General features: G+C 61.7%; 41 protein-coding genes. 34 read left to right on the forward strand and 7 right to left on the reverse strand.

Annotated features, from left to right (window positions below; all coding sequences use genetic code 11):
• Positions 1-250 precede the first annotated feature (250 nt).
• The 4 genes from DXA43_RS07625 to DXA43_RS07645 all read left to right on the forward strand — a co-directional run bounded on the left by DXA43_RS07625 (position 251) and on the right by DXA43_RS07645 (position 6,303).
• A complete protein-coding gene (locus tag DXA43_RS07625) occupies positions 251-1,756 on the forward strand; it encodes an FAD-dependent oxidoreductase (RefSeq protein WP_117806749.1) in 1,506 nt (501 codons plus the stop codon).
• A 133-nt stretch (positions 1,757-1,889) separates the two neighbouring features.
• Positions 1,890-4,022, forward strand: a complete 2,133-nt coding sequence (locus tag DXA43_RS10570; RefSeq protein ID WP_117806750.1) for an FAD-dependent oxidoreductase — start codon at positions 1,890-1,892, stop codon at positions 4,020-4,022.
• A gap of 17 nt (positions 4,023-4,039) precedes the next feature.
• Positions 4,040-5,116 carry an NADH-ubiquinone oxidoreductase-F iron-sulfur binding region domain-containing protein gene (locus DXA43_RS07635; RefSeq protein WP_117806751.1) on the forward strand — a complete coding sequence of 359 codons (1,077 nt, stop codon included), beginning with the start codon at positions 4,040-4,042 and terminating at the stop codon, positions 5,114-5,116.
• A gap of 194 nt (positions 5,117-5,310) precedes the next feature.
• Positions 5,311-6,303 (forward strand): flavodoxin family protein, encoded by a 993-nt coding sequence (locus DXA43_RS07645; RefSeq protein ID WP_117806753.1) that lies wholly within the window; start codon positions 5,311-5,313, stop codon positions 6,301-6,303.
• A 22-nt stretch (positions 6,304-6,325) separates the two neighbouring features.
• On the opposite strand, the gene DXA43_RS07650 is transcribed toward DXA43_RS07645, so the two are convergent.
• Positions 6,326-7,639 (reverse strand): CdaR family transcriptional regulator, encoded by a 1,314-nt coding sequence (locus tag DXA43_RS07650; protein ID WP_117806754.1) that lies wholly within the window; start codon positions 7,637-7,639, stop codon positions 6,326-6,328.
• Between the two features lie 501 nt (positions 7,640-8,140).
• On the opposite strand from DXA43_RS07650, the gene bilR reads away from it, so the two are divergent.
• The 7 genes from bilR (at position 8,141) to DXA43_RS07685 (ending at position 16,951) form a co-directional block, all read left to right on the forward strand.
• Complete coding sequence (gene bilR, locus DXA43_RS07655) at positions 8,141-10,171, forward strand: bilirubin reductase, long form (RefSeq protein ID WP_233540044.1); 2,031 nt, start codon at positions 8,141-8,143, stop codon at positions 10,169-10,171.
• A 449-nt stretch (positions 10,172-10,620) separates the two neighbouring features.
• Entirely contained in the window at positions 10,621-11,016 is a 396-nt protein-coding gene (locus DXA43_RS07660) for a helix-turn-helix domain-containing protein (RefSeq protein WP_117806756.1), read from the forward strand.
• 287 nt (positions 11,017-11,303) lie between these two features.
• Positions 11,304-14,186, forward strand: coding sequence for a proton-conducting transporter membrane subunit (locus DXA43_RS07665; RefSeq protein ID WP_117806757.1), 2,883 nt, complete (start codon positions 11,304-11,306; stop codon positions 14,184-14,186).
• Positions 14,187-14,198: 12 nt separating this feature from the next.
• Positions 14,199-14,792, forward strand: a complete 594-nt coding sequence (locus DXA43_RS07670) for an NADH-quinone oxidoreductase subunit B family protein (protein WP_117806758.1) — start codon at positions 14,199-14,201, stop codon at positions 14,790-14,792.
• Entirely contained in the window at positions 14,792-15,508 is a 717-nt protein-coding gene (locus DXA43_RS07675; protein ID WP_117806759.1) for an NADH-quinone oxidoreductase subunit C, read from the forward strand. The genes DXA43_RS07670 and DXA43_RS07675 overlap by 1 nt, the downstream gene beginning before the upstream one ends.
• 5 nt (positions 15,509-15,513) lie before the next feature.
• A complete protein-coding gene (locus DXA43_RS07680; protein WP_117806760.1) occupies positions 15,514-16,602 on the forward strand; it encodes a nickel-dependent hydrogenase large subunit in 1,089 nt (362 codons plus the stop codon).
• Positions 16,603-16,609: 7 nt separating this feature from the next.
• Positions 16,610-16,951: a 4Fe-4S dicluster domain-containing protein gene (locus DXA43_RS07685; protein ID WP_117637166.1), complete on the forward strand. Its 342-nt coding sequence runs from the start codon at positions 16,610-16,612 to the stop codon at positions 16,949-16,951.
• 590 nt (positions 16,952-17,541) lie between these two features.
• On the opposite strand, the gene DXA43_RS07690 is transcribed toward DXA43_RS07685, so the two are convergent.
• On the reverse strand, positions 17,542-18,171 hold the full coding sequence (locus DXA43_RS07690) for a response regulator transcription factor (RefSeq protein ID WP_117806761.1): 630 nt from the start codon (positions 18,169-18,171) through the stop codon (positions 17,542-17,544).
• Positions 18,168-19,358 (reverse strand): sensor histidine kinase, encoded by a 1,191-nt coding sequence (locus tag DXA43_RS07695; RefSeq protein WP_158564963.1) that lies wholly within the window; start codon positions 19,356-19,358, stop codon positions 18,168-18,170. Before DXA43_RS07695 ends, DXA43_RS07690 begins: the two co-directional genes overlap by 4 nt.
• 151 nt (positions 19,359-19,509) lie before the next feature.
• Between DXA43_RS07695 and DXA43_RS07700 the strand changes: the two genes are divergently transcribed.
• The 6 genes from DXA43_RS07700 (at position 19,510) to DXA43_RS07725 (ending at position 27,982) form a co-directional block, all read left to right on the forward strand.
• Complete coding sequence (locus DXA43_RS07700; RefSeq protein ID WP_055251488.1) at positions 19,510-20,448, forward strand: ABC transporter ATP-binding protein; 939 nt, start codon at positions 19,510-19,512, stop codon at positions 20,446-20,448.
• Between the two features lie 9 nt (positions 20,449-20,457).
• Entirely contained in the window at positions 20,458-21,645 is a 1,188-nt protein-coding gene (locus DXA43_RS07705; RefSeq protein WP_117806763.1) for an ABC transporter permease, read from the forward strand.
• Positions 21,632-22,837 (forward strand): ABC transporter permease, encoded by a 1,206-nt coding sequence (locus DXA43_RS07710; RefSeq protein ID WP_117806764.1) that lies wholly within the window; start codon positions 21,632-21,634, stop codon positions 22,835-22,837. The genes DXA43_RS07705 and DXA43_RS07710 overlap by 14 nt, the downstream gene beginning before the upstream one ends.
• A 321-nt stretch (positions 22,838-23,158) precedes the next feature.
• On the forward strand, positions 23,159-23,872 hold the full coding sequence (locus tag DXA43_RS07715; RefSeq protein WP_117806765.1) for an ABC transporter ATP-binding protein: 714 nt from the start codon (positions 23,159-23,161) through the stop codon (positions 23,870-23,872).
• An 8-nt stretch (positions 23,873-23,880) separates the two neighbouring features.
• The gene (locus DXA43_RS07720) at positions 23,881-26,547 is read left to right on the forward strand and encodes an ABC transporter permease (RefSeq protein ID WP_117806766.1); all 2,667 of its coding nucleotides are present in this window, start codon (positions 23,881-23,883) and stop codon (positions 26,545-26,547) included.
• 229 nt (positions 26,548-26,776) lie between these two features.
• On the forward strand, positions 26,777-27,982 hold the full coding sequence (locus DXA43_RS07725) for a DUF362 domain-containing protein (protein ID WP_117806767.1): 1,206 nt from the start codon (positions 26,777-26,779) through the stop codon (positions 27,980-27,982).
• A 251-nt stretch (positions 27,983-28,233) separates the two neighbouring features.
• Here the strand turns inward: DXA43_RS07725 and DXA43_RS07730 are convergent, their stop codons facing one another.
• Complete coding sequence (locus DXA43_RS07730; RefSeq protein ID WP_117806768.1) at positions 28,234-29,208, reverse strand: alpha/beta hydrolase; 975 nt, start codon at positions 29,206-29,208, stop codon at positions 28,234-28,236.
• 186 nt (positions 29,209-29,394) lie between these two features.
• Between DXA43_RS07730 and DXA43_RS07735 the strand changes: the two genes are divergently transcribed.
• The 8 genes from DXA43_RS07735 (at position 29,395) to DXA43_RS07770 (ending at position 38,616) form a co-directional block, all read left to right on the forward strand.
• Positions 29,395-30,078, forward strand: coding sequence for a hemolysin III family protein (locus DXA43_RS07735; RefSeq protein WP_199580553.1), 684 nt, complete (start codon positions 29,395-29,397; stop codon positions 30,076-30,078).
• Between the two features lie 108 nt (positions 30,079-30,186).
• Positions 30,187-31,560 carry a hemolysin family protein gene (locus DXA43_RS07740; RefSeq protein WP_117806769.1) on the forward strand — a complete coding sequence of 458 codons (1,374 nt, stop codon included), beginning with the start codon at positions 30,187-30,189 and terminating at the stop codon, positions 31,558-31,560.
• A gap of 24 nt (positions 31,561-31,584) precedes the next feature.
• Positions 31,585-32,418, forward strand: coding sequence for a hypothetical protein (locus DXA43_RS07745; protein ID WP_233540045.1), 834 nt, complete (start codon positions 31,585-31,587; stop codon positions 32,416-32,418).
• A 136-nt stretch (positions 32,419-32,554) separates the two neighbouring features.
• Positions 32,555-32,944 (forward strand): YtxH domain-containing protein, encoded by a 390-nt coding sequence (locus DXA43_RS07750; protein WP_117803579.1) that lies wholly within the window; start codon positions 32,555-32,557, stop codon positions 32,942-32,944.
• Entirely contained in the window at positions 32,944-33,699 is a 756-nt protein-coding gene (locus DXA43_RS07755) for a PRC-barrel domain containing protein (RefSeq protein ID WP_117640511.1), read from the forward strand. The genes DXA43_RS07750 and DXA43_RS07755 overlap by 1 nt, the downstream gene beginning before the upstream one ends.
• 72 nt (positions 33,700-33,771) lie before the next feature.
• Positions 33,772-35,178 (forward strand): polysaccharide deacetylase family protein, encoded by a 1,407-nt coding sequence (locus DXA43_RS07760; protein WP_233540046.1) that lies wholly within the window; start codon positions 33,772-33,774, stop codon positions 35,176-35,178.
• 322 nt (positions 35,179-35,500) lie between these two features.
• Positions 35,501-37,345 carry a magnesium transporter gene (locus tag DXA43_RS07765; protein ID WP_117806770.1) on the forward strand — a complete coding sequence of 615 codons (1,845 nt, stop codon included), beginning with the start codon at positions 35,501-35,503 and terminating at the stop codon, positions 37,343-37,345.
• Between the two features lie 74 nt (positions 37,346-37,419).
• On the forward strand, positions 37,420-38,616 hold the full coding sequence (locus DXA43_RS07770; RefSeq protein ID WP_117806780.1) for an Nramp family divalent metal transporter: 1,197 nt from the start codon (positions 37,420-37,422) through the stop codon (positions 38,614-38,616).
• Between the two features lie 543 nt (positions 38,617-39,159).
• On the opposite strand, the gene DXA43_RS07775 is transcribed toward DXA43_RS07770, so the two are convergent.
• On the reverse strand, positions 39,160-41,376 hold the full coding sequence (locus tag DXA43_RS07775; protein WP_117806771.1) for an acyltransferase family protein: 2,217 nt from the start codon (positions 41,374-41,376) through the stop codon (positions 39,160-39,162).
• Positions 41,377-41,563: 187 nt separating this feature from the next.
• Between DXA43_RS07775 and DXA43_RS07780 the strand changes: the two genes are divergently transcribed.
• The 9 genes from DXA43_RS07780 to DXA43_RS07820 all read left to right on the forward strand — a co-directional run bounded on the left by DXA43_RS07780 (position 41,564) and on the right by DXA43_RS07820 (position 51,239).
• Positions 41,564-42,559, forward strand: coding sequence for a ribokinase (locus DXA43_RS07780; protein WP_117806772.1), 996 nt, complete (start codon positions 41,564-41,566; stop codon positions 42,557-42,559).
• 4 nt (positions 42,560-42,563) lie between these two features.
• Positions 42,564-43,538 carry a nucleoside hydrolase gene (locus DXA43_RS07785; protein WP_117806773.1) on the forward strand — a complete coding sequence of 325 codons (975 nt, stop codon included), beginning with the start codon at positions 42,564-42,566 and terminating at the stop codon, positions 43,536-43,538.
• Positions 43,539-43,741: 203 nt separating this feature from the next.
• Positions 43,742-44,752 (forward strand): LacI family DNA-binding transcriptional regulator, encoded by a 1,011-nt coding sequence (locus tag DXA43_RS07790; protein ID WP_117806774.1) that lies wholly within the window; start codon positions 43,742-43,744, stop codon positions 44,750-44,752.
• A 257-nt stretch (positions 44,753-45,009) separates the two neighbouring features.
• The gene (locus DXA43_RS07795; RefSeq protein ID WP_117806775.1) at positions 45,010-46,410 is read left to right on the forward strand and encodes an L-fucose/L-arabinose isomerase family protein; all 1,401 of its coding nucleotides are present in this window, start codon (positions 45,010-45,012) and stop codon (positions 46,408-46,410) included.
• A 2-nt stretch (positions 46,411-46,412) separates the two neighbouring features.
• On the forward strand, positions 46,413-47,249 hold the full coding sequence (locus DXA43_RS07800) for a transketolase (RefSeq protein ID WP_197736868.1): 837 nt from the start codon (positions 46,413-46,415) through the stop codon (positions 47,247-47,249).
• The gene (locus tag DXA43_RS07805) at positions 47,242-48,183 is read left to right on the forward strand and encodes a transketolase family protein (protein ID WP_117806776.1); all 942 of its coding nucleotides are present in this window, start codon (positions 47,242-47,244) and stop codon (positions 48,181-48,183) included. The genes DXA43_RS07800 and DXA43_RS07805 overlap by 8 nt, the downstream gene beginning before the upstream one ends.
• A 143-nt stretch (positions 48,184-48,326) precedes the next feature.
• Positions 48,327-49,817: a glycerol kinase GlpK gene (locus DXA43_RS07810; RefSeq protein ID WP_117806777.1), complete on the forward strand. Its 1,491-nt coding sequence runs from the start codon at positions 48,327-48,329 to the stop codon at positions 49,815-49,817.
• A 153-nt stretch (positions 49,818-49,970) separates the two neighbouring features.
• Positions 49,971-50,459 (forward strand): S-ribosylhomocysteine lyase, encoded by a 489-nt coding sequence (locus DXA43_RS07815; protein WP_117758595.1) that lies wholly within the window; start codon positions 49,971-49,973, stop codon positions 50,457-50,459.
• Between the two features lie 135 nt (positions 50,460-50,594).
• Positions 50,595-51,239 carry a DUF4867 family protein gene (locus DXA43_RS07820; protein WP_117806778.1) on the forward strand — a complete coding sequence of 215 codons (645 nt, stop codon included), beginning with the start codon at positions 50,595-50,597 and terminating at the stop codon, positions 51,237-51,239.
• 124 nt (positions 51,240-51,363) lie between these two features.
• On the opposite strand, the gene DXA43_RS07825 is transcribed toward DXA43_RS07820, so the two are convergent.
• Both DXA43_RS07825 and DXA43_RS10485 read right to left on the reverse strand, forming a co-directional pair.
• Positions 51,364-52,524, reverse strand: coding sequence for an ATP-binding protein (locus tag DXA43_RS07825; RefSeq protein ID WP_233540047.1), 1,161 nt, complete (start codon positions 52,522-52,524; stop codon positions 51,364-51,366).
• On the reverse strand, positions 52,521-52,756 hold a 236-nt coding region (locus DXA43_RS10485; RefSeq protein ID WP_233540048.1), incomplete at its 5' end, for a hypothetical protein. The genes DXA43_RS07825 and DXA43_RS10485, both read right to left, overlap by 4 nt.

Here is a 52,756-nt window from a genome sequence, read left to right on the forward strand (position 1 = left end):
ACGGAGAGCATTTCCCAGTTGACAAAACTATAGGAACACCCCCCTGTACGTGTGGCGCCAGGGCCATGCGCTCGAAAGCGTTGCCCAAACGCATGGTTCATCCGCACAAAGCCCATGGCCGCTATGGGCAAACATCGGTGCGCCTGCACATGGTTTTGAGCCTGTTTTCGAGCGAAAGTATGGCTGTCGATACGCATGCAATTCGCATGAAACCCGGGCTCGTCCAAGAGCCCTATAAAGGAGGATTCGCATGAAACAGTTAGAGACCGACGTTGTCGTTGTCGCCGCGGGTCTGAGTGGCCTTGCCGCAGCGGTCGCTGCAGCCGAGGCGGGCGCTCGCGTCATTGCTCTGGAGAAGGCCCCCATTACCGGTGGCGCCGCCAACATGGGCATGGGACCTGCCGCCGCTGGCTCTCCGCTTCAGAAGGCCTCGATGATCGAGGTCACGCCTGGCGAGCTCTTCCGTCGCCATATGTTCTACACCCATTATCAGGTCGATGCCCGCCTGGTGCGCGACTACTACTTTAAGTCGGGCGATACCATCGCATGGCTGCAGGACATGGGCGTGGAGTTTAACTCCGTGCGCCCGGCGTTCCGCGCTCGCGAGCGCACGCGCGCCTACTCCGACGGCGAGTACACCTGGCATGTCGTGCAGCCCGAGGATGGCTCGGAGCCCGGTCCTCGCGCGGCGACCACGATGACCAAGCGCATGACCGAGCGTGCCCAGGACCTGGGTGTCGAGTTTATGTTTGAGTGCCCGGGCACCGGCCTTATCAAGGGCGAGGACGGCGCCATCTGCGGCGTGACCGCCAAGGACAAGGACGGCGAGGAGTACCAGATCTCGTGCAAGTCCGCGATCGTCGCCACGGGCGGTTTTGGCCACAACGCCGAGCTCATCAAGGAGAAGCTCGACTTTGAGTGGGGTACCGACCTGTTCTCGTTCGCCATTCCGGGCATGGACGGCGACGGCATCAACATGTGCCACGAGGTCGGCGGCGGCCACACCCCGGTGACCATGGAGCTCATGTACCAGATCCCCGACAACATGAACCACTTCTATGTCGAGGGTGCATTCCGTCAGCCGTGCTACTGGTGCAACCGCCTGGGCGAGCGCTTTATGCCAGAGGACGAGATCTTCAACACCACCTTTGTCGGCAACGCCATCAACCATCTTCCCGGCAAGGTCGCCTACGCCATCTTTGATTCCCGTATGCTCAAGCATTGGAAGAAGGACGGTCCGGATATCGTCAGCCACGTTCATCCGCACGACCTGTACGACGGCTTTGAGGAGCAGTGGAACCGCGACCTGGAGGCTGGCTATCCGGCGATCTGCCAGGCCGATACGCTGGAGGAGCTTGCCGAGAAGGCAGGTATCGATGTTGAGGGCCTGCTCGCCAACGTCGACGAGTACAACGAGATGTGCGACAACGGCTGGGACGACATCTTTGAGAAAGAGCGCGAGTTTATGAGGCCGCTCGAGAAGGGCCCCTTCTATTGCTGCAAGCAGTACTGTGGCGCCTACGGCACCCTGGGCGGCGTGCTTATCAACCACAAGATGGAGGTCATGACCGACGACTACGAGGTCATCCCTGGCCTGTACTGCGTTGGCACCGATGCCTGCACCATCTATGGCGACTCCTATAACTACTGCATTCCGGGTAACACCATGGGCTTCTGCCTTAACTCGGGTCGCATCGCCGGTGAAAACGCCGCCGCTGCCCTCTTTGAGGACACGGGCGACGAGGAGTGGTCGTAACACCGTAGCTATTCGCGCCTGCAGACGCCCACGCGTTGGGTGCGGGCGGGGATTTGCCCTACAAGCGAGGCGCCCGGGATCGCTTTGGTCCCGGGCGCCTTTCTGGACAAGAGCGACGTTTTGAGGGGAACGAATGAAGCTAACGATTAATGGATCCGAGGTCGAGGCACGCGAGGGGCAAAATGTCCTGGAAGCCGCGCTCGATGCCGGTATCTACATTCCACATCTGTGCAAACACCCCGATCTTGAGGCCGTCGGCGGATGCCGTCTGTGTATGGTCGAGATCGAAGGCCAAGACGAGCCGGTGTGTGCCTGCAAGACGCAGGTTGCCGAGGGAATGGTCGTCAACACGACAGACGAGCAGGCCGAGCGCGTGCGCAAGCTGGCAATGGAGCTTACCTTGGCCACGCATCCCGCCGATTGCACCGGCTGCCCCAAGTACGGCAAGTGCGAGCTGCAGTCTATGTATCAGTACCTGGGAGTTTCGCCTGCGCGCTGGCGCACCAAGAGCCGTCCGGTCGCCACGGACGAATCGAACCCGCTGATCACCCATATGTTCACCCGCTGCATTCGGTGCGGTCGCTGCGTGCGCGCGTGCCGCGAGCTGCGCGGCGCCGGCGTCTTGGACTACCGGCGCACCGAGGACGGCATTCGCATTGGTACGGACGGCAGCGTGAGTCTGCAAGAGGCCGGATGCCGTTTTTGCGGTGCCTGTATCGAAGTGTGTCCCACGGGCTCGATCGTCGACACGCTCAATATGTTCGATGAGAACAAGTCCTATGCCGACAACGTGGTCCCCTGTCGCTCGGGCTGTCCAGCCCACGTGGATATCCCACGCTACCTGCGTCACATCCGTAACGGCGAGTACACCCGAGCCGCCGCGGTGGTGCGCGAGAAGGTCCCGTTCCCCGAGAGTCTGGGCGACATTTGCGTCCATAGCTGCCAGGATGCCTGCAAGCGCAACGAGCTCAACGGCACGCCGGTTTCGGTTTGCCGTCTTAAGCGCGCCGCGGCCGTGCGCGATGCGGGCGACTGGAAGGCCAACGTGCGCCATGAGCCGCTGAGCGGCAAGAGCGTCGCCGTTGTGGGTGCCGGTCCCGCCGGCTTGACCGCCGCACTCTATTGCGCCGAGAAGGGCCACAAGGTCGTGGTGTTCGAGGCCAACGAGAAGGTCGGCGGCCAGATGCGCTACGGCATTCCGGCGTATCGCCTGCCTGATGCCACGGTCGATGCCGAGGTTGCGACGATTTTAGAGATTGCCCAGGGTGATGACGCCGAGCCGCGCATTGAGCTGCGCTGTGGCGAGCGAATCGCCGAGCCCCAGGCGCTTTTGGAGCAGAGCTTCGATGCCGTGCTGGTTGCGGTGGGCACGCATGACGGAACGGTGCTTCCCATGCCCGGCCACGACCTCGAAGGCGTGCTGCATAACACCGATTTTCTGAAGGCCGCCCGTATGGGCAGCGCCCCGGACCTGACGGGCAAGCGCGTCGTGGTGCTTGGCGGCGGCAACGTGGCGTACGACTGCGCCCGCACTGCCGTGCGTCTGGGTGCCGCCTCGGTCGATGTCGCCTGCCTTGAGGCCCAAGACGCGATGACCTCGACGCCCGAGGAGCGTGCCGAGGCCGCCGAGGAAGGCGTGGTCCTGCACGATGCCTATGCCTTTACCAGCATTAACGAGACCGAGGACGGTTCGGGCAAGGTCGGTTCCATGACGATCCACAAGATCGAGCGGTTCTACTTTGACGAGAACCACCGCGCCGTCACCGAACTGCTCGACGGCGGCGAGAAGACCATCGATGCCGACTGCGTGATCTTTGCCGTGGGTCAAAAGCCCGAGGGCACGGCCCAGATGGGCCTTGAGCTTACGCACGGCCCGTATATCGTGGCCGATACCGAAGGCAAGACGAGCGTTGAAGGCATCTGGTCGGCGGGCGACTGCGTGACGGGTACCAAATCGGTGATCGCGGCAATCGCTGCAGGTCGCACGTGCGCCTCGGCCATCGACCGCGCTTTGGGTGGCGATGGCAACATCGACGAGGAGCTGACCGAGCATGATGCTCCCGAGCAGTGGATTGGCCGCGTCTCCGAAGGCTTCTACGACGATGCCGTGCAGCCCGAGTTTGTCGATGCCCAGACGCGTAAGGATAACTTCGATACGTTTGAGTGCCCCTATACCGACCATGAGGCTACGTGCGAGGCGAGCCGCTGCTTGCAGTGCGATTTGCGCCTAACGATCAGTACGCCGCGCCTGTGGAACGAATACTAGGAAAGGAGCGATAACCCATGACGATCATCAACTTTATGCCTGCGCATAAGCAGGCCCCCGTCGCGCTCTGGCTCCTTAAGAAGGACGTGGCGGCCGTTGCGGAAAAAATTGCAGGGGCCGGTGCCCAGGCGGTTTTGGTGCCGGCAGGCGATGAGGTCTCTGCCGCGCTCGCGGATGCGTTGGGCGAGTCCTGCCGCGTGATCGAGTGCGACCCGAGCCTGGGCTTTGTCTATGCCAACGGTTCGGCCGCGGCCAAGATGCTCGACGGCGAAAAGCCTCTCCCATCTTGCTGCGAGGGCGATGGCGCCGACCGCTGCCTGAGCGGATCAGAGTTACTTGCCGCCGAAGGCAAGCGCTGGGTGTGGATTGACGGGGCCGAGGAGCCCGTTGAGGTCGACCGTGTCGTGAGTGCGGAATCCCTGGTTGCCGCGGCGGGCGCCGACGACGCTAAAGCGGTGGGGATTGGCTATCCCAGCGGTCTGCTGCTGAGGCCCGATGACACCTCAAAGATTGAGCTATGCAGCGACTACGTGCGCGTCTACACCGCCAAAAACTGCATGGCAAAGGCGCTTTTGGACATTTGCACGCTCTATCGTCACGAGAGCTGCGGACGCTGTGTCTTTGGCTACGAGGGCTCGCATCAGATTGCAACGATTCTTGCCGATATCTGCCGCAAGAAGGGCAAGCCGGGTGACTTGGCGCTCCTTCGCGACCTTTGCCCCGTGATGCAGGCGCAGTGCCTGTGCGAGCAGGGTCGCGTGCTGGCGCGCACGGTGCAGTCGTTCCTCGACCTGTTCGAGGGCGAGATTATGCAGCACACCACCAAGAAGGTCTGTGCCGCCGGGGAATGCCAGGCATTCTTGACCTTCCATATCTTGGCTTCCAAATGCCAGGCATGCAACAAGTGTGTCGATTCGGACGTTTGCGAGGAGGACGCGATTCTGGGAAGGCCGCGGTTCATCCACGTGATCGACCAAAAGGCTTGTACCCAGTGCGGTGCCTGCCTGGATATCTGCGACAACGGCGCGATCGTCACGGCTGGGGCCGTCAAGCCCAAGTGCCCGCCCAAACCCATTCCCTTTAAGCGCAAATAAGAGCGCCGACCCCTTCCGTTTTGTCCCTTGTAGGCATGCGGGAGGGGCCTTTGTTTATCTGCACGAGGTATTCCGCAAATACCGAGCGGGCCTTGGTTGCCTGGACGGTGCGCATGTTTTGCGTCTGCCGTACGCTTTTTGCGAAGTACACACGGGCAGAATCCGTGTCCAAAATGCTCTGGAGAGGAGCGACCATGTCGTTTAAAGTGATGGCGATTTGTGCCGGCAGGCACGGTGGCAACGGCGAGGCTTTGGCCAAAGAGGCCCTTTGCGCGGTGCGCGAGGCTGGCGGCGAGGTCGAGCTGATCAATTTGTTCGACTATAACATCTTGCCCTGCACCGGTTGCGAGGGCTGCACCATGCAGATGGGAAAGATGGGCGCCGGCCTGCAAAAGGAATATCACGGCTGCGTCCTTAAAAACAAAGACGATGTAGATGCGATTATTCGCGAACTGCAGACCTGCCAGGGCGTGATCTCCTCGGTCCCGACCTATGACCTTACGCCCAGCTCGGTTTACACCCGCTTTGCCCAGCGCTTCTTGGCATACGAGCTTTCGTTCTTGCTTGCCATCGGTGCCGTAAAGGAGAATCCGCATACCGTTGCCGGCCTTATTTCCGTTGGCGGCTCCATGCACGATTGGCAGTCCCTGGCACTGGAGAGCCTGCAGGCGACTATGTTTACCATGTCGATGACTGTCGTCGATCGCTATATGGCGCAGCGCGACGGTCGCCCGGGCAATGCGTTTGTGTGGGGAGACGACGTGGAATGGGGCGGGCAGATCGCCCGTGCGCACAAGATGGGCGAGAACATTGTCAAGGCCATCCGAACGCCGGTTGACGAGCGCTGCTGGCTGGGCGACCCGGATGACGGCGTGTGCCCCAACTGCCACAGCTCCCTGGTGTACCCTGGCGACAAGCATTGGGATGGGGTCGAGTTTCCCTGGGAGTGTGCGGTCTGCGGCGCGGGCGGCGATATCGTAACCGACGAGCGCACCGGTCGCCCCAAGCTCAAGATTGCCGAGAACGGCCTGATTCGCGACCGCAACGACGACCACGCGCGCGCCGAGCACCTCAACGAGATCAACAAGACCCGCGACGAGTTCTTCGCCCATATGGACGAAGTAAAGCCGCTCATGGAAAAGTACGCCAAGATGACGTTCCCCACGCTGGAGATTAAGCGCGACTAGTTTTGCCCAAGCCCCGCCCGGCCTACTTGCGGCAGTGCAGGTCGGCGCTGGTGCGGGGCTTAATCCTCGGCTCAAGAAAGCCAAGGTAGATTAGGGTACGAATCGAGAGGTGGAACAAAAAGAGGTCCTCTCCCGATGCCAAGTCGTTACCGGTGATTTCCTTTATGCGGTTAATGCGATAGAGCAGCGTGTTTTTGTGAAGCGACAAGATCGCGGCGGTGCGCGCCGTGTTACAGCTGTGCTGCATAAAGGCAAAGAGCGTCTCGACCAACTCGGAATCGTGCGACTGGTCATGCTTCCAAAGTGCCCAGATTGCCGGATGGCAGTAGTTTATAAGGTTGATGTGGTCGTTGCAGATGTCGAGCATTTCCATGTAGGTGTATTCGCAATAGCGATACACATGGGTGTCTTCGAGGATTTTGGTAAAGGTCGAGCCGTATCGAATGGCGGCGCGTGCCTGATTGAGGTGCGAACGCACATCGGTTGCCTGGGAAAACTCGTTGCTGATGCCAATGAACAAATTGTTCGTGGCAGCAACGCGGGCAAGGATCGCCTCATCGTTGGCGGGTAGCTGCGTGGAGGGCGGACGGCTTACCAGCGCCACGAGCTCACCTTCGTACATGGTGATAAGGCTATGGTGCAGTAGCGGCTGCAATTGTCCTCGGATGCTCTCCGCCTCGCGCGCCTCGAGCTGGGAATCTTTTTTGAGCAGGCATACAACGTAGAGGGCGGGAAGCGGCGCAAAGCCGACGAGCTGCATTTTGCGTGTGCAGGTGATGGGGTTGGGGATTTCGTCGTCCAGGAGGCGCGAGAGAAAATATGGCCCCTGTTGCGGGCCGCCCAACGAAAGAAAGCCGCCTTTTTGCAGTTCTTGCGCGAGCAGTCGGACAAAGAACTCAAAGACCTCGCGATCGCTATCGCCAAAGGCGTGATTGCGTTCAATCATCATCGCCCGGCCCAGACACGTGCCGTGCACCTTGATCGCATCGGTCATGGTGTTGAGGCGGAACATGTCGTTATAGCGTGTAAGCGGGCCTGTCGAGCGGGCAATCTCCTCGTCTAAGCCGCATTTGATGATGTATCGCACGGCTTCGTCCTGCAGCATGTCACCTTCGGAGAGCTCGGCGCGGGTGATGGCTGCAAAGGGGGAGTCGTCGTCATCGTCGAGCTCAAAGCCGCCGCGGGCGGCATAGCGGTACACGGGATCGACGACGAGCACCGGGTTGCCCATAACGGTAGAGGCCGTTTGCGTGAGGTTCTTGAGCCCCGCGTCGCTCAAGAGCGCCTCGAGCAGCGCTTGCTTTGCGGTAGACGTATCGGTGGTACTCGGTTGCATGGGTGTCCCTTCTGCCGCGTCTTCGCCGTAGTCGACGCGTGACCAAATTATTATCGCAGGCTGCGCAGTATTAGGTTGTTTAAAAAGGTGAGTGTGGCGGTCGTTTCCTCGAACGGGGACGGTGTCGTTGTTATTGGGGTTTGTCTCGATCTGTAACAGGTGGGTCCGGTTTTGGTCTGTAGTTGTTACAGATTGAGATGTTTCGGCAGGACGGTCTTCGTTTGTCTAAATCTGTAACACGAGGGACGGTTTTTACTGAGTAACTGTTACAGATCTAGATCTTTCGGCAGGCTAGATTGGTTTGTCTCAATCTGTAACAGTTGCTCGGCAAAATAGGGTCTTACTGTTACAGATCGAGACAAACCGACGGGCCGCCCCGCCCCATCCACCTGCCGCTACCTGCTGTCTGCCGATTTCCGTTGCGCCACTGTGCTCCCATGCCATATCCTCTAAACAACTACGCGGCAACATCGCCGCCGCGCCTACAAGAGAGGAATGTCCATGACCGCACCCGCATCCAAACTGCTCCAGCCCATTACGGTTGGCCCCCTTGAGCTTAAAAACCGCATTATGTTCCCGCCGCTGACCACCGGCTACGAGGAGCGCGACGGTTCCATTGGCGAGCGCAGCCTGGCTTTTTACGAGCGCCTGGCCCGTGGCGGCGTGAGCTACATCGTCATCGGCGACGTTGCTCCTGTTATGACCGCAAGCCCCACGCCCAAGTTAGCGACCGACGCCCAGATCCCCACGTTTAAGGCGCTGGCCGACGCCGTTCACAAGCACGGCGCCAAGGTCGCGCTGCAGCTGTTCCACCCCGAGTACGACGTGCCCGGCGTCGGCCGCATGGTCATGGGTTCCATGGCCGCCGCCAAGGCTGCGCAGGAGGCCAAGGCCGCCGGCGACGAGGAGACCTTTGCCGCCAAGATGGCCGAGTCCAACGAGATCCGCAAGCAGGCCTACGCCAAGCTGCACCACGACATGCAGCACTTTGTGAACGAGGCGAGCGTAGAGCAGCTCACCCAGATCAAGGAGGCCATCGCTGCCTCGGCCGCCCGCGCGCAGCAGGCCGGCATCGACGCCATCGAGGTTCACGGCGACCGTCTGGTGGGTTCGCTGTGCTCGGCCATCCTCAACCAGCGCACCGACGAGTACGGTGGCTCGTTCGAGAACCGCGTTCGCTATGCGCTCGAGGTTGTCGCCGCCATTAAGGAAGCCGCGCCGCAGCTGATGGTGGAGTACAAGCTCCCCGTGATCATGGAGAACCCCGACGGCACGCCGCGCGGCAAGGGCGGCCTGCAGCCCGATGAGGCCTGCGAGTTTGCCAAGCTGCTCGAGGGCGCCGGCATCGACATGATCCAGGTTGCACAGGCCAACCATACCGGCAACATGGGCGACACCATTCCGCCCATGGGCGCCATGCCCTACAACTGGACGCTGCCCGTGGCCGAGCGCGTCAAGGCCCTGGTCTCCGTGCCGGTGGCCACTGTCGGCCGTGTTGTTTCGGTCGAGGCCGGCGAGAAGATTCTGGAAGACGGTTCGGCCGATATCATCGCGTACGGCCGCTCGCTCATGTGCGACCCCGACATTGCGCTGAAGGCCGCCACGGGTGAGCCCATTCGCGAGTGCCTCAATTGCAACAAGGGCTGCGTCGACGCGATTCAAAACCGCAAGTACATCTCGTGCGTGCTCAATGCCGAGAACGGCGACGAGGCGACCATCGCCATCAAGCCGGGCGAGGGCGACAAGAAGGTCGCCGTGGTGGGCGGCGGTATTGCCGGCTTGGAGGCCGCGCGCGTGGCGGCCAAGCGCGGCTACGACGTGACCGTCTATGAGGCGAGCGATCACTTGGGCGGCCAGATTGTGCTGGCAGCCGCGCCTCCGCGCAAGGACGAGATCATGCGCTCGGTCGAGTACTACGAGAAGATTCTGCCCGGCCTGGGCGTGAAGGTCGAGCTCAACCATGCCGCTACGGCCGAGGATCTCAACGCCGCCGACGCCGCGATTGTGGCCGTGGGCGCACACGACGTGGTCATCCCCGTTCCGGGTGCCGACTCGGACAAGGTCGTCTCGAGCTGGGACGTGCTGGCCGGCAAGGTGGAGCTCAGCGGGCGCGTCGCCGTCATTGGCGGTGGCCTGGTGGGCACCGAGACTGCCGAGTACCTGCTGCAGCACGGCTGCGAGGTGGCGATCGTCGAGATGCTCGACAAGATTGCCGCGGGCGAGTCCGAGACCATTCTGCCGCTGATCATGAGCGACTTCGCCGCCCACAACGTGGAACAGCACGTTAAGACCCGCCTGACCGCCGTTACCGACGAGGGCGTGGAGGCCGTGCACACCACCGAGGACGGCCCCGAGGAGCCGGTGAAGATCGCCTGCGATTACGTGGTGATGGCCGTGGGCTCCAAGGCCAACGCGTTTGACCTGGATGGCGTGACGGTGCCCGTGACCTGCGTGGGCGACTGCTCGGGCGAGCGCACCGCCGACATTGCGAGCGCCATTCGCACGGCGTATCACGCGGCCAACGAGCTGTAGTTGAACATCGCGGCCAGGCGGGGCGGTAGCACGGATCCGCCTCGCCCGGCTGTGTCCCGTCGGGTGTCAACCGGTGCGGGGCCTGCAAGCGCAGCAGGCCCCGCCCTTTTTGTTTTGCTTCGGTGGATGGCAATGCGCGGTAATCATGAGGAGTAAGGACGTCTACTGCCTTGCCGATTACTCAAAATTATTGGGGGAGGGGTTAATAACTATATCCTCTATGCCAAAGGACATAAAGAGGTGTCAATTTTGTTGACAGGCGAATGACGATTGGCTGCGAGTCAGCTACCAGCGTAAATAATCGATAAAGAAATGTCGTAAATTGGTGCCAAATGCCCAGATAACGCCGCGTCTATTTTAATTAACTGCTTTGAGCAAACAGTAAAATGCTACTATCTAACTTGCACGTAAGAAAGCAGATTAACGGTTAAGGCTAAGAAGTGGCAGGTATGTCGGAAGCAACTAGGACTCGCACGCATGCGCCCGAGGTTAGGCAGCGCGCCGTCGAGATCCTCCAAGAGGGGGTCGGTCATCGCGTCCTCGCCGCGGAGCTTGGCATTCCCCAGGCCACGGCTCGTCAGTGGGCCCGCGCGTATGCCGTAGGCGGTGCCGACGCCGTTCTCAACGCCGGTTCGCATCATCACACCTATTCGTACGAAGTTAAGCTCGCCGTGGTCAAGGACCGCTTGGAAAACGGCTTAACGGTTCGCGAGGCCATGATCAAGCACAAGATTCCCAGCGAGTCTTCGGTCAAGGCTTGGTGCCGCCAGTATCGCGAGAGCGGTGAGTCCGCGCTGGTTGATAAGCCGCGCGGTCGCAAGCCGCGCGTTAAAAAGGCGGAATAGCGAACGGGATGGTGCGCCCACAGGGGCGCATTTTTCTTGCCGCGCCAACTTTTTGGACCGTCGTGAGCCTACTGGAACATCCTCCAAAGTGGTTAATAAACCGCGCGCAGTGGCCCGTGCGCCCGCCGCCGCGATAGGGGGAGCGTCGCCTCTCTGCTCCAAAGCGGACAGACTCGTTACCCCGTACGCCTAAAACTCCCCAGTTGACCGAAAACCCGCCGCCGCTACTCCTCAACTGAGCTATAACGTTAAACAATTGCAGCGTTTTTGCATGGGGGAGTGATGGTATGACGCTACTGTATTTCCTTACCCTGTTTCCGCTGGTACCGGCGCTGGGCATGCTGCTCGCGCGCGGTGACCGCGCCCGCGATGCGGTAGGGCTTGTAGGCTCTGGCATCATTATGGCGGTGACGGTTGTAGTCGCCGTCATGTTTTTTGGCACGGGCCCGCAGAGCTTCGAGGTTGCCCCCGGCACCTCGCATGTGCTCTCGATCATCAGCTCCGTCATCGACGTGATCCTGTGCGCCGTCATCCTGTACAACGCGCGTAAATATAAGAGCACGCTCACCACGGTGCTCGGCGTGGTGCAGCTGGTGGGTTCGGTTGCCTTCGCTGCCATGACGCTGCCCGCGGCCGAGGTTGTCACCGCCACGCCGCTCTACCTGGATTACATGAGTGTGATCATGGTGCTTGCCGTCGGCATTGTCGGCAGCCTTATCTGCGTGTACGCCCTGGGCTACATGAAGGACTTCCAGGCCCACGACGAGCACGAGGCAGCGCTGCGCGGGCAGGCGGCGCCCGACCGACGCCCGCAGTTCCTGGCGCTTATGTTCCTGTTCCTCTCGGCCATGTTCGTCATCGTGACAAGCGACAACCTTGAGTGGCTGTTCTGTGGCTGGGAAATCACCACCGTGTGCTCGTTCCTCATGATTGGCTACACGCGCACGCCCGAGGCCATAAAAAACGCTTTCACCCAGATCATCCTCAACATGCTGGGCGGCATCGCGTTTTTGGCCGGACTCATGTACCTGCACGTTAACGGCATGCCGCTGACCATCTCGGGCATGATCGAGCTTTCCAGCGCCGGAACCGCGCAATCCGCGCTGCTGGTGATGCCGGTCCTGTTGCTGTCGCTTGCCGCGCTCACCAAGGCCGCACAGATGCCGTTCCACACTTGGCTATTGGGTGCCATGGTTGCCCCCACGCCCACGAGTGCCCTGCTGCACTCGTCAACCATGGTCAAAGCCGGCGTGTTCCTGATGGTCAAGCTCAGCCCGCTCTATGCCATCTATCCCGTGACCGGCTTTATGGTCACGAGCGTGGGTGCCATCACGTTTTTGCTCGCTGCCCTCATGGCCATCTCGCAGAGCAACGCCAAACGCGTCCTCGCGTACTCCACCATTTCCAACTTGGGCCTCATCAGTGCTTGCTTGGGTGTCGGCGCGCCCGAGGCCGTATGGGCCGCCATCTTCCTGATCCTGTTCCACACGGTGGCCAAGTCGCTGCTGTTCCTGTGCGTGGGCACGGCCGAGCATCATATCGGCAGCCGCAATATCGAGGACATGGACGGTATGTTCAGCCGCATGCCGCACCTGACGCGCCTGATGATGCTGGGCATTATGGGCATGTTCGTGGCACCGTTTGGCATGCTCGTGTCCAAGTGGGGCGCCCTGGTGGCGTTTGCCCAGACCGGCAACGTGCTCATGATCATGGTGCTTGCCTTTGGCTCGGCCGCGACGTTCTTCTTCTGGGGCAAGTGGCTTGCCAAGCTTTCGGGCGTCGACCCCACGGCTCAAAACGTTGAGGTCAATGTCCATAAGACCGAATGGATGGCCCTCAACACCATCGCCGCGCTGCTGATTCTTTGCTGCGTGGCGTTCCCGCTCATCTCGAGCGGCCTGGTGTCGCCTTACTTGGCCATGGTGTTTGGCCGCGTGCCGTACGTTATTGGCAAGGACTCCATGTATCTGATGGTGGTTATCGTGGCGTTTATCGCCGTGGTGCTGCTGACTTCATTCCGCGTGAGCAACAAACCGCACGTCAACGTGTACCTTTCGGGTGTGGGGACCGACAAATATCGCCATTTCCGTGGCTCGATGGGACACGAGGTGAAGGCCGAAAAGCGCAATTGGTACTCGGAGGACGCCCTTGGCGAGAAGCGTATTGGCCCCGCGGGTAGCGTCGTGTGTTGCAGCATTATCTTGTTTGCGCTGCTGTGTTGCGCGTGGATTGGGCCCGAGCGGCTTGCCATGAGCGCGCCCTCGGTGCTGCGCGGCAAGTATTTCGAAGGCTCGGGCGTCGTGGGCATTTTTATTGGCACCGTGGCGTTTGCTTTGCTGGCGCCGCTTGTGGGCGGCCTGATCGACGGCCTTGACCGTAAGCTTTCGGCTCGCATGCAGGGCCGCGTGGGTCCGCGTCTGCTGCAGCCCTTCTACGACGTTGCCAAACTGCTGCGCAAGGCCCCTGCCAGCGTAAACACCATGGACGATACCTATATGGCATGTGCGCTCATCTTTACCGTGGTAGGCGGCGGCATCTTTGTGTCGGGTTCCAACACGCTGCTGTGCGCTTTTATGGTGACGCTCGCCGCGATCTTTGTGGTGCTGGCGTCCGCCTCGACGCAAAGCCCGTTTGCGCAGGTCGGCGCCGATCGCGAGCTGCTGCAGGTTATGAGCTACGAGCCCGCCGTTCTGCTGATGAGCGTGGGCCTGTACCTTGCCACCGACAGCTTCGATTCCATTGCCGTGACGGGGCAGTCAGCCCCCATCATCGTGTACAGCGCGCCCATTTTCCTTGCGCTGCTCGCGGTGCTTACCATCAAGCTACGCAAGTCGCCGTTCGACCTTTCGTACTCGCATCACGCGCATCAGGAGATTGTCCAGGGCGTCGCCACCGAGATGAGCGGCAGCACGCTGGCCAAGATGACCCTTATGCACTGGTGCGAGACCGTGCTGTTTTTGATGTGGGTGGGCATGTTCTTTGTCTGGGACAACCCGGTGAGCTGGGCCGTAGCCCTGGTCGTGATGGCCGCGACGTATTTTGTCGAGGTACTGATCGATAACACCTTCGCCCGTAGCACCTGGCGCAGCTGCTTTAAGCTCGGCTGGGGCGTGGCGCTGGTGTTTGGCCTGCTCAACCTTATGCCCATCCTCGTCGACGTGTTTATTTAGGAGGCGGCATCCATGGATCATAAAATGTCGCGCTCACCGTGGGTTATTCACTACGACGGCTCGAGCTGCAACGGATGCGATATCGAGGTGCTGGCCTCGCTTACCCCACTGTTCGATGCGGAGCGCTTTGGCGTGGTCAACACCGGCAACCCCAAACATGCGGACATCTTTTTGGTGACGGGCTCGGTCAATGCCCAGAACCTGCCCGTCGTGCGTCAGATTTACAACCAGATGCTCGAGCCCAAGTGCGTGGTGGCGTGCGGCATCTGCGCGTGCTCGGGCGGCGTGTTCCGCGATGCCTACAACGTGATCGGCGGCGTGGACCGCGCGATTCCCGTGGACGTGTACGCGCCCGGGTGCGCCATTCGCCCCGAGACGGTGATCGATGCCATCGTGGAGGCGTGCGGCATCTTGGACCAGAAGGAGGCCGTGATGCGCGCCGGCGGCGATCCGCTCACCGTGGGCGGCGCCGCCACCTGGGACGGTGGCGTTGAGCTGGGCGAGGACGGGTTTGTGGCCGCGGCTGAGGCCGGCGACGCGCCCGCCGCTGGCGACGCACCTGCTGGGACGCCCGCCGCGTCCGTCGCTGCAAAGGAGGCCGAGTAATGCAAGAGGCAATCTATACCATCGTTGGGATCGACGAGCTCCTGTCGCATGTCCAGGCGCTTAAGGGCGTCGGTGCGCGCTTTGTGCAAATGCACGCCGAGCGTAACGTCGACGACGGCTCGTATCGCTTGGTCTATACGTTTATCAACGTTCGTGCTGCTCAGGAGCATATTGCGCAGGGCGGCAGCTATGCGATCGAGAACCTGGTGGTCGAAGGCATCGACCAGTACCAGGAGATTCCGTCCATCAGCTCGTATTATCCGGCGGTATTCCCGTTTGAAAACGAAGCGCACGATCTGTTTGGTCTTGCCATCACCGATATGCAGATCGACTTTAAGGGCTTTTTCTACCAGGTCTCGACCGCTGAACCCATGAGCGTTATCACGCCCGAGGTGAAGGCCGCGCGCGAGAAGGCCATGAAGGTCCGCGCGGCTGCCGAGGTCAAGGCGCGCAAGGCCGCTGCCGAGAAGGCCGCCGCGGCTGCGGCTGCTGCAGGGGAGGGCGTTGCGGGCGCCGGCGATGCCGCGGGCGCCGCTGCTCAGCCCGCTGCGGCTGCCGGCTCCGATGCTCAGCACGATGGGGCTGCTGCGAAGGCGGCGCTCAAGGCCGCCGAGATGGAGGCAAAGCTCGCCGCCATGGATCCCGAGAAAGCGGCCAAGGTCCGCGCGGCGCTTGCCGCCAAGGCCGCCCGCGACAAGCAGAAAAAGGAGGCGTAAGGTCCATGGCACATCGCTCCGTTATTCCGTTTGGCCCGCAGCACCCGGTGCTGCCCGAGCCGCTTCATCTGGACCTGGTGATCGAAGACGACCGCGTCATCGAGGCAATTCCGCAGATCGGCTTTGTGCACCGCGGGCTCGAGAAGCTCACCGAAAAGCGCGATATGCATCAGTTTGGCTACATCGCCGAGCGCATCTGCGGCATTTGCGCCGTGGGCCACAGCTGCGGCTATGCCAGCGCCTGCGAACGCATGCTCGACATCGAGGTGCCCGGCCGCGTGCAGTATATTCGCACCATTCTGCACGAGCTTTCGCGCATTCACTCGCATTTGCTGTGGCTGGGCCTGCTTGCCGACGCCTTTGGCTTTGAGGCGCTGTTCTATCGTTCGTGGACCCTGCGCGAGCAGATTCTCAAGATCTTTGAGAGCACTTGCGGCGGGCGCGTGATTCTGTCGATTAACGAGATCGGCGGCCTTAAGCATGATATCGAGGACTCCGAGCTGGCAGGCATTGTCCAGACGCTCGATGCCATGCGTCCTGACTACGAGGCTCTGGTGCATACGTTTTTGGACGATGACAGCTGCGGCGAGCGCCTGCATGGCGTGGGCGTGATTAGCAAGAAAGACGCGCTGGAGCTTTCGATGGTCGGTCCGTTTGGGCGCGCCTCGGGCGTGGACTACGACGTGCGCATGTTTGGCGACGGTGCCTATGCGGACCTGGCTGCGTTTGATCCGGTTGTCGCTACCGATGGCGACTGCTATGCCCGCTGCCAGGTGCGTTGCGCCGAGGTCACGCAGGCCATGGACATCATCAAGGAGCTTGTGGGCAAGATTCCGCACGACGGGATCGGCGGGCGCACCAAGCTTACGCCGGCCGACGGCGCACGCGGCGAGGTTGTGATTGAGCAACCGCGCGGCGAGGCGTATTACTATGTGCGCGGCAACGGCACCAAGAACCTGGACCGTTTCCGCGTGCGCACGCCGACGTCGCAAAATCTGGCGGGTCTGACGCATGCGCTGCAGGGCGTGCTCATTGCCAACGTGCCCATGATTATCCTGACCATCGACCCCTGCATTAGCTGCACGGAAAGGTAGGCGCGGCATGAGTTTGCTGACATTTGCCAAGACGGCCTTGGGTTCTATGGTCAAGCAGCCGGTAACGGTGTGCTATCCGCAGGAGGGGCTGACGGCACCCGAGCGCTTGCGCGGGCATATCGTCAATGACATGGATGTGTGCATCTGCTGCGGCATGTGCGCTCGGCGTTGTCCGGCGGGCGCGCTCGCGGTCGATCGCAAGGGCGGTACCTGGTCGATTGACCCGTACGCCTGCGTGGTGTGCGGCGAGTGCATCGAAAGCTGCCCCAAGCACTGCCTGACTATGGACACCGCCCGTACTCCGGTTGCGGCGGACAAGACCCCCACGGTAGAAACCAAGCCGGAGTAGCGCTGGAATGGGGCTGGTATAGCGCTGGAATAGGGGCCGGCGGGGCAAAAATGCCCCGCCGGCCCCGCGCGTGAACGCGTGTGCGGGCCGCCACGCGACCCGTCCAGCCCGAAAATGACCCGTCTGCCACGAAATGGGCCCATCTACTACGTTTAAGCCGCTACCCTCAACCATGGCAAGTAATGCGAAATAAAAACCGCAGGTAGAACGCCTGCGATTTTTCATGAAAAGCGGGTATGGTCGGGGATATTGAGTCAAACGTAGTAGATGGGCCGATTTCGTGGCGGGCGCTGTCAGCCGATCTCCGCGGGCGGAAGAAAACGGATCATTTTTGTTCCGCGAGGCCTGGGATGGTATCCGTGCGGGACTATCCGAACAAAACTATGTCGGTTTACTACGATGAATTCGACATTCCCGACCATGACTGCATTTTTCTAAATATTGCAGGCGTTCTACCTGCGGTTTTGCAAGCGCGCAATTTGCCGTGGTCGAAGGCGGGCGATTCATCGTAGTAAACCGGCATAGTTTTGAAATGGTATTAAATCGGTAGCAGCCATTTTGCTATGCCGGGGCGGTTGGCCGTTGGGTAATTACCCTCGCAGGTAGGCGATGGCGATTTGGGTGCGGTTGCGCAGACCCATTTTGGCAAGGATCGAGCTGATGTGGTTGCGCACCGTGCCTTCGCCCATATAGGCGGTGGCGGCGATTTCCTTGTTATCGAGACCGCGGGCGATGAGCTCGGCGACTTCGAACTCGCGGTCGGTCAGACCGGCAAAGGCCGCGGGCCGGTGGGGCGCGCCCGTCTTGTTGCCCATCCCGTCAAAGTCAACATCTTCGATCGCCTTACCCTCGAGCACGCGTTTGCCGCTCATGACCTGCGCCAACGCCGGAGGAATGGCGGCGACATCGGTTTTAATCAGGTAGCCGCGGGCGCCCAGTTTGAGCGCCGACACAATGTACTCGTCATCCGAGAATGTCGTCAGGAACACCACGAGCGCCGCAGGATCGCGCTCGAGGATCTCGCGCGCCGCCGATAGGCCGTCTCGTCCCGGCATCTGAATGTCGAGCAGCGCGATGTCGGGCGAGTGCTCAGCGTAGAGCGCCACTGCGTCGTTGCCGTTGGCACCGGTGCCCACCACCTCGATCTGCGGCTGGGCGCCCAGGATAATCTTGAGCGAATCGACCACTAGGCGGTCGTCGTCGACAACGATGAGCCTCATCGGCCATCATCTCCTTGCTGTTTGGGAACGGTGGCAAACACGCGCCAGCCGCCGGCGCCGGCACGCGGGCCGGCGGTGAAGGTGCCGCCAAGCGCCTCGATGCGCTCGCGCATAGAGGCGAGCCCCATGCCCTCCGCGGTGCCGTGGCCGCTTGCTTGAACCCCGCCCGCGCCATCGTCGGTAACGATGAGCTGGTAAAACGACGGATGCTCCATGCAACGTACAGTGACAGCATGGGCGCAAGCGTGGCGCATGGTGTTGGAGAGCGCCTCGCGCAGGACCGCCGCAAAGCAGTTCGCAACGTTTGCGGGCGCATGTTCGGTCATAACTTCAAGCTCAATCCGCGGACCGCCGTCCGAGCGCGCGCCTTCAACAATGCGTTCGAGCTGCACGGAAAGGTCGACGGCGTTGTCGTTGAGCGCGTGGACGCTGGCGCGCACGAGCTGGAGCGCCTCGTCAACGGTGTATTTGACGTCGGCGAAATCGGCGGCAACGCCGGGCTCGTTGGCATGGACCACGCGCAGGGCTTCGGTTTGAAGCGAAGCGCGCGTGAGCTGGTGGCCCACGTTATCGTGGATCTCGCGCGCGATGCGGGCGCGTTCGGCGAGCGTCGCGAGCTCGACTTCGTAGTCCTGGCGGTCGGCGAGGTCGCGGTTGCGTGCCTCGAGTGCCAGGGCGCGTTCTTGCAGCTTGTCGCGGGTGCGACGCATGCGTTCCTGTTCGCGCTCCAGCTGCGCGGTGCGCAGCGACAGCAACGTGGCGGCGACCGAAAGGATGGCGGTTAGCAACAGCGTTCGGGTGGTGAGCGCGCCGCAGCGAAGGTCCGTGGCAAGTGCGCAGGCAAACACGGAGCCAATTGCCAGCGCGGGCCAGATGCGTTCACGGCGCACGCGTCGCGCGATGTCATAGAGGGCGAGAGGTGCGAACGGCACAAACGGCGGCACGAAGACAGCCGCGATGACGTAGGCGTAGCTGCCGGCCTCGCTGGCGCGACGGGCGCGTTCTTCCTGCGCGACCTCGGCCAGCGCGGCGATGACAACGCCAAGGCAAAACGCCGCGACCAGGCGAGCATCCACAGCAAGGCCCGTGGCGGCTGCGATGCAGCACGCCAGCACGATCGATTTGTCGAATAGCCTGTTCATACGGGTATTGTACGCGATGCCGCGCACGGGGGAGGCGCCACTCAAAGCAACCGTGACATTCCTCCCACGCGGCGGGGCGGTCGCGTCAGCAGGCTACGCGACCGCCCCGCACTCGTGACAAAGCTCACTGGTGCGCGCCGTCAGCTCCTGCGATGATGCAATCGTACCGGGCCGCAAGCAACAGAAGGGCCGCCTCATGACAGACATCGTCCACGTCGAAAACCTCGTTAAGCGCTACGACGACCTTATTGCGCTCGACCACTTTAACCTGAGTATCGCCCCCGGCGAGATCTTTGGCCTGCTGGGCCCCAACGGCTCGGGCAAGACCACGTCCATCAACTGCATCCTGCAGCTGCTCGCCTACGACAAAGGCACCATCGAGCTGTTCGGCGAGCGCATGACGCCCGCCCGCTACGACCTCAAGCGCCGCATCGGTGTGGTGCCGCAGCAGGTGGCGGTGTTCGACGAGCTCACCGTGCGCGAGAACATCGACTATTTCTGCAGTCTCTACGTCAACGACCGCAAGCGCCGCCGCGCGCTGGTGGACGAGGCGATCGACTTTGTCGGCCTGGGCGACTTTACCAAGTTCCGCCCCGGCAAGCTCTCGGGCGGCCTGGCGCGTCGTCTCAACATTGCCTGCGGTATCGCGCACAAGCCCGAGCTCATCTTTTTTGACGAACCCACGGTGGCGGTCGACCCGCAAAGCCGCAACGCCATCCTGGAGGGCATCTGCCGCCTGCGCGACGAGGGCGCCACGGTGGTGTATACCAGCCATTACATGGAGGAAGTCGAGCAGATCTGCAGCCGCATCATGATCATGGACGGTGGGCGCGTGCTGGCGCAGGGCACTAACGACGAGCTCAAGCGCATGATTCAGATGGGCGAGAAGATTGTAATCGAGGTCGGCGAGGTTCCGAGTGCGGCGCTCGGTGCCGTCGCAAGCCTGCCGCACGTTCTGGACCTTTCGGCAACGGCGGGACAGCTCACGTTTTCGTGCGAAGCGAGCCCGCACAACCTGACGGACATTCTCGATGCGCTGCGCTCGCATGACGTGCCACTCGGCCGCATCTATTCCGAACCGCCGACCCTCAACGACGTGTTCCTCGAGATCACCGGCCGCGAGCTGCGCGACTAGGGGGCGGCCATGTTCAACACCATCATCACCACGGTCAAGACGCTGCTGCGCCGGCCGAGCACGTGGGTCTGGGGCGCTCTCTTTCCTATTGCGCTTTCCACGATGTTCATGTTTATGTTTGCGAACCTCAGCTCCGACGGCACGGTCGACCCGGTGCCGGTTGCCGTCGTGGCGGACGAGGCCTGGGATGCCTCGACCTTTAAGGACGTGGCAGCTTCGCTTGCCAAGGCAGGCGACGACCAGCTGCTCGATGTGAGCGAGTACGAAGACTTGGCTGTCGCGCGCAAAGCGCTCAAGGCCGGCGAGGTCGCGGGCATCTATACGGTTGATGCCGCGGGCACGCCCAGGCTCACGCTGCTGTCGAGTTACGACAGCTCGCGCGCCTCGTCGGTGCTCACCGACCGCAGCATCCTTGAAACGGTGGCAAGCTCGTATACGCAAAATGTCGAGCTCATGCGCCAGATTGCCCAGGACAACCCGGCGGCGCTCGCCGATCCGGCGGCGGTTGCGCACGCCCTGTCGCTCGAGGGCGGAACCCGCCGCGTGAGCCTGACTCGTGCCACGCCCGATGGCACGGTCATCTACTACTACGCGCTCTTTGGCCTGGTCGCGATGATGTCTGCCGAGTTTGCCGCCTTGAGCGTCGTCGATTTGCAGCCTAATCTGTCGGGCCTTGGCGCGCGCCGCTGCGTGGGCGGTCTTTCCAAGACGGCGTCGCTGGCCGGCATTTTTGTCGGCTCGTGGCTGGTTTCCTTTGCATCGATGGCGGTTGCGATCGGCTACGTGCGCCTGGTCGTGGGCGTCGACTTTGGCGGGCGCGAGGGGTTGTGCCTGCTGGGCGGGGCTGCATCCGCGCTTGCCGCCACGGGCCTGGGGCTTTTTGTGGGCACGCTTCCCGTTAAGGGCGGCAAGGCATCCAAGTCGGGCATCCTCACGGGCTTTGCCACCACGTGCGCCCTGTTCGCCGGCCTCTACGGCGAGCCGGCGATGGCGCTTGCCGACGACGTCGCCCGCGCTTGTCCGGTCGAGTGCTGGCTCAACCCCGTCAAGCTCATCTGCGACATGTTCAATCGCCTGTATTTCTTTGAGGACCTGGGGCCCTTCGCTGTTCGCGCCGGCGCGCTCGTCCTGATGGCCCTGGTGTTTGTCGCCGCCGCTACGCTGATCTTTGGAAGGAGCCGCTATGAGCACCTTTAAGACCGCGCTTCGCATGGCGCTGGCGCACCCGTTCTACCTGCTCATCTATACGGTGTTCATCTCGCTCATGGGCGTATTCATCGCGGCTTCGGTGAGCTGGAACTCGTCGCAGCTTACCGAGTACAAGCCCTACGACACCAACGTGATCGTGGTCGACCGCGACAATAGCGACCTTTCGCGGGCGCTTACCAAGCACCTGGGCTCACGCTTTGACCTGGTCACGGGCGTCGGCGACGACACATACGACCTTGCCGACGCGCTCTCCAAGAGCAACAGCGCCAAGGGCAGTGCCGATTGCGTGTTCTTTATCCCGGAGGGGTTTGAGGACGATCTTGTTGCAGCCGCCCGTGCGGGGGAGGCCCTGCCCAAGCTCGACGTGACCTATGGTTCCGGCACCATGGCGGCGGCGCTTTCGTCCGCCGAGGCCTCGCGCTGGATCTCGCTCGCGGGCGCTGCGGCGGCGCTTGAACCCGCTGCCTCCAACGGTGACGTCGCAAGGGCCGCCGAGCACGCGGCCGCAAAGCGCGCGGAGGTCCAGATCGAGCAGGTCAAGGTCGACTCGACTGCTGCTACCACGCTCGAGTCGTACTTCAACTTTGGCGCGTACGCGATCATCTCGTCGGTCATCGTGTCGGTGGGACTGGTGTTCTCGGGCATGAACGAGCCCGAGCGCGTGCGCCGCATGGATGCCAGCCCGGTCTCTGAGCGCCAGCGTTCGCTCGCTGTGTTCGCGGCCGCCGCCGTGCTCACCGTCTGCATCTGGCTCGTGTCGAGCATGATGGGCGTCGTGGGCTTTGCCAGCGCGGTTGCCGAGGTCGGCGTGGGTCGCGTGTGCCTGGCGCTGGCGGCAACGTTTGCCCTAGCGTGCACGCCACTGGCCGTTGGCTTTGCCCTGTCGAGCCTGGGCGCGCGCGAGGAGCTGCTCAACGGTGTGGGCAACCTGCTCGGCATGCTCATGACGTTTTTGGGCGGCGCCTGGATGCCGCTGTCGCTCATGGGCTCGGCCGTGCAGACGGTGGCGCACTTTGTGCCGACGTATTGGGTGAACGACGCGATCGGCAAGGCGCTCGCCGCGGACCTGACGTCCACCGTGCTGGGCGACATCGCCTGCGATCTGGGCGTCACGGTGCTCTTCGCCGCCGCCATCGCCGCCGTAGGCCTGGCCCTCACCCGCGCCAAATCCCACGCCTAGCTACCTGGTCATCGGGGACGTTCTTAAACGGCTAGTCATCGGAGACAGTCTTTGTCGATTCGCCGGCCCGCCGGTCGTGCCGGCAAGGACTGTCCCAATATGTCGGCACTTGGGGACGTTCCTTTCCTGCCGGCACTTGGGGACAGTCCCGGCATTCATTGGGCACTCATTGGGGACAGACTTAAATGAGCGATTTCACTCATTTAAGTCTGTCCCCAATGAGTAGGTTGGAAAATAGTTCGCGCACGTCGCTTAAAAATAGTTCGCCCAGGTTTACTATTACCCTAGAAAAGTAGCAGAAGGCTAACAACGGGGGATAGCATGGCGACAAAGCATGCCTACGTCCAGGTCAACGGACTCAAGAAACACTACGGCGACGGCGATGCGCGCCTGATGGTGCTCGACGGTATCGATACGTCCATCAACCGCGGCGAAATCTGCGTCATGCTGGGGCCCTCGGGCTCGGGCAAATCGACGTTCCTCAATCTCATCGGCGGCCTAGAGGATGCCGACGGCGGCTCCATCATGGTGGACGGCTGCGACCTCACGGTGCTCAAACCTACCGATCTGGGCGAATACCGACGCCGCGAGCTGGGCTTTGTCTTTCAGTTCTACAACCTGGTGCCCGATCTCACCATCAAGGAGAACATCGAGGTCACGGCGCACCTGTCCAAAAACCCGCTCAACATCGACGACCTGCTGCGTTCGCTGGGCCTCTACGAGCACCGCAACAAGTTCCCGCGCCAGGTCTCGGGCGGCCAACAGCAGCGTTGCGCCATCGGCCGCGCGCTCGTCAAAAACCCGGGCCTGCTGCTGTGCGACGAGCCCACGGGCGCGCTTGACTACAAGACGTCCAAGGAAATCTTGCAGCTCATGGAGGATGTCAACCGCACCTACGGCTGCACCATCATCATTGTCACCCACAATGCCGCCATCGCGCGCATGGCAAATCGCGTGATGCGCCTGCGCGACGGCCGTATCGTCGAGGACGAGCTCAACGAATCGCCCATCGCGGCCGCCGATCTCGATTGGTAGGCGACGCCATGACACCTCTCGCAAAGCGACTCCCGCGCGAGCTGCGCCGCAATGTCGGTAAGTACCTGGGCATCTTTTTGCTTATGTGCGGAAGCATCGCCCTCACGTCGGGCTTTTTGCTCGCGGCGCATTCCATCGGCTGCCTCATTGACGACATGCGCGATGAGTACACGATCGAGGACGGCCGCGTGACTACCTCCTTCGAGGCCACCGACGAGCAGCTCAAGGCTGCCGAAGACGCGGCTGAGGACGTCGGCGGCGTCACGCTCTACAAGAATTTCTCCATCGACGCCATCATCAAAAAGACCGCCGGCGACGACGGCACCAAGCGCACGCTGCGCACCTATGCGCACCGCACCAAGGTCGATATCGCGTCCTACTGTGAGGGCAAGGAGCCCAAGACGGACGATGAGGTGGCTATCGACCGCGTTTTTGCCACCAACAACGACCTTGTCGTGGGCGATAAGGTTGAGCTTGAGGGCCGCACCTACACCATCTGCGGCATCATGACCCAGCCCGATAGCCAGGCACTGTTCCTCAACAATTCGGACTTTACGGTGAACACCATCACCTATGGTGTGGCCGAGGTCACCGACGCCGGCTTTGCCGCGCTCGAGGATGCCGGTGGTGCACCTGCCTACACCTACTCCTTCACCTTTGCCGATCGCGACCTCCCCACCGCGGACCGCATCGATGCCGAGCAGGATATGGTCGAGGCGCTGACCGATGCCAATGCGCGCGTGGACGATCTGATCGATGCCGATTCCAACCAGGGCATTGGCTATGCGCGCGACGACGTGGACGGCGACTCCATGATGTGGATGACGTTGCTCGACATCATCATCGTGATCATGGCGTTCGTCTTTGTGGTGCTCACCGACGCCACCATCGAGGAGGAGGGCGCCATCATCGGCACGCTGCTCGCCAGCGGCTATCGCCGCCGCGAGATCGTGCTGCACTACCTGGCACTTCCCGCCATCGTGGGCGTGCTCGCGGCGCTTTTGGGCACCGCGTTCGGCGTTGCGTTCTTTACCGAGCCCATGCGCGGTCTCTACTACGGCTCGTACAGCCTGCCGCCCTTCCAGGTGTACTGGAGCTGGGAGATCTTCGTGAAGTGTGCCGTGGTTCCCGCCGCCGCGCTCATCCTCATCACGCTGGTGGGTCTGCTTCGCAAGATGGGCAAGACGCCGTTGCAGTTCCTTCGTCACGAGGCGAGCGGCAAATCGGGCACCAAGCGCGGCCTGCAGCTGCCGGAGCGCATGGGTTTTGTTTCCCGCTTCCGCCTGCGTATCTTCCTGCGCAATCTGGGCAACTTCGCCACGCTCTTCGTGGGCATCGCGTTTGCCTCGCTGCTACTGCTCTTTGGCCTGGCGATTCTGCCCACGATGACGCACTATGCGGACAATCTCGAGACGAGCCTGGTCGCCGAGCACCAGTACACGCTCAAGGCTCCGCTGGAGCTCGAGGGCACTGTCGAGGAACGCGAGCAGTGGTCGGCGCTCGAGCGCTTGCAGTCGATTGACGGCGCGCTGCTTTCTGCCGCCCAGGATGCCGATGACGAGCTTGACGACGCGGCCGATGCGGCGCAGACGGCAGCCGATGCCGTAGCCAGCTCTCCGTCTGCCGAGAGCCTGGCCGCGGCGCAGGACGCGCTCGCAAGCGTTCAGGACAAGAAGGATGCGCTCTATGCGCGCCTCGACGACCTGGCCGATGCCCTCGGCTGCGACCGCGATGAGGCTATCGACCTGATCGACAAGGCCTCTAAGATCGACACTGACAACGACGATATCCATCCGGTCAATACGACCGACAACGGCGCGGGCGCAATCGCGCAGGCCGAGAAATACGCCGTTTACCAGCTGCAATACGACCGTGGCGATGGTAATGGTGAGGAGACGATTTCCGTCTACGGCATTTCATCCGATTCGCGTTATTGGAAAGACCTCGACGTCGGCGACGGCCGCGTTGTCTTTGGCGGCGGCCTGCTCGACAAGTTTGGCTGGAGCGAGGGCCAGAAGGTCACACTCAGCGATAAGTACGAGGGCGAGCATTATTCCCTTGAGTACGCGGGCAAGGACTATGCCTGGGGCTCCAAGTCGGACATGAATATCTATATGAGTATCGATGACTTTAACGAGCTGTTCGACAACGATGCCGCCTACTTTAACGGCTATGTGAGCGACGAGAAGCTCGACCTCGACGCGCGCTACTTTGCCGGCGACACAACGCCCGACGACATGCGCGCCGTGGGCGACCAGTTCATCGGCATGATGAGCAAAATGATCGGCATGATGGTCGGGCTCGCGGTGTTTATCTTCCTGCTGTTTATGTACCTGCTGACCAAGGCCGTGATCGACCACAGCGCCCGTTCGATCAGCTATATGAAAGTCTTTGGCTATCGAGATAGCGAGATCTCGCATCTGTACATCCGCTCGATCACGCTGTGCGTGGCGGCGTCGCTCGTGCTGAGCCTGCCGGTGATCATCGGCTCGCTCACGGCCATCTTCCGCTCTATGCTGCTCGCCTATAACGGCAATATCGAGATTTACGTGCCGACCTGGTCCATGGCGGCATGCGTCGGCATTGGCTTTGCGACCTACCTGGTCGTGGCGTTGCTACACACGCGCTCTATCAAGCGCGTCAGCCTGGCCGAGGCCCTCAAAGTCCAAGAGTAGTCATCGGGGACGTTCTTAAACGACTAGCCATTGGGGACAGTCTTTGCCGATTCGCCGGCTCGCCGGCCGGGCTGGCAAGGACTGTCCCCAACTGCCGGAAGGGAGGCACTCATTTAAGTCCGTCCCCAATGAGTGCCTAACGACTCGGTGTTGCGCTTGACTTCGACCCTACTTCAACGGGTACCATCCTCTATGTCTGTAACGCCATATAGACCGAGGGGATAGATCTATGACCGCAACTGCACCCGCAGCACCCGCTAAGGTGTACTTCACCAACCTGCGCACGCATGCTCGCGAGAGCCAGCTCGACAAACTCAAGCGCCTCATTCGCCGCGCCGGTATCGAGCAGATCGACTTTGAGAACAAGTTCGTCGCCATCAAGATTCACTTTGGCGAGCTGGGCAATCTGAGCTTTTTGCGCCCTAACTACGCCCGCGCCGTCGCAGACGTCGTGAAGGAGCTGGGCGGCAAGCCCTTCCTCACCGATTGCAACACGCTCTACGTCGGTAGCCGCAAAAACGCACTCGAGCACATCGACACCGCCTACCAGAACGGCTTTACCCCGTATGCCACGGGCTGCCAGATCATCATCGCCGACGGCCTCAAGGGTACCGACGAGGCACTCGTCCCGGTCGAGGGCGGTGAGTACGTGCGAGAGGCAAAGATTGGTCAGGCACTCATGGATGCCGACATCGTGATCAGCCTCACGCACTTTAAGGGTCATGAGCAGGCCGGTTTTGGCGGCGCCATGAAGAACCTGGGCATGGGAGGCGGCAGCCGTGCCGGCAAGATGGAGCAGCATGCCGCCGGCAAGCCGAGCGTCGATACTACCAACTGCGTAGGTTGCCGTGCCTGCGAGAAGATTTGCGCGCACAGCGCCATCACGTTTGACGGTACGCGTGAGCGCGAGCTTGCCAACGGCAGTACCCGCACGGTTCACGTGGCTGCCATCGACCACGATCGCTGCGTGGGCTGCGGACGCTGCATCGCGGCGTGCAACCAGGACTGCATCAAGCCCGACTATGACGCCGCGGCCGACGTGCTCAACTACAAGATCGCCGAGTACACCAAGGCCATCGTCGACGGCCGCCCGAGCTTCCACATCTCGCTCGCCATGGACATCAGTCCCAACTGCGATTGCCATCCCGAAAACGACACGCCCATCGTCAACGACATCGGCATGTTCGCGAGCTTCGACCCGGTCGCCATCGACCAGGCCTGCGCCGACGCCGTCCTGGCGTCCGAGCCGCTGCCTAACACCGAGCTTACTGACAGCGCGGCCAAGATGGAGCATAATCACGAGCATCTGGAGGGCGAGCAGGCCAAGGATCCCTTCTGCATCACGCATCCCGACACCGACTGGCGCGCGTGTATCGCACATGCCGAGAAGATCGGCCTGGGCACGAGTAAGTACAAGCTCATCGAGGTCAAATAGCGCCTAGCTATTGGACAAAACAAGCGCATTCGTGGCGTAATTCAAGCAAAAACCGCCCGCGAGCACAGCGCTCGCGGGCGGTTTTCCGGAAGTATGCGGCAAATTTCGAGACCGCCGAGCACACGACGTTTTTTGGCAACAAAACCCTTGATAAATTGTTGATAAAACTGCGGTCTGGTCGGCAGTTCCAGATTTTGCCGCATACTTTCGAAAATAGGGGGTCAGATAAAGCCTCGGACGTTGCTTTTTGCCTAAAAATTCTTTCCGAGGAAGTCGTCGACCGTATTCCAGTAGAGCTCGGGGTCGACTTGCGCGCTCTTGGCGTGGGTAGCGCCATGGATGGTGAGCTTTTGCTTGACCTTGCTGGCGCACACGTCGTAGTTTTGGTCGAGCATGTCGTACGGCACAAAGGTGTCCTGGTCGCCGTGGATGAACAACATGGGAACCGTCGCGTGTTTGAGTTGCTCCACACTGCTCGCCTTATGAAAGTCGTAGCCCGCGCGCACGTTGCACACCAAGTTTGCTACATCGAGCAAGGGAAAGCTGGGCAGGCCGAACACGTCCTTGAGCTGCAGAGAAAACTCGTCCCAAACACTCGTATAGCCACAGTCCTCGATAATGCATTTCACGTTTGCGGGCAGAGATTCCCCCGCGACGTCCATGGCGGTTGCTGCACCCATCGACTCGCCAAAGACCAGGATGCGCGCCTCGGGGTCAGCCTGAACGATCCGCCCAATCCATGCAACGACATCGAGCCGCTCGGGCCAGCCCATGCCGATATAGTCGCCGCCGGAGCGCTCGTGGGCACGGGCGGCAGGCGCGAGCACGTTCATGCCGCGGTCATGGAATCGTTTGGCGTATCGGGCCATACCGATGGGCTCATCGGTGTATCCGTGTAGGCAGATAGCGTAATTGTGCGTGCTCTCTGGGGCGGCAAAATACCAAGCGGCAAGTTCGGTTCCGTCATCTGCGGTGAGGCTGCTGCTCTCGCGGTTCTCTTTAAACCATGCCCGTGCCTCGGTTCCCTCGGCATCCGGCTGCTCACTTTCCTTGCCGTCCTTGCCGTCCTTGCCGTCCTGCATCATCTTCATGGTGTATGGAGCGCGGGGATTCAGCGCGAAGTCAAACAGAAAGTTGCCGGCAAACCCCAGCAGCGCGACAACGAGCACCAGTGCAACGATGCCGGCTATCTTGAGCTTTCGATGGGAATGTGCGTTTTGAGCCATGCGGTATTCTCCTATAAGATGTTAATGCATCAACATTTAATGCAAGCGCATTATGGACGTTCGCCGTTGATGCGTCAACAGGCAAAGAATGGGTAAACAAAGGGTCACGTATGGTGCAAATTTCGCACGCACCCAGACGCTTTGATATAGTGTTGAGAACTCTTTACGTTGGAGGATGTAACCGGCATGTCCGATTCGAGCGACAGTTCTAAGCCGCGACCCAAGGCCGCGGCCGTTCCGCACTACACGGTGGGCGAGGAGATCATGAACTCCGTCACCCATGGTGTCGGCTGCTTGCTGGGTATCGCGGGTCTGGTGCTCCTGATCGTATTCGCTGCCCTGCGCGGCGGAGGCCCGGCCCACATGGCCGCGGCGATTGTCTATGGTGTCAGTATCATCCTCGAATACTTGGCCTCCACGCTCTATCACGCGATTCAGCCCGCTCGCGCCAAGCGCGTGTTTCGCATCATCGACCACAGCTGCATTTACCTGCTCATAGCCGGCAGCTATACCCCGTTTTGCCTCATCACGCTCGCAAACGACGGCGGCCCTGCGCTGTTCTTTGCCGTGTGGGCCATCGCCATCATCGGCATCGCACTCGAGTGCTTTTTGCGCGAGCGTCAGCCGCACTGGGTAAGCGGCCTGGTCTACCTGCTGATGGGCTGGCTCGTCGTCTTTAAGCTGCCCGAGCTCGTGTCGCTGCTCAACCCCGTGGCGCTTGCCCTGCTCGCCGTTGGCGGCGTGTGCTATACCGTGGGCGTGCCGTTCTATATCGCCAAAAACGTGCGCTATCTGCACAGTGTTTTCCACTTGTGGGTGCTCGCCGGCAGCATCTTCCAGTTCATGGCGGTGATCCTCTTCGTAATCTAGCGACCGCGCCCACGGCCCCGCTCGCACGGGCAACCGGCGCAATTGCCCTATCCGTCACCTACGCTTACTACCCAACGTCCCGAATCTTGGAGGTTCGAGAAACTCCCGATGGACATAACCATCTCCCTTATTACCACGCTCGTTTTAACGCTTATCAACGGCTACTTCTCCATGTCCGAGATGGCTCTCACCACGGCTAAGCGCGCCGTGTTGGAACACGATGCCGAGGAGGGCGATAAGCGCGCCGAGCGCGCCGTCCAGCTTGCCGCCGATTCCGACCAGCTGCTCGCCACCATTCAGGTCGCCATCACGCTCGTGGGCTTCGCCTCGTCCGCCGTCGCCTCGACGAGCCTGTCCGACCCGCTCGCCACATGGCTCATGAGCTTTGGCATCGCGCCGCTTTCCGCCATCGCGCGCGGCCTGGCGCCGGTCATCATCACCGTCGCGGTCGCCTTTGTGTCCATCGTGATCGGCGAGCTCGTGCCCAAGCGCATCGGCCTTGCTAACGCCGAGGGCGTATCCAAACAGGTCGTGGGACCGCTCTCCGTGTTCCAAAAGATCGCCCGCCCGCTCGTGTGGCTGACCGGTGCCTGCTCCGACGGCCTGGCCCGCATCCTGCGCATCAAGAGCGCCGATGACCGCCAGAACGTCTCGGAGGAAGAAATCAAGTACATGGTCTCGGAGCAGGACGACCTGCTCGACGAGGAAAAGCGCATGATCCACGAGATCTTTGACCTGGGCGACACCGTTGCCCGCGAGGTCATGGTGCCGCGCGTGGACACCACCATGTGTGAGGACGACGAGACGGTCGCCGACGTGTTGTCCACCATGCGCCAGACCGGCTTCAGCCGCATCCCCGTCTATCACGAGGATCCCGACAACGTCGCGGGCATCGCGCACATCAAGGACCTGATCCAGCCCGCGCTCGACGGCAAGGGCGACCAGCCCATCGCCGGCTTTTTGCGCGACGCCACCTTTGTGCCCGATACCAAGGACATCCTGCCGCTGCTGTCCGAGATGCAGACCTCGCACGACCAGATCGTGGTCGTCGTGGACGAGTACGGCGGCACGGCCGGCATCATCACCATCGAAGATATCGTCGAGGAGATCGTCGGCGAGATCGAGGACGAGTTCGACCCCGACAACAAGTACCTCACGCGCCTCTCGCGCCGTGAGTGGCTCGTCGATGGGCGTTTTTCGTGCGATGACGCGATTGAGCTTGGTTGGCCGCTCGAGGAAAGCGATGATTATGAGACCATCGCCGGCTGGATTTTGGAGCTTTGCGACTCGGTGCCCGACATCGGAGAGGTGTTTGAGGTCGCGGGGTACAAGTTTAAAGTGCAGTCGATGCGTGGCCAGCGCATCTCGCTCATTCGCGTGATCGCTCCGGCCGAAACCGATAAGAAGGATTCCGAGTCTTCGGCAGAGAAGCCGGCGGCGTCGGGTGCGGGCCCTGCGGATCCGCACGACGGCGACGAGTAGGGCAAGGACGAGTAGGGGAGAGTTATGGCAGGCCTGTTCAACATCCTTAAGGTCACCGTCAGCGAGGACAAGATTTGCGCGCACGTGCTGGTGAACCCCGGCATGCCGCTCATGACCTCGGAGGATATCGAGGCCACGGCGCGCGTGTACTACCTGGTGCCCGCGATTGCCAAGCACCTGTGCCTGGGCGATTCGGGTCGCGAGTTCCAGGACTGCATGGGCCAGACCGAGCTTTGCCACCTGCTGGAGCACGTGACGGTCGAGCTCATGAATGAGACCGGTCTTGCCGGCAGTATCTCGTGCGGTCGCACGCGTGTGAGCGAGCATGACGAGCGTGTCTTTGAGGTTGAGCTTTCGTGTCCCGACGACGCGTTGGCCATTGGCGCGCTGTCATCGGCGACCTTTATGATGGACTGGGCGTACCTGCACGCCGATCAGCCGGCCCCCGACGTGGAAGGCACGGTCGCGGGCCTGCGCAACCTGGTGCTGGGCATGCGCGCCGAGGCCGAGGGCAAGGACCCGCACGAGGCCGTTGCCGCTGCGAACGGCGAGGACGTGGCCGAGGATGCGCCCGAGGGCGACGCTCCTGCCGAGGCCGACGCTGAGCCCGTTGCCGACGCGCCTGCTGAGCCCGAGTCTGCGGAGCCCCAAGGCGTCCCGAGCTTTGACGACGAGCCGCAGATGCCAATCGATACCGAGGGTGCGGTCGCCGAGAACCACGAGGCCCCCGCGGCCGTCTTTGGCGGTGCGGCAACGGCTCCGTCCGGCTCGGCGCACGAGGGCAACCTGCCGCTCGTTGATGGCGCCGGCGAGGATCCGGCCGCCACGGTCGCCATGCCGGCTGCGCCTCAGGAGTAGGCTCACTCGCTTATCACCATCATGTACCTGCGCTTTTACCGTACGCAGATGAGCGCGACGGCAAGTGTTGCGCTGCGGGTATAATGGACAGCATTCAAACGGTGGGCATCGAGGTGCCCGCAGGAGAGGAATGATCATGGGAAAGACTTTCAGCTTTGTCTCCGGTGCGCTCTTTGGTGCTGCTGCCGGCGCTATCATCGGCGTTGCTCTGGCCCCGCGCTCGGGTGCCGAGACCCGCGCCATGGCCGCCGATATCGCCAACGATGCCTGGGACAACATGCGTGACACCTACGAGCACGGTGCCGAGGAGGCTCGTGCCGCGGTCAACGACTTTGGTCCGATGGTCGACGCCAAGACCGATGACCTGCGCGCCAAGGTCGACCTGGCCCGCGAGCGCATGGACCAGCTTCGCGAGCAGCTCAACGATGCCATCTCGGGCGGCAACGTGACGCCCGCTGCCGACGTCGTGGTCGAGAACGTCGCCGAGGCCGACACCGAGGCCACGGAGCCCTCGACCGAGGCATAATGCGCGCAGGGGATTTTGTCGGCGTCAAGGTTTATCGTAAGCCTGCCGAAGACAAGCGCACCAAAAAGGACGGCACGCCGCGCAGCCCTAAAAAGCTCGGCAAGATTCACTTTCCCGTCTTTACCCCGGGCGGCACGCGCGTGGTGGGCTTTATGGTCCGCCAGTCCGATATCGCGGGTATGATCGAGCGCCCCGACCGCTTTGTGGCGCTCGATGCCATCGGCGTCTATGAGGGTGCTGTTGCGGTCGACGACGTCAAGGGCACCTACGATGCCGCCGCGGCCAAGCGCCTCGACATCAACCTGGACGATTGCATCATCTGGGTTGGCATGGACGTGCGCACGGAATCGGGCGATGTCGTGGGCTACTGCTCGGACGTTGAGTTCAAGCCGCGCTCGGGTATTGTGCAGATGTTCTACGTGACCGCCGGTGCCGCTTCGAGTGTGCTGGTGGGCGACACGCAGGTGCCGCCGACGATGCTGCGCGGCTACGAGAACGGCGCGATGATTGTCTCGGACGAGGTCAAGGCGCTCGGGTATTCGGGCGGCGCGGCCGCCAAGGCTGCCGAGGCCAGTGTCGTGGTGGGCGATAAGGTCAAGAAGGGCGCCAAGGTGCTCGATGACAAGGGATCGGTCGCCGTGGACAAAGGCAGCCGCGCACTGGGCAAGCAGCTCGGCAAGACGCGCGGTATGTTCAAGGCCTTTAAGGACGAATATCAAAAGGCGAGCGGGGGCTCGTCAAAAGCTAGCAAATAGCGACGTACCAAATGATGGGAGGCGAGCCGGAGACATGTTGCTCCGGCTCGCTGTGTTTATGGGGGAGGGCACATGCGCCAAAACGAATCTAACTTAAACGGGCGCTCGGGTGCGCGTCCGACGGCGCGCCGCGACCTGGGGCAACTGCCCAGCGGTCAGCGTCGACGTCGCCGTAAGCCCGGTGCGATGTACCTCAACCATAGCCGTGGGTTTAGCGATCGCAGCGCGCGCATCGGCAACGGGCGCTCGCCGCGCCGACCGTCCCGTCTGCCCTATGCGCTTATCGCCGTGGGTTGCGCGCTCGTGCTGTTTATCGCTGCCGTCGTGGGCTACGTCAACCGCAGCGTAGACGTGGAGCTCAACGGGCAAAAGACCGCGGTGCGCGTGGGCTCTACGTTGCAGAATCTTATCGACGATCAAAGCCTGACCGAAACGTACGACGCCGGCGATCTGCTGGCCGTCGACGACAGCGTGCTCAAGCGCCATGGCGGCGAAAAGCTGTCGGTGAAGGTCGACGGCAAGCGCGTGAAGCAAGGCAAATGGGATAGTCGCGAACTTGAGGGCGGCGAGAAGGTGACGGTCAAGGACGGCCGCAACATGTACGAAAAGCACGAGGTCCAGGCCACGACTATCGAGCCAAAGCTTAAGGTCGAGGGCACGGGTGCCATTGAGTATGTCAAAACCTGGGGCGTTCAGGGCCGCTCCGAGGTATGGGTCGGCGAGCAGTCGGGCAAGACGCAGGACCGCGGCGAGGTCGTGCCCGCCACCGACTGCGTAGTCGAGTGCGCAAGCGTAGCGCCCAAGGGCAACGAAAAGTACGTGGCCCTGACATTTGACGAGGGTCCGAGCGGCGCGACCAAGCAGATCTTGCAGGTACTCAAGGAAAAGGGCGTCACGGCGACGTTCTTCCTTTCGGGCGATGCCGCGGAAGCCTCGCCCGCTACTGCCAAAGCGATTGTCGATGCCGGGTGCGAGATCGGCTCCAACAGCTACAGCGATGATTCGCTCAAGGGCGAGGATCGCGAGACGGTGCGCAAGCAGATCGCGAAGGGCACCGAGGCGATTAAGTCGGCGACCGGCGTCGAGACGATGTTGCTGCGTGCCCCCTACGCCGCGTTTGATGAGCAAAACTGGATCGATTCGATGGACCTGGTGTCCGCCGTGGTTTCGTGGAATATCGATTCGGGCGACTGGCTGCTCAACGGCGCTGACGAGCAAGTATCGACCGTGCTCGATTCGGTGACGCCAGGCAATATCGTGCTGCTCACCGATAGCGATGAGTGCGCCGAGCAGACGCTCGAGGCACTGCCGCAGATTATCGATGGCCTTGTCGCCGACGGCTACAAGATCGTGACGCTCAGCGACCTGGTCAAGACGGACACGGCATTGAGCAAAAAGCTCACCTCGCTCACCAAGGTTTCCATGCCCAAAAACGCCGTGTTCCCCCAACTCCCCGAGGACGACGACACCACGGACTAATCATGTAAGAACGTCCCCAATGACTATGTCACGGATACGTCAGTGTTTGGTATGCCTGCAATGTGCAGCGCATAAATTCGGTGCCGCAGCGCGATGCTGATGCTATAGTTACTGCGGTTAATGAGGGTCAAGAGAAAGGTTACAGGTGAAATCCAAACCTCGACCATACAGTCGATGACCCCATGCAGGTGCTTTCTGCGCGTGCACGGGGTGTGAGCGTCGAGCGGCGTGCCGCCCGCGCATGCGTATACATGTCTAAAAGTCCACGGATTGCGTGCCGGCATGGCCACGCGGTCCGCAGGAATAATGATGGGGAGCACCATTGAATTATCTGAGTGAGATGCTCAAATTGCCGGTCTTGGACGTCGATGGCGAAAAGCTCGGCGTTGTGAACGATTTTGGCATTGCAACCGGCGAAGTTTTTCCGCACGTGACGTCGCTCGCGTTCCGCGGACCCGGCAAGACGCCGTTTATGATCAGTTGGCGCAAATGGGTCGACCGTATCGACGAGACGGGCGTTCATCTTAAGTCGCCGGCCACCGAAATCCGTTTTTCGTACTTGCAGCCGACCGAGCTGTTGCTGGCTCGCGACGTGCTCAACAAACAGATTGTCGACACGCAGGGCATGAAAGTCGTGCGCGTCAACGACATCAAGTTCTCCATGTCGGGCGAAAATCAGTTGCGCCTGCTGGGTGCCGAGGTCGGCGCCCGCGGTCTGCTGCGTGCAATCAGCCCCGCGCTCGAGCACGTCGTCGAGGGCTTTATGAAGCACTTGGGCAAGCCGCTCAGCGAGGACATTATCGCCTGGTCTTACATGGACCTGCTCGATCGCTCGACTAAGAACATCCAGCTCTCGGTGTCGCACAAGACGCTTGGCGAGCTGCATCCTGCCGACATCGCTGACATCATCGAGCAGCTCGACCCGCGCCTGCGCGCGCAGGTGTTCGCGCAGCTCGATACGGCGCAGGCCGCCGAGGCCATCTCGGAGTTCGATGACGACGAGCTCATGACCGAGATGCTCGAGGGCCTGTCCGACACGGACGCATCGTCGATGCTGGCCATGATGGACCCGGACGACGCTGCCGACCTGATCGACGAGCTCGATTATGAGAAGGCCGAGAAGCTCCTGCGCCTGATGGGCGTCAAGGAGGAGAAGGCGATTCGTAATCTGCTGGGCTACGAGGACAACACCGCCGGCCGCATCATGACCTCGGAGTTTGTCTCGCTGCCCGCCACGGCGACGGTCGGCGATGCCATCGAGGCGATTCGCAAACTCGACGAGGACTTTGAGAGCGTCTATTACGTCTATACCGAGGATCCGAGCGGCATGCTGACGGGCGTGCTTTCGCTGCGCACGCTGATCGTGGCCGACCGCGACGCCACGCTGGGCCAGCTCGCCTATCGCGATCTGGTCTACGTGTCGCCCGACGAGGACCAGGAAGACGTGACGGACGAGATGACCAAGTACGACCTGGTTGCCATCCCTGTCTGCGACGAGAACCGTCATATCCTGGGTATCGTGACCTTCGACGACGCCATGGACGTAATCGCCGAGGAGCATCAGGAGGACCTGCAGATCGCCGGTGTCGGCTCGGGCGATAGCGCGTCGGACGACTCGACGAACGTGCTCAGCTGGTTCGTGCATCGTCAGTACTGGGTCGTCGTGTGGGGCATCGCCTCGTGCATTATGGCGACGGTGCTGGGGACGGCGCTGGGCTCCGCGCATCTGGTGGTGTTCCCCATGTGCGCCATGCCGCTCGTGCTGCTGGCTGCCTCGCGCATGGTGTCGTTCGTCAAGAACTACTTCCTCGAGTACGACGGTCACGACGACGAGCCCAAACCGTACCTGGGATTCTTCTTCCAGAGCACGGGCATGGGCCTGATCCTTTCGCTTGTTACTTACCTGTGCGCGCAGCTGGTGCGCACCGCTGCATTCCCCGATGCGCCCATGTTTGAGGAGCAACTCTTTACCGGGTGCTTTAATATCGCTGCCATCATTTGCCTGGTTGGCAACATGAGCGCCGTGATTTACCTGATGGTGCTGTTCTGGCGCGACGAGCACGACCTTAACACGTCGGGTACCGCCATGAACGTTATCGCCGTCATGATCTCGTGTGTGGCGTACTGCATCGCCGCGGTGCTGCTCACCATGTCGGTCATGGGATAGGTGGTCGCGTGCAAAACACGAAGCAAAAGGCGAGCACCAAGCAAAAGCTGACCATCGCCGCCATCTTTGGCGCCATGGGCCCCGGTCTGTTGGCGGCGCTTTCGGGTAATGACGCCGGCGGCATCGCCACGTATTCCAGCGCGGGCGCCAGCTATGGTTACAAGATGCTCTGGATGCTTCCCGTCATGACCGTGCTGCTCATCGTGACGCAGGAGACCGCGGCGCGCTGCGGATGCGTCACGGGTAAGGGCCTGGCGTCGCTCATTCGCGAGCGCTTTGGCGTGCGCAAGAGCGTGCTGGCCATGGCGGCGCTGTTGATCGCCAACACGGCCGTGACCATTTCGGAGTTTGCGGGTATCGCGAGCGGACTTGCCCTGTTTGGCGTGCCGGCGAGCATTTCGGTGCCGCTCGTGGCGCTGCTGGTGTGGATGCTTACCATGTCGGGCAGTTTCCAGCGCATCGAGAAGATTTTGCTGCTGGTAAGCTGCGTGTTCGTGACCTACATCGTCGCCGCGTTTATGGCCGGCCCCAACTGGGGCGAGGTCGCGGTCGACTTGGTCGTCCCCAATATTCAAAACGACCCCAGCTACGTGTCGCTCGTGGTCGCAACGATCGGTACCACCATCGCACCGTGGATGATCTTCTTGGCTCAGAACAACGTGGTCGATAAGAATGCGGGCGAGGACGACATCGTGCTGCAGCGTATTGATACCGTGAGCGGCTCGATCGCTGCTGATATCATTGCGGGCTTCATTATCATCACGACCGGTACGGTGCTGTTCCCGGCGGGTATTCAGATTAGCGATGCCGCCGATGCCGCCCGCGCGCTGGAGCCCATCGCGGGCCAGTGGTCCACGGTGTTGTTTGCCTCGGGCCTGGCCGCAGCGAGCTTTTTGGCTGCCTGCGTGCTGCCGGGCGTTACGTCGAGTGCCATCTGCGAGGCATTTGGTTGGGAACGAGGCGCCGATCGCAGCTGGGACGAGGCCCCGGTCTATCGCGGCATCATTACGGCCATCATCGGCATTTCTGCCGTGTTGGTGCTCATGCCCGGCGTCGATTTGTTCCAGATTATGATGACCTCGCAGGTCATCAACGGCGTGCTGCTGCCCGTGGTTCTGGTGTTCCAGGTGGTTATCGCCGCCGACCGTCACATTATGGGTGCCAACCGCAACGGCCGCGTGTGGAACGTGCTCACTTGGGCGACTATCGGCGTGATTACGGTGCTCACGGTCGTCATGTTTGTTCTGCAGGCGATGGGTTACAGCGCTTAGCGCCTCTTTTTGACTCCAAACAGGCCGCAGCGATGGGCTGCGGCCTGTTTTTTGCCTGTTATAGGGGGTTAGTAATATGCGAGTGGACAAAAAATGCCAAATATGAGTACTGTTGCCTGGCCGATAGCATTTACGACCAAGAAAATAATGAACATAGCTAAGAATCTGTTCATTAAAAGCGGGTCTCCAAGTCCTAAGTCGGCTATTCTGGTCAACTGGAAGGGTCGCGCGCTACCGCAGGGGCGCCATTTTGGGTGGTTTTGCCTGCTACTAAAATGGTAACAGTACTCATATTTGCCACTTTTTGTCCATGACCTCTTGGAGTCGGCTCGAAAAGAGTGATTTTGGGTTGTTTGCTGCGGGTGTGGGCTTGGAAACAACGCTCGGGGTGGCGAGGTACTCAGAATTCGGTCGCAAGGAGGGCGTTCCTCGGCTGTGTCAGGAGTGTCCCTGGGTGCCGGCACATAAGGAACGTCCCTAACTGCCGGAGGGGTGCCTGCCGTGGCGGGCACCCCTCCGGATGTGGGAAGTTTGCGCTGCGGGTTACTTGTCGGTGCCCAGCTTGTGCGGCTTGAGAGCGAGCGCATTGACGAGCGCGTCGGTGGCAGACTTGACGGCTGCCGGCTGCGGATCGTTGACGTGATCTTCGGGGTGCACGGGCAGGTCCTTCTTGACGGCATCGTGGATCAAGTTGAGGTACTCAGTCACGCCAGCGGTCGATAGGTGCGTGCCATCGCCATCGAACAGGTCGTTGCGGTTGGCGCTGTATCCGTACCAGTCGATAACGCGCACGTTCTTGTAGCGCGTAGCGGCGTTGGCGATGGCCTGGTTGGTAGAGCCAACCCACGGCTGCGGGCTGCGTGTGTTCACAAACACCACAATACGCTTATCTCCTGCATCGGCCATGATGGCGTCGATCTGATCGTCGGTTACCAAGCCGTTGGTGCCCAGCGCAAAGACCACGATCTTGCCGGCAAGGTTCTGTTGGAGATAGCCCTCAAATGTCGCGCGGCCCGCATCAAACTGGCGGCCCTTTTCGGCATCGATATGGCTGTGCGGGAACCCGCCGTCAAAGGAATCAACGGCGCGCAGCGACACGGAGTCACCGATCATAAGCAAATCGTAGGAGCCATCGGGGAAGCCGTCGTTGTCCTTGTCGGTGTCGTCGGCCGCCTGTTGGTCGGCGGGCGCGGTGTTTTTGGCTTCCTTGTTGAGGACTTCGGCGCCCTCACCGCTCAGTGCGGAGGTCTCCGGCACAAAGATCAGGCCGCCCAGTGCAACGACCAACACGACAGCGCAGGTTGCGCAGACAGGGACGTGCGCGCGTGCCCAGTTGGCGGGCGTGGCGGTGCCGTCGCGGAACTCGGATACGGTGCGCTCAAAGGCGCCCTTTCTAAACGGCGTTTCGATAAAGCGATATGAGCATTCGGCCACGGCGACCACCACAAGTACCTGCAAGATGTACTGCCACCACGGTGTATCGTTGATGTTGGCGACCGGGTTCATGAGCAACAGCAGGGGATAGTGCCACAGGTAGATGCTGTACGAGCGCTTGCCAACCCACACGAGCGGCTCGGCGGACAGCGCGCGGGCAACCATTCCCTGGGGCTGCACGCAGGCCGCGATGACCATGAGCGTGAGGACCGAGCACAGCAGCGTGCCGCCGCGATACTGGAACGCGGTGTAGCCGTTGGTGAGCGCGACCATGGCGGCAAGGCCAACCAGACCCACGACGCCCAACACATCGATGGATGTGGGCGAGGACCAAAAGCGCACGAGGGCGCTCGGCTGTGCCGGGGCGGTCTCGGCTGATTCGTCGGCCTTCTCGCTAGGTTTGCCCTCGGCGTTCTTGTCGTGCTTGGCGGCGCCAGCCAGGCGATTGAGCCCCAAACGATGAGCGAGACGCACTGGCGCCAGGTCGCGATCGGGGATAAAGGCCATCCAGGCACCCAGCAGTAGCGAGAACACGCGGGTGTCGGTGCCGTAGTACACGCGGCTGGGGTCGGCGGCAGGGTTGTAAAGCACCATCATGGCGAGGGCAGATACCGCGGCAAGGCCCAGAACCAAGCGGCGCGTGTTGGGCTTGCTCACATGCATGGATACCATGGCAAACAGCAGTGGCGGCCAAATCAGGTAGAACTGTTCCTCGATGGCAAGCGACCAAAAGTGCGTGAGCGGCGAGGGGTCGCCCAGAGCATTGAAGTACGAGACGTTTTGGGCAATCTGCCACCAGTTGTTGAAGAACAGCAGCGACGGCAGGATGTCGGGGCGCATCTTGGTGAGCATCACGTGGTTAAAGATGGTGCACAGCGCGCAGGTCACGAACACTACCGTTACCACGGCGGGGACCAGGCGACGGATGCGGCGAATCCAGAAGCTCTTGAGGTCGATGCGGCCGGTCTTAGCGACTTCGTTGAGTAGCAGGCGTGTGATCAGATAGCCCGAAAGCACAAAGAAGATCGTGACGCCGAGCAGACCGCCCTGCGCCCACGTGAGGTTGAGGTGATAGAGCACCACCGCGACGACGGCAAGCGTGCGTAGGCCGTCAAGGGCAGGGATGTAGCGGGACTTGGGGCGAGCAGGCGTCTGCTCCGCGGCGGGAGTGTTGGCGCGGCCCGCGTTGTTGGTAGAAGCGCGATGAGGGCTTGCGGTGCGTCGCGGCTCGTTGGTACGGCGTTCGCTCTTCACGCGTTCGTGCGGCGCCGGCTCGTTGCCTGTGCGGCGTCGACCGCGCGAGCCCGATTGCGAGAATTGTTCCATAAAACATCATCCAATGACGAGAATAATCAGCACGTATTTATTGTAGCTGCCTGCTCCTGTGAATGCTTGCTGCTGGCGCAAGCTCAAGCGTGCGTCCACATCAAAGTGAACTAAAGTTATAGGGGGTGCGAGGGCGCACAATCGATGGTCGACGGTGGGCATAAGGCCCGCAGATGAGGAGGTTTCCATGGCAGATCGCGACATCATTGCGGTGTTCGGCAGCATGAACATGGACCTTTCGGTGGCGTGCGAGCGCATGCCGCGTGCGGGCGAGACCGTCGGCGGCAGCGGGTTTATCACCAACGCCGGCGGTAAGGGCGCTAACCAGGCCGTTGCCGCCGCGCGCATGGGTGCGCGCACATGCATGATCGGCGCTGTTGGACGTGATACCTTTGGCGATGCGCTTGTGGCGGGGCTCCAGGATGCCGGCGTGAGTGTTGAGTTCGTGGCGCTTCGCGATGACGTGGAGACCGGCACCGCGACTATCATTCGCTGCGAGGGCGACAACCGCATCATACTGTCACCGGGCGCCAACCATGCGCTTGCGGGCGCGGACGTTGCCTGCGCGTTGAGGCGTCTGGTGGCCCATGAGCTCGACGGCGACGCCAGCGAGATTGCCCCGGCTGCCGGAAGCGTCTTTATCGCCCAGGGCGAATGTGACCTTGTGGCGACGGCCGAGGCGCTTGTTTGCGCTCACGAGCTGGGGTTCTATACGGTCTTTAATCCAGCGCCCGCCTGCGAGCTGCCTGCGGAGGTCTGGCCTGCGGTCGACCTGGTCTGCCCCAACGAGACCGAGTGCCAGGTGCTGACGGGCATTCTGCCCACGGATGATGCGAGTTGCGTCGCCGCGCTCAATGCGCTGCTCGACAAGGGCGCCGGGGCTGCGGTCATCACGTTGGGCGGCGCCGGCTCGGTTACGCTCGGCGATGGCGGTGAGCCGCTGCGCATGCCGGCGCTTTCGAGCGCGGTGGTCGATACGACGGCCGCGGGCGATACGTTTATCGGCGCGTTGGCGGTGGCTCGTCTGGAGGGCCTGCCGCTCTTTGAGTGCATGGCGGCGGGTGCTCGCGCCTCGGCGGTGACGGTGTCGCGCCTGGGCGCTCAGCAATCAATTCCCACGCGTACGGAAGTCGAGCACAAGTTTGGGTCGGACGATTTAGTACAAGGCGGAGAAGCGGAGTAGAACAATGGCAACCAAGAAGCTGATCCTTGATCTGGATATGGGTGTGGACGATGCGATGGCGCTCGCCTATGCCATCGCAAGCCCCGAGGTGGAGCTCGTCGGCATCACCACGTGCTTTGGCAACGTGCGCGTCGAGCAGTCGGCGCACAACTGCTTGGCGGTGCTCGACCTGTTGGGTCGTCCCGAGGTGCCGGTGTACCTGGGCGCCGATCGTCCCATGAAGGCGACCGAACCCTACACGCCGCCGGCGTCCACCACGCTTATCCACGGCAAGAACGGTATTGGCGGCGCAAGCGTGCCCGCTTCGCCGTACGAGCCGGTGGGCGCGACGTCGGCCGATGGCAATGCGGCGGTCGATTACCTGATTGATGCCGCGCGTACCTATGGCCCCGATTTGATCTACGTGGCGACCGGCCCGCTCTCCAATCTGTCGCTCGCCCTGGAGCGTGATGCGGCGGCGATGATGTCTATCGGTCGCGTGGTCGTGATGGGCGGTGCGCTTACCGTGCCCGGCAACGTGAGCGCGGGCGCCGAGGCCAACATGGCGGGCGACCCCGAGGCTGCCGACGCCGTGTTGCGCTCGGGCCGCAAGCTCACCATGGTGGGCTTGGATGTGACGCACCGCGTGGTGCTCACACGTCGCGACGTTGCCGGCTGGACGGGCTCGGGCACTATGGCTGGCTGCGCGTTTGCGAGCATGGTCGAGCACTATATCGGTTCGTACGAAATGAACGCGCCCTACCTGGGCGGCTGCGCGCTGCACGATCCGCTGGCGGTTGCCGTGGCGATTGATCCCACGCTCGTGGGTGCGCTCGGCTGCAATCTTCGTGTCGACCTGCTGGGCGAGTACCGCGGCCGCACTATCTGTGACGAGCACCGTCTGTCCGATCCGGATAAGAGCGCGCTCGTGGCGCTCACCGTGGACGCCCCACGTTTCCTCGTGGAGTTTAAGGCACGCATGGCTCGCATCCTTGGCTAAACGGTTTCTGTGCCCCGTTCCAGATTAGCTACCGAGTAAATACGCCCGTTGGGGGAATAGTCGCGTCGCTTCGCTTGACAACAGGCTAAACTAGCTATTAAACATTTACTATTCTGTTTAGATTGAATTTGCGGTCGTTTAGTTGTCGAGTCACGGGGCGGTCAGGCCACGATGCTCCGCCACGACCGTTGCTAGGGGGAACCATGGCCAAAGCAAGTGTTCGCGAGATCAGCCGCATCACCGGTTTTTCGCCCGCAACCGTGTCCAACGCGCTCAACCGCAAGCGCAGCGTGAGCGAGGAGACCGCCAAAGTCATCCTGGAGTGCGCGCAGTCGCTCGGCTATCAGCAGTCGACGCAGCTCGAGAGCATCCAGTTTGTGCTCGCGCGCAAGACGGGCGCCATCCTGGACGAGAGCACCTTCCATCCCGCGGTCATCGAGGGCGTGGAGCGCCAGGCGCGTCGCCACGGCATGAGCACGAGCTTTGTCTCGCTCGACTTTAGCGACCTAGACGCCGTGCGTCCGCAGGTCGAGGGCCTGATTGCCGATCCGGCCGCCGCTATTGTACTAATGGGTACGGAGTTGGGCGAGGAGGACTACGCCCTGTTCGCTAACGCCGCCGCCCACCTGATTGTGCTCGATGGCTGGAGCGACCGCCAGTACTTCGATGCCGTGGTCATTGCCAATACCGATTCGGTGCTGCGTGCCGTGGACTACCTTATCGAGAAAGGTCACAAGCAAATCGGCTATCTGGCGGGCGACCTTCGTATCCGCAACTTTAAGGACCGCGAGCGCGGCTATCGCCAAGCACTTGAGGATGCGGGCCTCGAGGCCAATCCGGCATGGCGCGTCACGCTGGGCACCACGCTCGAGGGCGCCTATCGCGACATGGGCGCGTGGCTCGACAATTCCTCGCGCGAAGATCTGCCAACGGCTTTCTTTGCCGAGAACGACGTGCTCGCCGTGGGTGCCATGCGCGCGCTCAACGAGCACGGCATTCGCGTGCCCGATAATGTCTCGATCATCGGCTTTGACGACCTGTCGTTGGGCGCTTTCTCCAACCCGCCGCTCACCACGGTGCATGTTCCCAAGCACGAGGTGGGTGAGATCGCGGTGCGCCGCCTGGTGGGCAACATCCGCAATCCCAAGAGCTACACCTGCAAAACGGCCGTGTCGACCTATTTTGTCGAGCGCCAGAGCGTGCGCGAAATCTAGGCGGAGACGGCATTGCCTGCAGCGTGCCAAAGCTCGCTAGGGCAGTTAACATAGTGCCATTCAGAAGAGGATCCTTCGGGGTCCTCTTTTTGTTTCCCTTGTATGTTCAGATTGTTTACATACCGTTTAGGCTGATTTCTCTACCGTCTACGGGTATTTCGCGCTAAACTTCTAAACAGAAGAGTAAAACATTTAGTAAACAGAACAAAACGAAACATGCGTCTGTTTACTGAACATGTGACTAGGGGAGGACGTACATGGACAAGATCAAGCTCGGCTTTGTGCCCACGCGCCGCAGTATCTTTAGCGCGCCGGACGCGATCAAGTATCGCGGTCTGACGGCTGATCGCCTGCGCGAGATCGGCGTCGAGATTGTGGATATCGACGACATCAACGACGAGGGCCTGCTGTTCGACGACAGCCATATCGTGCCTATCGTCGAGAAGTTCCGCGCCGAGGGCGTCGACGGCATCATGCTCTGCCACGCCAACTTTGGCACCGAGTACGTTTGCGCTCGCCTTGCCCGCGAGCTCGGCTTGCCCGTGCTGCTGTGGGGCCCGCGCGATGAGCGCCCCGAGCCTGACGGCACCCGCCTGCGTGACAGCCAGTGCGGCCTGTTCGCCACCGGCAAGGTCCTGCGTCGCTTCCAGGTCCCCTTCACCTATATGACCAACTGCCGCCTGACCGATCCCGAGTTCGAGCGCGGCGTCTGGGACTTTTTGGCCGTGTGCAACGTGGTCAAGACCTTCAAGCACACCCGCATCCTGCAGATGGCCACCCGTCCGTTCGATTTCTGGTCGACCATGTGCAACGAGGGCGAGCTGCTCGAGAAGTTCAACATCCAGCTTTCGCCCATCCCCATGACCGAGCTTGTCCAGGCCGTGCGCGACGCCCAGGCTGACGAGCAGGCCATGGCAGCCATGCTCGCCCACATTGGTGACAGCTTTGAGATCTGCATCCCCGAGGACAAGGTTCCTGCGGTCGCAGGACTCGCCATTGCCATGAAGCGCCTGGTCGAGAAGTACGGCTGCAACGCCGGCGCCATCCAGTGCTGGAACGCCCTGCAGGACGAGTTGGGCATTATGCCCTGCGCCGCCAACGCAATCCTCAACGAGATGGGCATCCCCATCGTCTGCGAGACCGACATCCATGGCGCTATCACCGCGCTGATGGTCGAGGCCGCCGACCTGGGCCGTCACCGCGGCATGTTCGCCGACTGGACCGTGCGTCATCCCGATAACGAGAACGGCGAGCTGCTGCAGCACTGCGGCCCCTGGCCCTGCAGCTGCGCGGCCGTCAAGCCCAAGCTCACTTACCCGCTGGCTTTCGATCACCCCGGCGCGCTGACGGCCGAGGCCAAGCACGGCGACCTCACCCTTGCCCGCTTTGACGGCGACAACGGCGAGTACTCGCTGCTGCTGGGCAACGCCCGCGGCATCGACGGCCCGGCCGGCATGGGCACCTACCTGTGGGTCGAGGTCGACAACCTCAAGCGCCTCGAGGCCAAGATCGTCGAGGGTCCCTACATCCACCACTGCGTCGCCATTCACGCCAACGTGGTGCCGGTGCTCTACGAGGCGTGCAAGTACATCGGCATTGTCCCCGACCTGTACGACCCCATCGAAGAAGACGTCAAAGCTTACCTGCGAGGAGAGTAGAAATGGCAACTATCGAAGAGCTTGAATCCCTGCGTTGGGACCTTCGCCGCGATTGCGTCGATATCATCATGGCTGGCGCCGGCGGGCACATCGGCGGCGACATGTCGGTCATCGACGCCCTCATGACCCTCTACGCCAACCACCTCAACATTTCGCCCGAGACCGTCGACGATCCCAACCGCGATCGCTTCGTGCTCTCCAAGGGCCACGCCATGGAGGCCTACTACGCGGTGCTCTGCCACGAGGGCTATCTGGACCTCGACGACGTCAAGGCCCGCTTCTCTAAGTTCGGCAGCCCCTACATCGGCCACCCCAACAACAAGCTCAAGGGCATCGAGATGAACTCGGGCTCGCTGGGTCACGGCCTGCCCGTGGCCGTCGGGATGGCGCTTGCCGGCAAGATGGATGGCCGCGACTACCGCGTCTACACCATCATGGGCGACGGCGAGCTTGCCGAGGGCTCGGTCTGGGAGGGCGCCATGAGCGGCGGCAACTACCAGCTCGATAACCTGTGCGCGCTCGTGGACCGCAACCGCCTGCAGATCAGCGGCAGCACCGAGGACGTCATGAAGCAGGACTCGCAGGAGGAGCGCTGGGCCGCCTTCGGTTGGAACGTGCTGTCCATTCCGGGCAACGACGTCCAGGCCATCGACGCCGCGCTGACGCTGGCCGCCGAGACCAAGGGTAAGCCCACGGTCATCATCCTCAACACGGTGAAGGGCTACGGCTCGCCGGTTATGGAGGACAAGGCCGCCTGGCATCATCACCTGCCCAACGATGAGGAATATGCCCAGATCATCGCCGATTTCGCTGCCCATAAGGAGGCTATCAATGGCTAACAAGATCGCCAACCGCAAGGCTATCTGCGACACGCTGCTCGAGGCCGCCGCAACCGATAAAGACATCGTCGTCCTGTGCTCCGACTCCCGCGGCTCCGCATCGCTCACGCCGTTCTTCGATCAGTATCCCCAGCAGTCCATTGAGGTCGGCATCGCCGAGCAGGACCTGGTGAGTATCGCCGCCGGTATGGCCTCGTGCGGCAAGAAGGCCTGGGCCGCCTCGCCGGCGTCCTTTGTGACCACGCGCTCGTATGAGCAGTGCAAGGTTGACGTTTCGTACTCCAACACCAACGTCAAGCTCATCGGCATCTCGGGCGGCGTGTCCTACGGCGCCTTAGGCATGAGCCATCACTCCGCGCAGGATATCGCCGCCATGAGCGCGATTCCCAACATGCGCGTGTATCTGCCGAGCGATCGATTCCAGACCGCCGAGCTCGTGCGTGCCCTGGTCGCCGACAACAAGCCGGCCTACATCCGCGTGGGCCGCAACCCGGTGGAGGACGTGTACACCGAGGACGAGTGCCCGTTCCAGATGGATCGCGCCACCTGGGTGCGTCGCGGCACCGATGTGACGATTGTCGCCACCGGTGAGATGGTCCGCCACGCCGTGGACGCCGCCGACCTTTTGGCCGAACAGGGTATCTCGGCAACGGTGCTCGACATGTACTGCGTCAAACCGCTCGACGCCGAGGCCGTGATCGGGGCCGCCGACGCCACGCGCGCCGTCGTGACGGTCGAAGAGCACAGCCCCTTCGGCGGTCTGGGTTCCATGGTCGCGCAGGTCGTGGGCGAGCATTGCCCGCGTCCGGTCAAGTGCCTCTCCCTGCCCGATGCGCCGGTCATCACCGGCACGAGCCCCGAGGTCTTTGCGCACTACGGGCTCACCGGCGAGGGTATTGCCAAGACGGTCGCCGAGTTCCTTCCCGCAGAGTAGTTGGTGCATCGGGGACAGGTTTGCACCAATCCTTTTAGGTTGAATTCAGAGCAGGCCGGCTGCGCTCTCATGAGTCGGTCGGCCACTCGCTCCTTGTCCGTCGGGTTTTAGTTGTTGAATCGACGGGGGAGACAGGAGAGTACATGAGCAAATACATCATCGGAATCGATCAATCCACGCAGGGCACCAAGGCGCTGCTGGTGGACGAGGGCGGCCATTTGATTCATCGTGCCGATCGCCCGCATCGCCAGATTGTCAACGAGGTCGGCTGGGTGAGCCATGATCCAGCCGAGATCGCCGCCAACGTGCTGGCCGTGGCGCGCGCCGTGGTGGAGGAGACCGGGGTCGATCCGGCCGACGTCGCCGGCATCGGCATCTCCAACCAGCGCGAGACCACCGTTGCCTGGAGGCGCACGACGGGCGAGCCGCTGTGCGACGCCGTGGTGTGGCAGTGCGCCCGCGCCCGTGAGCTGTGCGACGAGCTGGCCGCGCGCGAGGGCGTGGCCGAGCTGGTGCGCGACACGACGGGTCTAGTGCTCTCGCCCTACTACCCGGCGGGCAAGATGGCCTGGATCCTCGCGAACGTTCCCGCGGCTGCCGAGGCCGCTGCAGCGGGCGAGCTGTGCCTGGGCACCATCGATGCCTGGGTGGTCTGGACGCTCACGGGCGGCGCGGAGTTCCGCTGCGACTGGTCCAACGCCAGCCGCACGCAACTCTTTGACCTGCGCCGTGGCTGCTGGAGCGAGCCGGTGTGCGAGGCCTTTGGCGTTGACGTGGCCTGCCTGCCACAGGTGACCGATTCCGATGGCCTGTTTGGCATGACGGACCTGGGCGGCTTTTTGCCGGCACCCGTGCCCATTCACGGCGTGCTCGGCGACAGCCATGCCGCCTTGTTTGCGCAGGGCTGCCATAGCCGCGGCATGGCCAAGGCGACCTATGGCACCGGCAGCTCGGTCATGATGAACGTCGGCGACGAGTTCGTCGCCAGCTCGCACGGGCTTTCGAGCTCGCTCGCATGGCGCATGGACGGCGTGACCGAGTACGTGCTCGAGGGCAACGTGAGCTACGCCGGCGCCGTCAAGACGTGGCTGCGCGACGACCTGGAACTCATCAACAATCCCGAGGAAGTCACCGACCTGTGCTACGCCGCCAATCCGGCAAGCCGTGTCTACTTTGTGCCGGCGTTCACTGGCCTGGGCGCGCCGCACTGGGCGAGCGATGCCGAGGGCTGCATCTTTGGCATGACGCGCACCACGGGCCGTGCGGAGTTCGTAAAGGCCGCTGACGAGTCGATCGCCTATCAGATCTTCGACGTGATTGATGCGATGGTCGAGGATTCGGGCGCGGCGTTGGCCGAGCTTCGTGTTGACGGCGGTCCCACGCGCGACGCATACCTGATGCAGTTTGAGAGCGACTTGGTTGGCTCGCCCATTCGCATCGCGAGCAACGACGAGATGAGCGGTCTGGGCGCGGCCTGGGCCTGCGGCATTGCGCTGGGCATGTACACGCGCGACGTCGTCGACGTCTACGGCGCCCGCGGCATCGTGGAGTCCACCATGTCCGCCGACGAGCGCGCCAAAAAGATCGCCGGCTGGCGCCATGCCGTGAAATCTACAATCGCGTACACCGCCTAGCATGATTATTCTGAGACGGGGATTAAAAACTCATTGATCCCCGTCCCGGGCAGCTCATTTGGGACGGGGCTTTTTTTGACTGGTATGATTGGTGCGATCATTCGAACCAGCTAAAAGAGCCCCGTCCCAAATTGACTACCGAGAGGATCTGCCATGGAGCGCATCGCGAGTTTTTCCGTTGACCATCTGCTGCTCGAGCCCGGCGTGTATGTGAGCCGCATCGACCGCGATCCGGCGACCGGCGCCGCCGTCACCACCTTTGACCTGCGCCTGACCACGCCCAACAAGGAGCCAGTTATGAACACGGCGGAGTGCCACACCATCGAGCATCTGGGTGCCACGTTCCTCCGCAATCATGCCGAGTGGTCGAGCCGCATTGTCTACTTTGGCCCCATGGGCTGCCGCACGGGCTTTTACCTGGTTGTCTTTGGTGAGCTGACGAGCGAGGAGATTTTGCCGCTCGTGCGCGAGCTGTTCGAGTTTGTTGCTGGTTTTGAGGGCGATATCCCCGGCGCCGCTCCCGAGGAGTGCGGTAACTATCTGGACCAGAACCTCCCCATGGCAAACTGGCTCGCGCGCCGTTATCTCGACCGCGACCTGGCCAATATCGACGAGAAGCACCTGCACTATCAGCAGGCATAAGGATGCTGGCAGGAATAGCGTTTGCGCCAGAAGCGCTCCCACTCTTGTGGGGGCGCTTTTTCATATCGAGCACTCAAAACAGAACGAGATTGTTCTAGAATGTTCGTACTGTCACATAAACGAACAGGAGTGAACATGCATATCTACTCTGTCAACGATCCCGAGTTCAAATCCTATGGCAACGTTTGGGATAACGTTCCGTCCGAGCTCACGTCGCCCGTGCTCGAGGCGCTCTCTGCCACGCCCATCCCCGAGGGCAGCAAGTACGTGGCAAGCGCGTCGGAGCTCGAGGGCGTCAAGGGTGCCGACAAACTGGGCTTTCTCATGTTTGGCGGCCGCCCCTTCCAGCTCGGCTGGTGCAACGGCCACAACACGCAGCTCAACTGCCTGGAGTATCACCGCGCCAGCGAGTTTAACCTGGGCGCCCGCGACTTTATCCTGCTCGTGGCGCATCGCTGGGAGATCGAGGACGGCAAGCTCGACACTGCGTGCGTCAAGGCGTTCCGCGTGCCGGCGGGTACGGTCGTCGAAGTCTTCAACACCACGCTCCACTACACGCCCTGCATGGTCGACGACGGCGGCTTCCAGGTGATGGTGGCGCTGCCGGCGGGCACCAATGGCCCGCGCCCCGAGGTCGCAGCCGACATGCCCGCCGCCGGCGACAGCTACTGCTACTGGAAGGCCGACAAGTGGGTTCTCTGCCACGCCGATAGCCCCAAGGCTGCCGAGGGCGGCTACGTGGGCCTCGTCGGCAAGAACCTCGACATCGCCTGTGACTAGCATCTTCCGTCTCGATCTGTAACATCTAGCGGGCTAAATCGTCTCTACCTGTTACAGATTGAGATAAACTGCGGGGGGCTGCCCGAAAATCTCGATCTGTAACACCAAGCCCGGTTTTGGCTGCCTACCTGTTACAGATCGAGACAAACCGGCCCAAGCCACCACAAAGGGGACAGGCACCTTTGTGGTGGTTGTCTAGAGCTGGCTGCGCAGATAGTCGGCCATATATGGGACGGCGAAGCGCACGTAACCACGGCGCGCCTGCTCGATAACGCCGGCGATATTTCTGTGCATAGTCGGGCGTGACCGACATGCGCTCCGCCACATCAGAAATACGCGACACAGCGCCTTCGTCGTCAGTCATTGCGGTGAGAAACGCGACGTCTTGGTCCGATAGCGCGGCGAGCGTCGTTTCGCAAACATCGTTTTCGAAGTCGACCTTCGAAGCTTCGATGGCTCCGTCGATTTGCCCTTGCGCTGCGCGTTCTCCAGCCTTGCAGCGATTGGCGATGTTATAGCCGATCAGCTGCAGCATATAAGGGGAGCCTTGGGTTGCGCGAGCGGCACGGAGGCGAAGATCGCTTGGAATGTCAATGCTGAGCTCTTCGAAAGCCCGCTGGTAATAGGCGTCGACATCTCCGACCGAAAGCGGTTCGAGCGTGACCTTGCGAGCGCGGTTGAGAAATGTCAGCACGCGGTCATTGAGTGTTGCGCAGACGGCTCCCGGAAGGCCTGCCATGACGAGCGCGACGTTGAGTCGTTCGCCGACCAGTTCTTGATAGGCGGTGACGAGCTGTCTGATCTCGGGTGAATTCGCTTGGAGCTCGTCGATGAGGATGAGGATACCGTGTCCCTGCTTGGTCAGTTTGCGCGCGAGCTGTGTGAGTTTGAACTGAAAGCTTTTGGTCTCCTGCACGTCTCGTGTGAACTCGAGGCCTGCCGAGAACCCAAAAACACTTAGACTGCCGCTCGTGAGTTTGGGAAGGCGGCGTTTATTGACGTAAGGCTCGCCTGCTTCCTGGATCTTCTCAACAATGCGCTCGAGCATATCCTCGGAGGCTACGGTGGGCGTAGCGACAACAAAGCCGAGCTTGCGTGCGCGGTCGGCAAGTTCCCACAGAAGAACCGTCTTGCCGCTGCCTCGCTGTCCAAGCATGAGCATGGCTCGGTCGCGATTGCCCGCCTCTTGCTCAATGCCAGATACGAATGTCGAAATTACCGCTTCGCGCCCGACTAGATAAGAGGGGCGATTTCCAAATGAGGGGGAGAAGATGGTCTCAGTCATAAGTCTCCTTTCCTTTTTTTCCTATTTTTTCCTTTTTTTCCTATTCGGTCAAATGACCTGCTGCCGAGGGCGGCTACGTAGGCCTCACCGGCAAGAACCTCGACATCACTGTGGACTAGGGTCCTTGTCTCAAACCACCACAAAGGTGCCTGTCCCCTTTGTGGTGCGCCTTTGGTTGCCTTTGCCTTGGGGGGTGTTCCTATAGTTTTGTCAACTGGGAAATGCTCTCCGT

The organism is Collinsella sp. OF02-10 (assembly GCF_003463445.1).
GTDB lineage: Bacteria > Actinomycetota > Coriobacteriia > Coriobacteriales > Coriobacteriaceae > Collinsella.

Bases quoted from the DNA above. Each gene is read 5' to 3' on its own strand.
- DXA43_RS10570 (WP_117806750.1), top strand. From the start codon at position 1,890: ATGAAGCTAACGATTAATGGATCCGAGGTCGAGGCACGCGAGGGGCAA.
- DXA43_RS07680 (WP_117806760.1), top strand. From the start codon at position 15,514: ATGGCACATCGCTCCGTTATTCCGTTTGGCCCGCAGCACCCGGTGCTG.
- DXA43_RS07635 (WP_117806751.1), top strand. From the start codon at position 4,040: ATGACGATCATCAACTTTATGCCTGCGCATAAGCAGGCCCCCGTCGCG.
- DXA43_RS07690 (WP_117806761.1), bottom strand. From the start codon at position 18,171: ATGAGGCTCATCGTTGTCGACGACGACCGCCTAGTGGTCGATTCGCTC.
- DXA43_RS07710 (WP_117806764.1), top strand. From the start codon at position 21,632: ATGAGCACCTTTAAGACCGCGCTTCGCATGGCGCTGGCGCACCCGTTC.
- DXA43_RS07675 (WP_117806759.1), top strand. From the start codon at position 14,792: ATGCAAGAGGCAATCTATACCATCGTTGGGATCGACGAGCTCCTGTCG.
- DXA43_RS07790 (WP_117806774.1), top strand. From the start codon at position 43,742: ATGGCCAAAGCAAGTGTTCGCGAGATCAGCCGCATCACCGGTTTTTCG.
- DXA43_RS07735 (WP_199580553.1), top strand. From the start codon at position 29,395: ATGTCCGATTCGAGCGACAGTTCTAAGCCGCGACCCAAGGCCGCGGCC.
- DXA43_RS07760 (WP_233540046.1), top strand. From the start codon at position 33,772: ATGCGCCAAAACGAATCTAACTTAAACGGGCGCTCGGGTGCGCGTCCG.
- DXA43_RS07805 (WP_117806776.1), top strand. From the start codon at position 47,242: ATGGCTAACAAGATCGCCAACCGCAAGGCTATCTGCGACACGCTGCTC.
- DXA43_RS07685 (WP_117637166.1), top strand. From the start codon at position 16,610: ATGAGTTTGCTGACATTTGCCAAGACGGCCTTGGGTTCTATGGTCAAG.
- DXA43_RS07650 (WP_117806754.1), bottom strand. From the start codon at position 7,639: ATGCAACCGAGTACCACCGATACGTCTACCGCAAAGCAAGCGCTGCTC.
- DXA43_RS07700 (WP_055251488.1), top strand. From the start codon at position 19,510: ATGACAGACATCGTCCACGTCGAAAACCTCGTTAAGCGCTACGACGAC.
- DXA43_RS07715 (WP_117806765.1), top strand. From the start codon at position 23,159: ATGGCGACAAAGCATGCCTACGTCCAGGTCAACGGACTCAAGAAACAC.
- DXA43_RS07825 (WP_233540047.1), bottom strand. From the start codon at position 52,524: ATGACTGAGACCATCTTCTCCCCCTCATTTGGAAATCGCCCCTCTTAT.
- DXA43_RS07780 (WP_117806772.1), top strand. From the start codon at position 41,564: ATGGCAGATCGCGACATCATTGCGGTGTTCGGCAGCATGAACATGGAC.
- DXA43_RS07800 (WP_197736868.1), top strand. From the start codon at position 46,413: ATGGCAACTATCGAAGAGCTTGAATCCCTGCGTTGGGACCTTCGCCGC.
- DXA43_RS07660 (WP_117806756.1), top strand. From the start codon at position 10,621: ATGTCGGAAGCAACTAGGACTCGCACGCATGCGCCCGAGGTTAGGCAG.
- DXA43_RS07670 (WP_117806758.1), top strand. From the start codon at position 14,199: ATGGATCATAAAATGTCGCGCTCACCGTGGGTTATTCACTACGACGGC.
- DXA43_RS07745 (WP_233540045.1), top strand. From the start codon at position 31,585: ATGGCAGGCCTGTTCAACATCCTTAAGGTCACCGTCAGCGAGGACAAG.
- DXA43_RS07775 (WP_117806771.1), bottom strand. From the start codon at position 41,376: ATGGAACAATTCTCGCAATCGGGCTCGCGCGGTCGACGCCGCACAGGC.
- DXA43_RS07705 (WP_117806763.1), top strand. From the start codon at position 20,458: ATGTTCAACACCATCATCACCACGGTCAAGACGCTGCTGCGCCGGCCG.
- DXA43_RS07810 (WP_117806777.1), top strand. From the start codon at position 48,327: ATGAGCAAATACATCATCGGAATCGATCAATCCACGCAGGGCACCAAG.
- DXA43_RS07645 (WP_117806753.1), top strand. From the start codon at position 5,311: ATGTCGTTTAAAGTGATGGCGATTTGTGCCGGCAGGCACGGTGGCAAC.
- DXA43_RS07795 (WP_117806775.1), top strand. From the start codon at position 45,010: ATGGACAAGATCAAGCTCGGCTTTGTGCCCACGCGCCGCAGTATCTTT.
- DXA43_RS07725 (WP_117806767.1), top strand. From the start codon at position 26,777: ATGACCGCAACTGCACCCGCAGCACCCGCTAAGGTGTACTTCACCAAC.
- DXA43_RS07665 (WP_117806757.1), top strand. From the start codon at position 11,304: ATGACGCTACTGTATTTCCTTACCCTGTTTCCGCTGGTACCGGCGCTG.
- DXA43_RS07750 (WP_117803579.1), top strand. From the start codon at position 32,555: ATGGGAAAGACTTTCAGCTTTGTCTCCGGTGCGCTCTTTGGTGCTGCT.
- DXA43_RS07730 (WP_117806768.1), bottom strand. From the start codon at position 29,208: ATGGCTCAAAACGCACATTCCCATCGAAAGCTCAAGATAGCCGGCATC.
- DXA43_RS07770 (WP_117806780.1), top strand. From the start codon at position 37,420: ATGGGCCCCGGTCTGTTGGCGGCGCTTTCGGGTAATGACGCCGGCGGC.
- DXA43_RS07785 (WP_117806773.1), top strand. From the start codon at position 42,564: ATGGCAACCAAGAAGCTGATCCTTGATCTGGATATGGGTGTGGACGAT.
- DXA43_RS07820 (WP_117806778.1), top strand. From the start codon at position 50,595: ATGCATATCTACTCTGTCAACGATCCCGAGTTCAAATCCTATGGCAAC.
- DXA43_RS07720 (WP_117806766.1), top strand. From the start codon at position 23,881: ATGACACCTCTCGCAAAGCGACTCCCGCGCGAGCTGCGCCGCAATGTC.
- DXA43_RS07740 (WP_117806769.1), top strand. From the start codon at position 30,187: ATGGACATAACCATCTCCCTTATTACCACGCTCGTTTTAACGCTTATC.
- DXA43_RS07755 (WP_117640511.1), top strand. From the start codon at position 32,944: ATGCGCGCAGGGGATTTTGTCGGCGTCAAGGTTTATCGTAAGCCTGCC.
- DXA43_RS07625 (WP_117806749.1), top strand. From the start codon at position 251: ATGAAACAGTTAGAGACCGACGTTGTCGTTGTCGCCGCGGGTCTGAGT.
- bilR (WP_233540044.1), top strand. From the start codon at position 8,141: ATGACCGCACCCGCATCCAAACTGCTCCAGCCCATTACGGTTGGCCCC.
- DXA43_RS07815 (WP_117758595.1), top strand. From the start codon at position 49,971: ATGGAGCGCATCGCGAGTTTTTCCGTTGACCATCTGCTGCTCGAGCCC.